The 57,671-nt window shown below is 58.3% G+C and carries 44 protein-coding genes; 30 read left to right on the top strand and 14 right to left on the bottom strand.

Annotation, left to right across the window (positions count from 1 at the left end; all coding sequences use genetic code 11):
• Nucleotides 1-179: 179 nt before the first annotated feature.
• The 3 genes from icd to CJ255_RS06850 form a co-directional block, all read right to left on the bottom strand.
• Nucleotides 180-1,991 (bottom strand): NADP-dependent isocitrate dehydrogenase, encoded by a 1,812-nt coding sequence (gene icd / locus CJ255_RS06840; RefSeq protein WP_097643343.1) that lies wholly within the window; start codon nucleotides 1,989-1,991, stop codon nucleotides 180-182.
• 146 nt (nucleotides 1,992-2,137) lie between these two features.
• Complete coding sequence (gene mltG / locus CJ255_RS06845; protein WP_097643344.1) at nucleotides 2,138-3,205, bottom strand: endolytic transglycosylase MltG; 1,068 nt, start codon at nucleotides 3,203-3,205, stop codon at nucleotides 2,138-2,140.
• A gap of 15 nt (nucleotides 3,206-3,220) precedes the next feature.
• Nucleotides 3,221-3,946 carry a hypothetical protein gene (locus CJ255_RS06850; RefSeq protein ID WP_097643345.1) on the bottom strand — a complete coding sequence of 242 codons (726 nt, stop codon included), beginning with the start codon at nucleotides 3,944-3,946 and terminating at the stop codon, nucleotides 3,221-3,223.
• Between the two features lie 157 nt (nucleotides 3,947-4,103).
• On the opposite strand from CJ255_RS06850, the gene rpiA reads away from it, so the two are divergent.
• Together rpiA and rpe are read left to right on the top strand one after the other, a co-directional pair.
• Nucleotides 4,104-4,799 carry a ribose-5-phosphate isomerase RpiA gene (gene rpiA / locus CJ255_RS06855; RefSeq protein WP_245863230.1) on the top strand — a complete coding sequence of 232 codons (696 nt, stop codon included), beginning with the start codon at nucleotides 4,104-4,106 and terminating at the stop codon, nucleotides 4,797-4,799.
• A 438-nt stretch (nucleotides 4,800-5,237) separates the two neighbouring features.
• The gene (gene rpe, locus CJ255_RS06865; RefSeq protein ID WP_097643346.1) at nucleotides 5,238-5,903 is read left to right on the top strand and encodes a ribulose-phosphate 3-epimerase; all 666 of its coding nucleotides are present in this window, start codon (nucleotides 5,238-5,240) and stop codon (nucleotides 5,901-5,903) included.
• A 285-nt stretch (nucleotides 5,904-6,188) separates the two neighbouring features.
• On the opposite strand, the gene CJ255_RS06870 is transcribed toward rpe, so the two are convergent.
• Entirely contained in the window at nucleotides 6,189-8,732 is a 2,544-nt protein-coding gene (locus tag CJ255_RS06870; RefSeq protein ID WP_097643347.1) for an ATP-binding protein, read from the bottom strand.
• A 297-nt stretch (nucleotides 8,733-9,029) separates the two neighbouring features.
• Here CJ255_RS06870 and CJ255_RS06875 point away from each other — a divergent pair, with 297 nt between their 5' ends.
• The 10 genes from CJ255_RS06875 (at nucleotide 9,030) to CJ255_RS23410 (ending at nucleotide 20,904) form a co-directional block, all read left to right on the top strand.
• A complete protein-coding gene (locus CJ255_RS06875) occupies nucleotides 9,030-10,361 on the top strand; it encodes a nucleotide sugar dehydrogenase (RefSeq protein WP_097643348.1) in 1,332 nt (443 codons plus the stop codon).
• Between the two features lie 749 nt (nucleotides 10,362-11,110).
• On the top strand, nucleotides 11,111-11,395 hold the full coding sequence (locus CJ255_RS06880) for a type II toxin-antitoxin system Phd/YefM family antitoxin (protein ID WP_097643349.1): 285 nt from the start codon (nucleotides 11,111-11,113) through the stop codon (nucleotides 11,393-11,395).
• Between the two features lie 196 nt (nucleotides 11,396-11,591).
• Complete coding sequence (gene pruA / locus CJ255_RS06885) at nucleotides 11,592-13,160, top strand: L-glutamate gamma-semialdehyde dehydrogenase (protein ID WP_097643350.1); 1,569 nt, start codon at nucleotides 11,592-11,594, stop codon at nucleotides 13,158-13,160.
• Nucleotides 13,161-13,199: 39 nt separating this feature from the next.
• Nucleotides 13,200-14,099, top strand: a complete 900-nt coding sequence (locus tag CJ255_RS06890) for a 1,4-dihydroxy-2-naphthoate polyprenyltransferase (protein WP_097643351.1) — start codon at nucleotides 13,200-13,202, stop codon at nucleotides 14,097-14,099.
• Between the two features lie 17 nt (nucleotides 14,100-14,116).
• Complete coding sequence (gene menE / locus CJ255_RS06895) at nucleotides 14,117-15,688, top strand: o-succinylbenzoate--CoA ligase (RefSeq protein WP_097643352.1); 1,572 nt, start codon at nucleotides 14,117-14,119, stop codon at nucleotides 15,686-15,688.
• A 252-nt stretch (nucleotides 15,689-15,940) separates the two neighbouring features.
• Nucleotides 15,941-16,597 carry a TetR/AcrR family transcriptional regulator gene (locus CJ255_RS06900; protein ID WP_097643353.1) on the top strand — a complete coding sequence of 219 codons (657 nt, stop codon included), beginning with the start codon at nucleotides 15,941-15,943 and terminating at the stop codon, nucleotides 16,595-16,597.
• Nucleotides 16,594-17,379: a 4Fe-4S binding protein gene (locus CJ255_RS06905; protein WP_097643354.1), complete on the top strand. Its 786-nt coding sequence runs from the start codon at nucleotides 16,594-16,596 to the stop codon at nucleotides 17,377-17,379. The genes CJ255_RS06900 and CJ255_RS06905 overlap by 4 nt, the downstream gene beginning before the upstream one ends.
• Nucleotides 17,380-17,628: 249 nt before the next feature.
• On the top strand, nucleotides 17,629-18,717 hold the full coding sequence (locus tag CJ255_RS24380) for a hypothetical protein (RefSeq protein ID WP_245863231.1): 1,089 nt from the start codon (nucleotides 17,629-17,631) through the stop codon (nucleotides 18,715-18,717).
• Between the two features lie 136 nt (nucleotides 18,718-18,853).
• The gene (locus CJ255_RS23405; protein WP_165774597.1) at nucleotides 18,854-20,398 is read left to right on the top strand and encodes a hypothetical protein; all 1,545 of its coding nucleotides are present in this window, start codon (nucleotides 18,854-18,856) and stop codon (nucleotides 20,396-20,398) included.
• A 209-nt stretch (nucleotides 20,399-20,607) separates the two neighbouring features.
• Nucleotides 20,608-20,904, top strand: a complete 297-nt coding sequence (locus tag CJ255_RS23410; protein ID WP_165774598.1) for a helix-turn-helix domain-containing protein — start codon at nucleotides 20,608-20,610, stop codon at nucleotides 20,902-20,904.
• On the opposite strand, the gene CJ255_RS06920 is transcribed toward CJ255_RS23410, so the two are convergent.
• Nucleotides 20,853-21,740: a DNA adenine methylase gene (locus CJ255_RS06920; protein WP_097643356.1), complete on the bottom strand. Its 888-nt coding sequence runs from the start codon at nucleotides 21,738-21,740 to the stop codon at nucleotides 20,853-20,855. The two genes, CJ255_RS23410 and CJ255_RS06920, sit on opposite strands and share 52 nt — an antisense overlap.
• Nucleotides 21,741-21,932: 192 nt before the next feature.
• On the opposite strand from CJ255_RS06920, the gene CJ255_RS06925 reads away from it, so the two are divergent.
• The 9 genes from CJ255_RS06925 to CJ255_RS06965 all read left to right on the top strand — a co-directional run bounded on the left by CJ255_RS06925 (nucleotide 21,933) and on the right by CJ255_RS06965 (nucleotide 33,824).
• Nucleotides 21,933-23,540: a PAS domain-containing sensor histidine kinase gene (locus CJ255_RS06925; RefSeq protein ID WP_097643357.1), complete on the top strand. Its 1,608-nt coding sequence runs from the start codon at nucleotides 21,933-21,935 to the stop codon at nucleotides 23,538-23,540.
• Nucleotides 23,537-24,193, top strand: coding sequence for a response regulator (locus CJ255_RS06930; protein ID WP_097643358.1), 657 nt, complete (start codon nucleotides 23,537-23,539; stop codon nucleotides 24,191-24,193). The genes CJ255_RS06925 and CJ255_RS06930 overlap by 4 nt, the downstream gene beginning before the upstream one ends.
• A 289-nt stretch (nucleotides 24,194-24,482) precedes the next feature.
• Nucleotides 24,483-24,863, top strand: coding sequence for a hypothetical protein (locus CJ255_RS06935; RefSeq protein ID WP_097643359.1), 381 nt, complete (start codon nucleotides 24,483-24,485; stop codon nucleotides 24,861-24,863).
• A gap of 211 nt (nucleotides 24,864-25,074) precedes the next feature.
• Nucleotides 25,075-25,779 carry a PIG-L deacetylase family protein gene (locus tag CJ255_RS06940; RefSeq protein WP_097643360.1) on the top strand — a complete coding sequence of 235 codons (705 nt, stop codon included), beginning with the start codon at nucleotides 25,075-25,077 and terminating at the stop codon, nucleotides 25,777-25,779.
• Between the two features lie 143 nt (nucleotides 25,780-25,922).
• Nucleotides 25,923-26,603, top strand: a complete 681-nt coding sequence (locus CJ255_RS06945) for a response regulator transcription factor (RefSeq protein ID WP_439100141.1) — start codon at nucleotides 25,923-25,925, stop codon at nucleotides 26,601-26,603.
• Between the two features lie 118 nt (nucleotides 26,604-26,721).
• Nucleotides 26,722-27,936, top strand: a complete 1,215-nt coding sequence (gene rpsA / locus CJ255_RS06950) for a 30S ribosomal protein S1 (RefSeq protein ID WP_097643361.1) — start codon at nucleotides 26,722-26,724, stop codon at nucleotides 27,934-27,936.
• Entirely contained in the window at nucleotides 27,937-30,465 is a 2,529-nt protein-coding gene (locus CJ255_RS06955; RefSeq protein WP_097643362.1) for an ATP-dependent Clp protease ATP-binding subunit, read from the top strand.
• A gap of 332 nt (nucleotides 30,466-30,797) precedes the next feature.
• Nucleotides 30,798-33,539 (top strand): cation-translocating P-type ATPase, encoded by a 2,742-nt coding sequence (locus CJ255_RS06960; protein ID WP_097643363.1) that lies wholly within the window; start codon nucleotides 30,798-30,800, stop codon nucleotides 33,537-33,539.
• A 57-nt stretch (nucleotides 33,540-33,596) separates the two neighbouring features.
• Nucleotides 33,597-33,824 (top strand): hypothetical protein, encoded by a 228-nt coding sequence (locus CJ255_RS06965; protein ID WP_097643364.1) that lies wholly within the window; start codon nucleotides 33,597-33,599, stop codon nucleotides 33,822-33,824.
• Between the two features lie 134 nt (nucleotides 33,825-33,958).
• On the opposite strand, the gene rpmE is transcribed toward CJ255_RS06965, so the two are convergent.
• The 3 genes from rpmE to rplU all read right to left on the bottom strand — a co-directional run bounded on the left by rpmE (nucleotide 33,959) and on the right by rplU (nucleotide 34,942).
• Nucleotides 33,959-34,258, bottom strand: coding sequence for a 50S ribosomal protein L31 (rpmE, locus tag CJ255_RS06970; protein WP_097643365.1), 300 nt, complete (start codon nucleotides 34,256-34,258; stop codon nucleotides 33,959-33,961).
• Nucleotides 34,259-34,270: 12 nt separating this feature from the next.
• Entirely contained in the window at nucleotides 34,271-34,549 is a 279-nt protein-coding gene (rpmA, locus tag CJ255_RS06975) for a 50S ribosomal protein L27 (RefSeq protein ID WP_097643366.1), read from the bottom strand.
• Between the two features lie 78 nt (nucleotides 34,550-34,627).
• On the bottom strand, nucleotides 34,628-34,942 hold the full coding sequence (rplU, locus tag CJ255_RS06980; RefSeq protein WP_097643367.1) for a 50S ribosomal protein L21: 315 nt from the start codon (nucleotides 34,940-34,942) through the stop codon (nucleotides 34,628-34,630).
• Between the two features lie 438 nt (nucleotides 34,943-35,380).
• Between rplU and CJ255_RS06985 the strand changes: the two genes are divergently transcribed.
• The 4 genes from CJ255_RS06985 to CJ255_RS07000 all read left to right on the top strand — a co-directional run bounded on the left by CJ255_RS06985 (nucleotide 35,381) and on the right by CJ255_RS07000 (nucleotide 42,753).
• Nucleotides 35,381-36,133, top strand: a complete 753-nt coding sequence (locus CJ255_RS06985; protein ID WP_097643368.1) for an EI24 domain-containing protein — start codon at nucleotides 35,381-35,383, stop codon at nucleotides 36,131-36,133.
• Nucleotides 36,134-36,250: 117 nt separating this feature from the next.
• The gene (locus tag CJ255_RS06990; RefSeq protein ID WP_097643369.1) at nucleotides 36,251-38,296 is read left to right on the top strand and encodes a M6 family metallopeptidase; all 2,046 of its coding nucleotides are present in this window, start codon (nucleotides 36,251-36,253) and stop codon (nucleotides 38,294-38,296) included.
• Nucleotides 38,293-39,264 (top strand): hypothetical protein, encoded by a 972-nt coding sequence (locus tag CJ255_RS06995; protein ID WP_245863232.1) that lies wholly within the window; start codon nucleotides 38,293-38,295, stop codon nucleotides 39,262-39,264. The genes CJ255_RS06990 and CJ255_RS06995 overlap by 4 nt, the downstream gene beginning before the upstream one ends.
• 333 nt (nucleotides 39,265-39,597) lie before the next feature.
• Nucleotides 39,598-42,753 (top strand): AAA family ATPase, encoded by a 3,156-nt coding sequence (locus CJ255_RS07000; RefSeq protein WP_097643370.1) that lies wholly within the window; start codon nucleotides 39,598-39,600, stop codon nucleotides 42,751-42,753.
• A gap of 63 nt (nucleotides 42,754-42,816) precedes the next feature.
• Here CJ255_RS07000 and CJ255_RS07005 read toward each other — a convergent pair whose 3' ends face one another.
• The 6 genes from CJ255_RS07005 to CJ255_RS07030 form a co-directional block, all read right to left on the bottom strand.
• A complete protein-coding gene (locus CJ255_RS07005; protein WP_097643371.1) occupies nucleotides 42,817-43,935 on the bottom strand; it encodes a DegT/DnrJ/EryC1/StrS family aminotransferase in 1,119 nt (372 codons plus the stop codon).
• Between the two features lie 213 nt (nucleotides 43,936-44,148).
• Entirely contained in the window at nucleotides 44,149-44,790 is a 642-nt protein-coding gene (locus CJ255_RS07010) for an alpha/beta hydrolase (protein ID WP_097643372.1), read from the bottom strand.
• Entirely contained in the window at nucleotides 44,787-45,437 is a 651-nt protein-coding gene (locus tag CJ255_RS07015; RefSeq protein WP_097643373.1) for a LysM peptidoglycan-binding domain-containing protein, read from the bottom strand. Before CJ255_RS07015 ends, CJ255_RS07010 begins: the two co-directional genes overlap by 4 nt.
• Before the next feature lie 423 nt (nucleotides 45,438-45,860).
• Complete coding sequence (locus CJ255_RS07020) at nucleotides 45,861-46,130, bottom strand: hypothetical protein (protein ID WP_097643374.1); 270 nt, start codon at nucleotides 46,128-46,130, stop codon at nucleotides 45,861-45,863.
• A gap of 133 nt (nucleotides 46,131-46,263) precedes the next feature.
• Nucleotides 46,264-46,803 (bottom strand): helix-turn-helix domain-containing protein, encoded by a 540-nt coding sequence (locus tag CJ255_RS07025; protein ID WP_097643375.1) that lies wholly within the window; start codon nucleotides 46,801-46,803, stop codon nucleotides 46,264-46,266.
• A gap of 196 nt (nucleotides 46,804-46,999) precedes the next feature.
• Nucleotides 47,000-49,588 (bottom strand): FHA domain-containing protein, encoded by a 2,589-nt coding sequence (locus CJ255_RS07030; protein ID WP_097643376.1) that lies wholly within the window; start codon nucleotides 49,586-49,588, stop codon nucleotides 47,000-47,002.
• A gap of 334 nt (nucleotides 49,589-49,922) precedes the next feature.
• Between CJ255_RS07030 and CJ255_RS07035 the strand changes: the two genes are divergently transcribed.
• The 5 genes from CJ255_RS07035 to CJ255_RS07055 all read left to right on the top strand — a co-directional run bounded on the left by CJ255_RS07035 (nucleotide 49,923) and on the right by CJ255_RS07055 (nucleotide 57,445).
• Complete coding sequence (locus CJ255_RS07035) at nucleotides 49,923-51,179, top strand: Stp1/IreP family PP2C-type Ser/Thr phosphatase (protein ID WP_245863234.1); 1,257 nt, start codon at nucleotides 49,923-49,925, stop codon at nucleotides 51,177-51,179.
• 16 nt (nucleotides 51,180-51,195) lie between these two features.
• Nucleotides 51,196-52,944 (top strand): Stp1/IreP family PP2C-type Ser/Thr phosphatase, encoded by a 1,749-nt coding sequence (locus CJ255_RS07040; protein ID WP_097643377.1) that lies wholly within the window; start codon nucleotides 51,196-51,198, stop codon nucleotides 52,942-52,944.
• Nucleotides 52,941-54,191: a serine/threonine-protein kinase gene (locus CJ255_RS07045; protein ID WP_097643378.1), complete on the top strand. Its 1,251-nt coding sequence runs from the start codon at nucleotides 52,941-52,943 to the stop codon at nucleotides 54,189-54,191. The genes CJ255_RS07040 and CJ255_RS07045 overlap by 4 nt, the downstream gene beginning before the upstream one ends.
• Nucleotides 54,192-54,397: 206 nt before the next feature.
• On the top strand, nucleotides 54,398-55,642 hold the full coding sequence (locus CJ255_RS07050; protein ID WP_097643379.1) for a vWA domain-containing protein: 1,245 nt from the start codon (nucleotides 54,398-54,400) through the stop codon (nucleotides 55,640-55,642).
• Between the two features lie 147 nt (nucleotides 55,643-55,789).
• A complete protein-coding gene (locus CJ255_RS07055; RefSeq protein ID WP_097643380.1) occupies nucleotides 55,790-57,445 on the top strand; it encodes a double zinc ribbon and FHA domain-containing protein in 1,656 nt (551 codons plus the stop codon).
• Nucleotides 57,446-57,671 lie beyond the last annotated feature (226 nt).

A 57,671-nucleotide genomic window follows, 5' to 3' on the forward strand; every position in this document is an offset into this window, starting at 1 on the left:
ACAAGCTGGCTTCGACAAGCTGGCTTCGACAAGCTGGCTTCGACAAGCTGGCTTCGACAAGCTGGCTTCGACAAGCTCAGCCACCGCGCCACCGCGCCACCGCGCCGCTGGCTGAGCCTGTCGAAGCCAAGCGGCGCGGCCCAGGGCTTCTTCGCGCTAACAAACTTTTCAGACAGCCTCTAACGACTCTCCTCAACAAAACGGAAGATGTCGGTCTCGCTAATAATCCCAATCGGTTCGCCATCTTGGGCGACCACAACGCGGCGAATATTCTGCTCAAGCATGAGGTTGGCGCACTCTTTGAGCGTCAAATCGGGCGATACGGTGATAAGCGGGCGGGTAGCAATCGCTTCCACGGTAACACCTGCAAGATCGCGCTCTTCAAGCACAATCTTCTTCAGCACATCACGCATGGTCATGATGCCCCAGGTGCCGCTGCTGTCGGGTTCAACGACGACGCTAGTGATGCCACGCGAACGCATGAGGTGGGTGGTATCGCTGACAGGGGCACTACCGGAGACCGCAACAACGCCACGGGTCATGAGGGCACCTACGGAGAGACGCGGGTAGGGGGTAACCTCAACCGGGCGCACCAACTCAGGGCCAACGGCGTGATGGCTTTCGAGTTGCTCGCCAATGACGCGATCCATATTGGCGATCATCGCATCGGCAAACTCCGAAGTCTTCACCTTCTTGGCCCCCTGCATGAGGCGGGCAAAGTCGTAGGTGACCATCTTCTGGCCGATAGTACGCTCAAGGGCGGCAATAATCAGATCGGCGGCCTCAATCCAGCCCATGTAGCGCAGCATCATATCGCCCGAAAGGATCACCGAGCCGGGGTTAACCTGATCGAGATCGGCGTACTTGGGCGCAGTGCCGTGGGTAGCCTCGAAGATGGCGTGGCCAGTGACATAGTTGATGTTACCACCAGGCGCAATCCCGATACCGCCCACTTGAGCCGCCAGCGCATCGGAGAGGTAGTCGCCATTGAGGTTGAGGGTTGCAATCACATCAAACTCATCGGGGCGGGTGAGTACCTGTTGGAGCGCAATATCGGAGATCGCATCCTTGATCAGAATCTTACCCGCATCGAGGGCCGCCTGCTGCTCGGCGTTAGCCGCAGCTTCGCCCTCAGCCGCCTTGGTGCGCTCCCACTGAGCCCAGGTATAGACATAGTCACCAAAGGCGCGTTCGGCATACTCATAGCCCCAATCGCGGAAGGCACCCTCAGTAAACTTCTGGATATTGCCCTTATGCACAAGCGTGACACTCTTGCGCTTAAAGTTAATCGCATACTGAATAGCGGCTCCAACGAGGCGCTCGGTACCAACGCGGCTGACCGGCTTAATCCCAATCCCCAACTCCACCTTATGCTCAGGTGCAGCACCAATCATACTAAGGAACTCATCGGTTTTGGCGACCGTTCCAAAGCGGATCTTCTGAAAATCACTGGGATAGGTCTCGGCAAAGAACTGGAGGATGCGTTCCACTTCAGGCGTACCAGCGCGATACTCGATCCCGGTGTAGATATCCTCCGTATTCTCACGAAAGATCACCATATCCACCTTTTCGGGGTTACGCACCGGGGAGGGCACGCCAGTGAAGTGACGAACTGGGCGCAGACAGACATAGAGATCGAGGAGTTGGCGCAGGGCGACATTAAGCGAACGGATACCACCGCCAATAGGCGTAGTCAAGGGACCCTTGATCCCAACGAGGTAGCGCTTAAAATCCTCAACCGTCTCATCGGGCAGCCAATTATCGGTCTCACGAAACGCTTTCTCACCAGCGAGAACCTCATGCCAAACAATCTGACGTTTTCCGCCGTAAGCCTTAGCCACAGCAGCATCAAAGACCCGAACACTGGCACGCCAAATATCGCGGCCAGTCCCATCACCCTCGACAAAAGGAATAATTGGTCGATCAGGGACAATCAGCGAACCGTCTTTGATCGTAATGATCTCTCCGGCAGGGGGAGTTCGCAGGGGCATACTCTTCCTTCCTCAGTACTTCCGATAGACAGGGGCATTATAGCGTAGTTTCTGAGGGGTGCGGGGCGGCGGAGGAGTGCGCCGCTTGGCTTCGACAGGCTCAGCCAGCGGCGCGGTGGGGCGGAGCCCCAATGACCCTTACAGATCTACTGGCACGCAAGCCATTCCGCTTCATAGCTCAGGAACTGATCAAACGAAGCGGCGAACTTATGGCTCCCATCGCGTTCGCAACTAGCCACGAAGAAGAGGTAGCCAGCGGCGTCATCGGGTTGAGCGGCGGCGGTGAGGGCAGCGAGGCCGGGGGCGGCGATGGGACCGGGGGGCAATCCAGCGCGGTTGCGCGTATTGTACGGGCTATCAATTTGCAGATCGTCGAAGGTAAGCTCCTTGCGCCACCAGGTCGCTTCGTCTTCACTGAAGCCCAAGGCATACTGCACGGTCGCATCAGCGCCCAATTGGCCCCCGCCGACAATGGGGGCATATTCTGGCTTCAAGCGATTCCAGAAGACCCCCGCAATCAACGGCATCTCGGACTCAAGTGCGGCCTCACGCTGCACAATCGAAGCCATCGTGACCAACTGATGGACACTGACATCAGGCACTTGGACATTGCGTTCAATCGTTGCATACTGCTCTACAAAGCGGTCGAGCATGGTACGAATGATCACATCAGGCTCCGCATCGCGGTAGAAGCGGTAGGTATCGGGAAAGAGATAGCCCTCAAGGGTGGCATCGGGGGGCAACTGGTTCAGGAGAAAATATTGGGCACGGAAGCGTTCAGCATCGCGGGCCGCAGCCAGAAAGAGTTCCGCCTCAACAATCTCGGCCTGCGCCAAGATGTCCGCAACCTCTTCAAGGCGCAAGCCCTCACGCAGGGTCACGGCTATATCATCAATGCGATTGCTTTGGAGGGCAATCAGAATCTGGCTCATATTCATAGTTGGGCTGAGCACAAAGCGACCAGAGTGGAGTTGCGCATCGAGCCCTTGCATACGGCTCAACATAGTAAAGAGTACCGGCTGCCGGATGAGCCCTTCAGAGCGCAGCCGGGTAGCAATCTCAGACGTACTCGCTCCGTGAGCGACGACAAACTCCACTGGTTGACCGCTCGTTGCTGCGGGGGCGCGAATTTCACCCAAGGCGAGGTAGCCGAGCCCAGCCACCACCAACGCAAGCAACGCAACACCCAACATCAGGGCGCGCACATGGCGCATAACCATACCTCCACACTACTCTGGGAAGGGGCGCATCTCTGCAACAATCACGCCCCAAACATCGGCATAGGTCGAACCAATAATCGGCGGAGCAACAGCAATGAGTACCAAGCAGATGCCACCAAAGCCAAGGATTGCATAATCAGCGCGGCTATAGGCACCACGCCAAGAGGTGTGGGTTGGTGGCTCGTCGGCTTCTGCGGCAGGATCGGTGGTCGGCTGAGGGGCTGCTTGGACTTCCTCTTGCTGCGCTACAACCCCAGACTCTGCGGCTTGGGCGGGGGCTTGCTTCTTGCCGCGCATACGCGACCCAAAGGCGCGCAGGGCAAGGCCAATATCATCGAGTGACAGAAAGAAGCCGCGGATGAGCCGCTGCCACAGAATGATGCGATTACTCGCTTGGGTCATGCGGCCCGCCGACTGGGCCGCCACACGGCTACCCGCCGCAAGACCGGCCACACCAAAGATATACTCCAAGTAGATGGCCAAGGCGAAGGCGAAGATGATCAGACCAAAGTCGAGTTTCAACTCCCAGATCATCTCAGCCAGCGCAAACCCCCAATCGCCACTGCGCTGATGCTGGCGATAGATTTCAAAGAGGGCGTGTACCCCCACCACCGCCACCAACCAGAAGAGGCCCAGGGTAATACTCAGCACCAAGGCGAAGCCAATGTAGAGGATATTGAAGAGGGTGCTGTCGTCGTGATTGATAATCCATTGCCGAATGCGTGGCCAAGACACGTCGAGGGTTCCTCCTTGGGTTATCTTGGGGTCAGTTACCATATGGTATCACATGATCCCGATGACTTCTGTGGGGCTGCGCCCCAAGCCCTACGGCTCGGCCAAAAAATTCTGGTACAATCGCGTGGAGGATCGGGTAGCGGCAAGGAGAGTTGTTGTGGAAACACCCTCGCGGGATGAACTGAAGCGTCAGGCGGCGAATGCAGCGGTGGCGCTGATTGAACCGGGCATGGTGGTGGGGTTGGGTTTTGGCAGTACGGCGGCTTTTGCGTTGCAACGTATTGCGGCGCTACTGCAAGCAGGTGCGTTGCGTGAGATTGTGGGCGTGCCCTGTGCTGCGTGGACCGAGGCGGAAGCCCAGCGTTTGGGGATTCCCCTTGCTACCTTGGATAGCTGTGCGACAATTGATCTAACGATTGACGGAGCCGATGAGGTTGATCCGCAACTCAATCTGATCAAAGGCGGCGGCGGGGCGCTCCTGCGCGAAAAGATGGTGGCCCAAGCGACTAAGCGCCAGGTGATCATTGTAGACGAAGCCAAGCTCTCGCCCGCACTGGGTACCAACTTTGCCCTGCCGGTGGAAGTGGTCACCTTTGGGGTTGAGGCGAGCGCACGTTTCCTGCGCGAGCTAGGGGCTGAGGTGAAGCTACGACGCACTGCGGCAGGTGAAGCCTTTGTGACTGATCAGGGCAACTACATTCTTGATTGTGCCTTTGGGCCCCTCAGTGACCCGGCGCAGCTTGCAACAACCCTCAAGTGCCGCGCTGGGATTGTGGAACATGGCCTGTTCATTGAGATGACCAAGGATCTTTTTGTGGCTGGCGCGGAGGGTGTGCGGCATGTTAGGAGGTAGGAGGTAGGAGGTAGGAGGTAGGAGGTAGGAGGTAGGAAAGAGGAGGTAGGAGGTAGGAGGTAGGAGGTAGGAGGTAGGAGGTAGGAGGTAGGAGGTAGGAAAGAGGAGGTAGGAAAGAGGAGGTAGGAGGTAGGAGGTAGGAGGTAGGAGGTAGGAGGTAGGAGGTAGGAAAGAGGAGGTAGGAGGTAGGAGGTAGGAAAGAGGACGCGCAGCCCTCGCCGCTTCGCCTCACGCATCCTCGCAACGAGGACGCGAGGACGCGAGGACGCGAGGACGCGAGGACGCGAGGACGCGAGGACGCGCAGCCCTCGCCACTTCGCCTCACGCATCCTCGCTACATTGTAAAGCAACCTTCCGCTTTCAGAAACCATCCCTAACAAAAGACTCTTTTTGTTCCGTTTTGGTGGCGCAGCCGCCAACGTAGAAAGAAGAAACCCTATGCATTTAGCTCCTTCAATTCTTACTGCCGATTTCGCCCGCTTGGAGGCCGAGCTTGAGGCTGCCTTTGAAGCGGGGATTCGTTGGTTACACCTTGATATTATGGATGGACGCTTTGTGCCCAATCTCAGCTTTGGGCCGATGGTGGTGAAGTCAATCAGTCCGTTGGCCAAACGCCATGGTGCGGTGGTGGATGCCCACTTGATGATTGAAGAACCGGAGCGCTACATTGAGGCTTTTGCCGCAGCGGGGTGTGACTACATCAGTTTCCATATTGAGGCAACGCACCATGCTCATCGTGCGGTTCAGATGATCCATGGATTGGGCTGCAAGGCGGGGGTGGCGTTCAATCCAGCAACACCGCTGAGCAGCATTGAGGAGTTGCTACCCGATCTCGACCTAGTGGTGCTGATGAGTGTCAACCCGGGCTATGGCGGGCAGCGCTTCATCCCTTCAAGCGTTGACAAGATCGCCCGCCTACGCCAACTCTGCGTAGCACGCGGTTGCCCTGATCGGCTCATCCAGGTGGATGGCGGCGTCAACACCAGCAACCTGCCCGCCGTGCGCGACGCCGGGGCCAATGTGGTTGTGGTTGGCTCGGCGGTCTATAATCCGAACCAGTCGGTGGCGGATGCGGTGGCGGGGTTACAGGCGGCCCTTGGGTGAGTGAGAAGAGATACCAGAGGGTTGAACCACAGAGGCGAGGAGAGATACCAGAGGGTTGAACCACAGAGGCACCGAGGACACAGAGAGTTTTGAGGGATGGTTCAGCCGTGGGAGGACGCGAGGACGCGAGGACGCGTGAGGCGAAGCGGCGAGGGCTTCGCCTCACGCGTCCTCGTAAGTTGGAGTGCCGGCTTTAGCCGGCTAAAGCCGGCACTCCAGCGTGTGCTCCCCGGCTTTTCAAACAGCTTCTGAAACCTTCCTCTGTGTTCTCTGTGCCTCTATGGTTCAATCCCCAACGCCACGCTCGCGCAGTGCCGCTTGGCTCGCCTCAAGGCAGGGCCGGAGTTGACCCACAAGGGGAGCTAGGTCTAGATCTGGGGCAGCATGCTCGATCTGGGCGCAAAGGACAGCGAGGGCTTGGGCGCCTAGTTGCAACGCGGCACCATGGAGGCGGTGGGCTTCGCGTTGGAGTTGGGCACGGTCATTGGTTGCCAGCAGCGTTTCGATCAGCGTAATGCGTTCGGGTAGCTCATGCTCGAAGATCTGGAGCATGGTTGCGATTAGCTTGGAACCCTGTTGGCTCATCGTCGTGATCGTAGCCTCAAACATAGCCCAGTTGATCACGTCTGGGGTTGGGTTAGACGCAGGTTCAGTGGGCTTGAAGTTCTGCCGCTGGAGCGCCTGCCAGAGCGTTTGAGGTTGCAACGGCTTACTCAAGAAGTCGTCCATACCGGCGGCAAGAGCCTGCTGGCGATCATGCGCAAAAGCATTGGCGGTGAGGGCGATGATGCGCGGCTGCTGAATCTGATTCCCAAGGGCACGAATCTGGCGCGTGGCAGTAAGGCCGTCCATCTCGGGCATCTGAATATCCATGAGGACAAGGTCGTAGGGCTGGGCTTGCACCGCTTTAAGCGCCGCAGAGCCATTCTCAACTATAGTCACTTGGTGATCCAAGTGCTCTAGGATGCGCAGGATCAGGATTTGGTTGACCGGATTATCTTCTGCGACCAGAATTCTGAGCGGCGCTTGAGGCAGCAGTTCTGCAGGCTGAGGAGCTTCTAGCTCGTGTGCGATGGTGTGGGGCAAAGGCAGGGTGAGCGTAAAGCTACTGCCCAGATTGACCTCACTCTGAAGGGTAAGCTGCCCACCCATGAGGGTGGCGAGTTTATGACTAATCGCCAAGCCCAGTCCACTGCCGCCATAGCGCCGAGCCGTGCTGCTATCGGCCTGCTCAAAGGGCGCAAAGATGCGTTGTTGTTGCTCTGGGCTGATGCCGATGCCAGTATCACGCACATGGAATTGGATCGTTCCAGCCTCTACTCCGGCACTGGCATGGAGGAGGACTTCGCCCTGGTTGGTAAACTTAAGCGCATTGGTAAGCAGATTGAGCAAAATCTGGCGGAGGCGATGCTCATCGCCAGTGACCCATTGGGGCAGGTCGGGATCATAGCTCCAGTGTAGGGCCAAATGTTTTTGATGGGCTTGATGGGCCACCAAATGGATGAGTGAAGCGAGAAAGCTGGGCAACTCAAAGTGAACTTCCTCCAACTCCAGACGGCCCGCATCGATACGCGAGAGATCGAGAATATCGTTGATCAGGGCAAGCAAGGCTTTACCACCGCTGCTAATCGTATTGGCGTAGAGTTGTTGTTCTTCATCAAGTTGGGTATCTTGGAGCAACTCGGTCATGCCAATAATCGCATTGAGCGGTGTACGTAGCTCGTGGCTCATCGTGGCCAGAAACTCGGCCTTAGCGCGTGCCCCAGCTTCAGCCGCATCGCGGGCATGGGCCAACTCCTCAGCCGCATGCTTATGGGGCGTAATATCTTGGACGGTGCCGATACAGCGCACATGTTCGCCAATCTTCAGTGCTGCGCCACTCATGCGTACCCAGATGGAGCGCCCCGTCAGGGTACGTGCAGGCAATTCAAGTTCAAAGGCGGTTCCCTGCGTTTCCAACGCTTCAAAGGAGACACGCAGATCCGTCCATGCCTGGCCCGGATAGAGCTGTTCAATCAAAGCAACATCAACCACCGTTCCAATGGGAACTTCATGGATGCGGTAGAGTTCTTCGGTACAGACAATCTGCTGCTGGCTAGACACATAGGTAAAACCACCAACCTGAGCAACACACTGCGTAGCCTTGAGCAGAGCGACGGCCTCACGCAACTCAGCGGTACGCTGATCAACGGTGGCATCAAGGTTCGCATTGACCTGCTGCAACTCCAAGTAAGCCTTGCGATTCGCGGCGAGACTGGCTTGGAAGGATTTGACCATTGAGGCGACCAGCAGGGCGAGCGTGGCCGAGATGGAGATATGGATAAACCAGTTGTTGAGCAGACGCATGCCCTCAGTGGCACGCAGGATCGAGCCATAGGGGTAGGCCATCAGACCTAGAGCAAAGGAGGCAAAAATGATCGCTTGGCTCAGCGCAAAGAGTAGACCCACCAACAGGGCGGCACGGGCCCCAAGCAAGAGCAGCGCCAAGATCATACTTACCACGGTGATCAGCGTGGTAGCCCCAAAGAGGCCAAAGTTGATCACACCCACAATGCCACTGGTTAACATGAGCAGCACGATAACCCAGCTCTGAAAACGATAGTCGAGCTTTGGAGTAAAGGCTAAGCCAAGGATGATTGCGATCGACACCACCCGATTGATCACAATCACCCAACGCTCAAGCGCCAGATTGTGTAGCAGATCCAAACCAAAGAACGGAAGCAGCAGCAGCATGAAGCGCACTAGCCACTGGGTCGTGCGTTGACGCCACGCAACAAGGGGATCATCAGCCTCAGCGGGCACAAAAGCTTGGGGGAATAGGCGTTGCATAGGGGGCAGTTAGGAAAGCGAGCGGCAAGACGCGAGATGCAGGGCACATCCATAACTCACATCTACTGCTCCATGATACGGGTGTGACCAAAATGTGTAGGTTAGGGTGCGCGAGGGAACCTGGTTCCCTCGCATCCTCCCCCCGTCCAAGGGGGTGTAGGGCACCGCTCTACAGATTCCAGTCATACCCCTATGATACCATCAGGTTTGACATACTCCTACCCGATTGACACATGAAAGAAGCATGGTGATAATCTTGAAGCGACGGATCAGCAGAATGTTAAGGAACAACGTACCATGACAAGCTACGAAGCGGCGCTCCAAGCGAAGCTTGAGGCGTGTGACGCGGTGGTGGGGGTGATCGGGATGGGTTATGTGGGCTTACCCCTTGCGGTACGCGCAGCGGCCCAAGGTTTTCGTGTCCTCGGTTTTGATGTAAGCCCTGAACGGGTTGCCCAGTTGAATGCGGGCGAAAGCTACATTGGTGATGTCACCTCGGAAGCGTTGGGGCAGCTACGGGCCAATGGGAACCTAGAGGCCAGCAACGCTATTGAGCGGATGGCTGAGTGCGACCTGTTGGTGATCTGTGTGCCAACGCCGCTGAACCAGACACGCGACCCCGATCTTAGCTATATTGAAGCGGCTACGCGGGATATTGCCCAGAGTTTGCGTCCTAGTCATTTGGTGATCCTTGAGAGTACGACCTATCCAGGGACAACCTGCGAAGTTGTGCAGCCAATCTTGGATGAGCGCGGACTGGTGGTGGGGCACGACTACTTTTTGGCCTTTTCGCCAGAACGGATCGACCCGGGCCAAACGAGCAGTCAGGGCTTCGGGGTTGATAATACGCCCAAGGTGGTTGGCGGGGTTACCGCAGCCTGTACGAAGCTGACGAGTGCATTCTATCGCCAGATAACCAGCCAGGTCGTGGAGGTCTCTTCACCCGCTGCTGCGGAACTAACCAAACTCTTCGAGAACATCTTCCGTGCCGTGAACATCGCCTTGGTCAATGAACTGGCACTGCTCTGTGATCGCATGAACCTCAATGTCTGGGAGGTGATTGATGCAGCGGCAACGAAACCCTATGGTTTCATGAAGTTCACGCCGGGGCCGGGCTTGGGGGGCCACTGCATCCCGATTGATCCCTTCTACCTCACATGGAAGGCGCGAGCCTATGATCTGGTGACACGCTTTATTGAGTTAGCGGGCGAGATCAACACCCAGATGCCGCGCCACGTTCACGATCTGGTGGTACGGGTGCTCAACCGGCAGCGCAAAGCGCTCAATGGTTCTACCGTGTTGTTATTGGGGGTAGCCTACAAGCCCGATGTGGACGACTACCGCGAATCGCCCGCCTTCAAGGTGATGGATCTGTTGGTGGCTGATGGGGCCACGGTGATTACATGTGATCCTCACATTGATTCTTTTGTAAGCCATGCTGGTGAGGTCTATCAGACCACACCACTCACCGATGAACTCTTAGGCAGTTGTGATTGTGCTGTTATCATTACAAACCACAGCGCCTTCCCCTATCAGCGTATTGTTGAACTGGCCCCTGGTGTGGTAGATACCCGTAATGCAACCCGCATGTTGAGTGCGGAATTACGGGAGCGGGTGGTGTTGATCTAAGGGATGGTTTCAGAAACAGCCTTTCAGCTTTACCGTCGTAGTGCCGACTTTAGTCGGCATCCGGGGGGGTGTTGGTAACCTCAGCTTTACCGTCGTAGCGCAGACTTTAGTCGGCATCCGGGGGGTGTCGGCGACCTCAGCGTTACCGTCGTAGTGCCGACTAATGGTCTTCCAGTAAATAATCCGCTAACCAGACCTCGCAGATCTGGCATATCTATCAGGTCTAGTCCGTGCCGCGACACCGGATTAATTTCTGGAAGACCATAAGTCGGCACTACCTAATAGCGGAAACTGTAAAGTGTCCTGAACCCATCCCTTGCGGCCCACAAGCGTAAGCCATTGATGGCACGCATCTTGCCGATACCCGAACAAAGCCGCAATCTTGAGCTTCGGTAGCACTTGGAGCATGTTGCTGTATGTGCCATGTTCCTATGCCGTTCAACACGGGCACATACATATCTAAATCACACTCTGATCATTCCAAACAGATATGATTAATTGTGTGGTGAGATGATGATTTGCATTCACAACAAGCAAGATCTGTAGTAGAATGTATCTGTATCCTTGTGGCGTAGGCATGATTAAAAAGAATGTCGCCTTTCGCAAGTGAACTCTGGCACTTCCACTGGTATGCGCTAGGTTACAGAGAATAGCAGTGGATATTGCCTAGAGGAGCTTAACTCACACTCTTAGACGACTTTCAGGCTAACTCTTGCACGTCACGTATTTGTTTATGCGGAGGCTCGACAATGGTAGATATCAAGAAGTACACGTTGGATGTTGATTTGAAGCAGGGTGTTGTACCCATTTCAAAAGCTGCCTCATCACTGGCTGCGTTGATCAAACGCTCACGCGCCAACCATCAGCCGATCATCGTCACCCAGAAGGGCTACCCCACAGGCGTTATCCTTGATGTTGAACTCTTCACCGCATTGCGCCAAATTGCGGAAGATCAGTTGGGCGAGGGAGGGTTGCTTGAACTGGGGGATGAGGGCGAGGTTGAAGCTGAAGAGGTTGAAACGGCTGAAGCCTAGCGCCTGCATTGTTGCAACCTAGATTAACGTTACCATGTGGCGGGAGGTGCGAAGGAGTTGCTCCTTTGCGCTTCCCGCTAATGGTATTTCAGATTGTAGATTGTAGATTGTAGATTGCCGAACATGACTGCTTTCACGCTGTTGCTGATGCAGCATGTTCAACGGTCATTGGTATCTCGTGGCATGGAGCATATGTATGAATGTACCTGTCTATCGTAATGAACCATTTGGTGATTTTTCCTCTTCTGAGCGCCGCGCTGGGATGCAGCGTGCGCTGCGGAGTGTCAATGGACAACTGGGGGTGCGCTATCCGCTGGTTATTGATGGCGAGCGGATTAGTACTGAGGAGACCATTGCTTCGCTCTGTCCGGCGGAACCAACCAAGGTGGTAGGCTATGTGAGTAAGGCTACGCCCGAACTGGCGGCCCGGGCAGTTGAGGTGGCCCATGCCCGTTTTGCCCAGTGGCGGCGGGTGCCGGTTGAAGACCGCGTGCGGATTGTGCTGCGTGCCGCTGCGCTCATGCGCCGCCGCAAGGAGGAATTGGCGGCGTGGCTGGTCTATGAGGTGAGTAAGAGTTGGGTTGAGGCTGATGCCGATGTGGCGGAGGCGATTGATTTTGCCGAGTACTATGCGCGCCAAGCCTTGCACCATCAAGCGACGAGCCAGCCGCTGCTCCCATGGCCCGGTGAGAGCAATTCGCTCAACTATATCCCGCTGGGGGCCGGGTTGGCTATTCCGCCCTGGAATTTCCCCTTGGCAATTACCACCGGCCTTGTGATTGCACCATTAGTGGTTGGGAATACGCTTGTCCTCAAGCCCTCCAGTGTCGCTCCGGTGATTGCCGCCAAGCTCGTGGAGTTGCTTGAAGAAGCAGGCTTGCCCTCCGGGGTTGTGAACTACCTGCCAGGCTCAGGGGCTGCTGTGGGTGATCTGTTGGTAGACCATCCGCTGACGCGCTTTGTGAGCTTTACTGGCTCCAAAGAGGTGGGACTGCGAATCAATGAGCGTGCCAGCATCCGCCAGCCTGGTCAGCTCTGGATCAAACGTACCATCCTCGAAATGGGCGGCAAGGACGGGATTATTGTTGATGAGAGCGCCGACCTCGAAGCCGCTGCTGCTGGAATTGTCGCTTCCGCCTTTGGGTTCCAAGGCCAAAAGTGTAGCGCATGCTCGCGGGCGATCATTGTGGCGAGTGTCTACGATACCATGGTCGAACGCATCGCTGAACGTACCCGTGCGCTCAAGTTGGGCAACCCGACCGCCCCTGAAACCTTTATGGGCGCGGTGGTGGATAAGGCTGCTTTCAATAAGATTAGTGGCTATATCGCCCTGGGCCAAGAAGAGGGTCGCCTCATCTGTGGTGGCGAAGTGGTTGACCACGAACTGCTCAAGGATGGAGGCTACTTCATCAATCCTACGGTCTTTGCCGATATTGCCCCTGATGCCCGTTTGGCCCAAGAGGAGATCTTTGGCCCGGTGCTGGCGATCATCAAAGCCGACGACTTTGAACATGCGTTGAGCATTGCCAACAATACCGAGTATGGGCTGACCGGCGGGCTCTATTCACAAGATTTTGCCCACATTGCCCGCGCCTATGATGAGTTCCACGTAGGCAATCTCTACATTAACCGTAAGTGTACAGGGGCGTTGGTTGGCGTACAGCCCTTCGGTGGCTTCAACATGTCGGGTACCGATAGTAAGGCCGGTGGGCCGGACTATGTGGGGCTCTTTACCCAGGCAAAAGTGGTGACTGAGAAGTTGTAGCGGGAGCGCGGGAACCGCGTTCCCGCACGCCCCCTCACCATGCATATGACGCTAAAGACGACTCCTACGCCATCCCAGGTCTGGCTGATGGCGGTGCGGGTGCCAACCTTGCCCGCTGCGGTGGTGCCGGTGTTGGTGGGTACGGCGACAGCCCTAGCGGATGGCATGCTGCGCCCATTGGCTTTTTTGGCGGCCCTCGTGGCTGCGCTGCTGATCCAGATTGGCACCAATCTCGCCAACGACTACTTCGATTACCAAAAGGGGGCCGATACGAGTGAACGGCTGGGGCCCACACGGGTAACCCAGAGTGGCCTGTTGGCCCCAGCAGTCGTGCGTCGGGCGATGCTGGGCTGCTTCGCCCTTGCGGCGCTCTGTGGCCTCTACCTGATCTACGTGGGTGGCTGGCCCATTCTGCTGGTTGGCATTTTTGCCATTGCCTCTGGGATTCTCTATACCGGCGGCCCCTTTCCGCTGGGCTACAATGGCCTGGGCGACATCTTCACCTTCATCTTCTTCGGCGTTGTCGCAGTGGTCTTTACCGACTACCTGCACAGCGATGCGTTGCGCCCAGTGGCTTTGTTGGCCAGCCTGCCGGTGGCCCTGCTGGTCACAGCGATCATTGTGGTCAACAATCTGCGCGATGCGCCGACCGACCGCAAGGCGGGCAAGCGCACGCTGGCAGTAATCTTTGGAGAGCGCTTCGCCCGCATGGAGTATGCGCTGCTCGTCTTGGGTGCCTACATCATCCTGCCGGTGGTCTGGTTCTGGGGCGGGGGTTCACCCTTCTCACTGCTGCCCTGGCTCACCATGCCCTTAGCCCTAAAACTGCTCGATCTCGTAGGTAGACAGCGCGGTCGTGCGCTCAATGCGGGGCTGCGGGGCACTGCCAAGCTGCATATGATCTTTGGGGCGCTGCTGGCATTGGGGTTGCTGCTGTAAAATCGAAAACCTGAACCATGACCAACACCCAGCTTCCCGATTGGCTCGCCCGCCGGGCGGCGCTGCACCCCGCACGTCCGGCGATCATCAGCAGCAGTGCGATGTGGTCGTTTAGCGAGCTTGATGCGCGCGCTCATGCTGTGGCAGCAGGCTTGCAGGGCTTGGGGGTTGCTCCAGGCATGCGGGTCGCCATCTTGGCTCACAATAGTGCGCCGTATGCTGCCGTGCTGCATGCGGCACCACGCGCCCAGATGGTGCTTGTGCCGCTCAATACGCGCCTGAGCGCCGCCGAGCTTGCGTGGCAGCTTGGCGATTGCGGGGCGCACCTGCTGCTCTACGATGAAGCCCATGCCCACCTAGCCAAGACCCTCAGCGTGCCGCAGAGTGTGGCGCTGGAGGAGCTTGGCCCACAAACAGTACAGAGGAGCGCAATAAGCTACGATGCCTTGCCCCCCGCTCCCACGTTGTGGGAGCGGGGGAAAGGGGGTGAGGGCCATCCAGAGCCTCCCAATAACCCACCCTCATCCCCACAAGCAGATGCGCCCCTGATCAAGCTTGATGCGCTGCACACGATCATCTATACCTCCGGCACTACGGGGCGACCCAAGGGGGCTATGTTGAGCGCGGGCAACCACTGGTGGAGCGCGATGGCCTCTATGCTCAATTTGGGGCTGCACGAGGATGATCGCTGGTTGGCACTGCTTCCGCTCTTTCACGTAGGGGGGCTCTCCATCCTGCTGCGCGGCGCGATCTACGGGATGCCGGTGGTGCTGCACGAACGTTTCGAGCCCCATGCAGCCCTGGCGGCCCTTGAGCATGAACGGGTGACCCTGGCTTCCTTTGTGGCGGTGATGCTGGCCCGTATGCTTGACGCGGCGGGAACACGCCCCTTGCCGCCCCACTTCCGCTGTGCGCTGCTTGGTGGCGGCCCGGCCCCCCGGCCCCTGCTTGAAGCCTGTGCCGCCCGTGGGTTGCCGGTGGTACAGACCTACGGCATGACCGAAACTGCTTCGCAAGCGGTGACGCTCAACCCCCACGAGGCGCTCCGCAAACTCGGATCGGCGGGACAACCCCTGTTGCCGCTTGAGCTACGGATCATGCAGGGGGACAGGGAAGCGCCGCCCAACCAGGTGGGCGAAATCTGTCTGCGGGGCCCAATGGTTACGTGTGGCTACTACCAGAACCCAGCAGCGACCGCCGCTGCTCTCAGGGAGGGCTGGCTGCACACTGGCGACCTGGGCTACCGCGATGATGAGGGCTTTCTCTATGTCATTGATCGGCGTGACGACCTGATCATTTCTGGGGGCGAGAATGTCTACCCTGCCGAAGTGGAAGCGGCCTTACTGAGCCACCCTGAACTGGCTGAGGCAGGCGTGATTGGCGCACCCGATGCCCAATGGGGGGCGGTGCCCATTGCCTTCGTCGTGGCCAAAGCGGACTGCAAACCCCAGGCTGAAGCGCTGATCGCCCACTGCCGCACGCAACTTGCGGCCTACAAAGTTCCCCGGCGCATCAACTTCGTGGCCGCATTGCCGCGCACGGCTGCGGGCAAATTACGGCGCGGGGTGTTGCGTGAGCTGGAGGATTGAGCATAATACCATGTACGATTGTAGATTGCCGAACATGGCGTCCCAATGGGCTTGAGCGTTCTTGATAATGCGGCATGTTCAAGGGTAATTGGTATAATCCTCGCTTGAGCATCGTTGTCGCATCGCAACCTAAACTAACCAACATTGGGCTAGTCAAGTGGCCTTGCTTCGATTAAAATGAACACTGTTCAGTATATAAACATCGTTCAAGTCGGAGTGAGCCATGTTCGGCAATCTACAATCTGAAATGGTATGAAATCGCATCCTCCCGAAAATGAAACTGACCCACCGATCAGCGCGAGTGCAGCACGACGCACTCAGGCTCGTATTGAGCTACGGGCTAAGATTTTGGCTGCGGCAGCCGAATTGTTCATTGCTAGAGGCTATGAAGGTCTCTCTATGCGGCAATTGGGTGAACGGATCGGTTATAGTCCAGCGACCATTTACCTGCATTTTGCCAACAAGGATGCTCTACTGTTGGCCTTATTGTCAGACGGCTACAACGAGTTGGGACGGCGGCTTGCAGCAGTAGCCGCCGCAACCCACGATCCACTAGAGCGCATTGCGGCAGTAGGGCGAGCCTATGTCGCTTTCGGACGCGAGCAGCCGATGCACTACCAGTTGATGTTTATGCGTCGCGCCGACGTTTTACGCGAACGCTTGGCAGAACGTAGTGAACGTGTGGATGCCTTCCAGGTTTTGCAATTAACCGTGACACAAGCGCAAGCAGCGGGAGTATTGCAGCCCGGTGACACATTAGCAATCAGTCTTACACTCTGGGCCACAGTGCATGGCATGGTAGGGCTCTTTCTTGTGGGGCCACCGCTACCTGAAGCGCAAATTCAGGTAACTATCGAAACAACGATTGCTGGCATACTCTACGGGCTTGCAAAGGAAGGATTACGATGAAAGCACGACAACGTCCGCTTCGTCAGCGTGTTCGTATGACTATCTTGCTCATAGCATGGCTCCTCTTTCCTGTGACCATCTTCTATTTTTCGCCCTACCTGATTGTGCAGGCAACGGCTGAGGGAGTGGTGAGTGGCAGCCTTATCGTCTTTACGTTGATGCTATTGAGTGCGCTATTGCTAGGGCGGGCCTATTGCGGTTGGGCTTGCCCCGCAGCGGGCCTGCAAGAGGCGGCATTACCGATCAATCCGGCAGCGGTTGCATCTTGGTTGGGGCGCATCAAGTGGGTAATCTGGAGCCTGTGGATGGCCTTGCTGATCGTACTCATGCTACGTGCGGGAGGTTATACGCGGATTGATCCATTCTATAACTTGGCAGGTGGGTTGTCGATCAATGAGATCGCATGGTATCCGATCTTCCTGCTGGTCAACGGTCTCGCACTGGGCTTAGCGGTCTTCGCTGGGCGACGAGGATTCTGTCATGCGATCTGCTGGATGGCTCCCTTTATGGTGGTGGGCCAGCGCTTGGGTGCAGCATTACGGTTGCCAAGGCTACGATTGTATACGACGCCGAGCGCTTGTACAGGCTGCCAAGTGTGTACCCGTAGCTGTCCGATGAGTTTGCCCGTGCATAGTATCGTGCAGAGTGAACGGCAGATCAGTGATGACTGTATTCTCTGCGGCAACTGTGTAGATAACTGTAAGCATCAGGCGATTCGCTTCGGGTTTGGTAACCCTGCACGGAGTAAGGTCTGTGACCTTTCAGTCGAAGTAACGAAGTGAACCCTAACCTCATGAAGATCATGTTCGCGCCCTGCTCTACACAAGATTGCGAGATCTCACCTCAAGTGAACAAAATTGTACCGCAGGTAGCGAATACTTCTTAGTTCGATCTATGGACATATAGGCAATTGAATTGTATAATCTGTACGCAGTACTTCGATTTGAGAAAGGTTTGGGTGCTACCCATACCCGTGCAGGAGTCGCCCGAAGAACCGGGTTCTTCGGATTAGGTCTAGAAAGGGCACCTTGATGCCCTATACTATTACCCGTCACAATGAAGACCTGATCTGGGTCGAGATGGAGGGCTATTTAGCCCTACACCAAGCCGAGAGTTACTTCGTTGAGTTGTGGTCAATCCTTGATGCGAGTACGCAACCGCTTGATCTGTTGGTAGACGGGCGGCGGATTGCGGGAGGGGCACCGGGCGCACGTCGCCGCACCGAGCAGGTTGTACATCACCCCAATTTAGGCCATATGGCCTTTGTTGTCGGTGAGTACCATCTGCTCGTTTTTGCACCGTTTGTCAAACTGGTCAGTGGCATTGGCTTGTTTGGCAATGAGCAAGAGGCGCTCAGCTATCTCTATGCTGCACGGGGTCGCCCCATGCACGACCGGGCGCTCTACAATTTGCCGCCCCCTCCGAATACGCGTGAGTTGCCGCCTCTACCAAGTGCCCGCGATCTGCATGCAACCCATACGCTTGCTCGTCCGGCCCCTCAAGCGCCGCAGCCCCCATCTGAGGTGTCTCCTCCATCCCACCAGGTCGAGACGCCGCCTACGCTGCCTGAAGCTGAAACTTCTCTGTTAGCGCGTGAAGTCGCCGCACCTGCCCCCTTCTGCGAAATCCCTACGCCAACCTCAGGGTTTGAAGCAGCGATCCCACCAAGCCCTGCGCCAGCCACCGAACCCGAGGCTACTACCCTCGCCCATCTGCTCAGTGAGCCCCCCACGCCAGCCGTTGAACCAGAGGCCGCCACCCTCGCCCATCTGCTCAGTGAGCCCCCCACGCCAGAGCCGACAGCCAGCGATCCGCTGCCTAACGCAACGACCGCATTAGTTGCTCTGCCCAGCGAACCGCCCGCAGTAGCCAAGGTCGAACCGCCGCCACCGCCGTCACCAGCCCATGTGTTTGAGCGACCACGACCAATTATCCAGCCCCATCCCGATCCCATCCAAGCAATACGGGCGCTCGAACCCAATCGCTACCACTCACCCCTTGGCGCCCCCCACATCATTCGACGGCCCTTACCCCCCCGCCCCGCTTCACGCAAAAAGCAGACACCTATCTATGGCACGTTTGATAGCCAGGGATCGGGCGATGGAGGAAGTTCGCAGTAGGGCTGATTGATCTTCACCACTACTGAAATCGTCCTTTAGAATGAGCCATGAACCGTGTGTTTTGGCGTATCATGCATAGGTGCTATCTGGGCACCTTGTCCCTGCGTAGCACCCATAGCTATGTTAGGAGGCACCTATGCTACGCCAATCTCTCACGCGCTTAACCAACCTGCTGCTTGTCCTTATGCTCCTGCTGACTGGTGGCGTTGGGCTGGTCACCGCCGCTGGGCCGCAGGTCTACCCCGGTGAGCGCGTACACTTTACGTCAACCGGCTTTAGCCCCAATGAGCAAGTAGACTTCTGGATTACCGATCCCCAAGGGCTCAGTCGCCCCCGTTCGCCCGCTGTGCGTGCCAATGCCGATGGCGCGGTCGAATGGTCGTGGGATGTACCCCTTGATGCGCCCGGCGGCCAGTGGATGGCGGTTGCCCGTGGTAGCCGCTCCAACCTGCAAGTGCCCTCACCCTTCACGGTGATTGCCCCTCCAGCGGCCCCCCGTGAAAGCCGCGCCGAGCCTGCAATTGGTGCCGTTGGTACCACTTTCCACTTCACGGTTGGCGGCCTCCCCCCCGGCGAGCGCTTTGGCCCTTGGTTGCGTGGCCCCGATGGGCGCGATTACGACATCGATCCCGAAGGTGAAGATATTCCTACGCTGACGGTGGCTGATGACGGCTACCTGCGTTGGAGTTGGACCGCCCCTGCCGATAGTCTGCCTGGGGCTTGGCGTGCCCTGGCGCGCAGCCGCACGGGGGCAGCCCTCGTTGAGATCACCTTCACCATCACCGGCAGCGCCCCACCCGCCGCCGAGCGCCGTGTTGAGCCTGCGGTTGGCGCTCCTGGTACCACCTTCCACTTCACGGTTGGCGGCCTCACCCCTGGTGAAGTTGCAGGCGCTTGGCTCAGTAATCCACGCGGCATTGCGGTCGAAGGCACGCCCTACCTCACCGTGGATCGCGCTGGCATCGCCCGCTGGACATGGACAGCCCCAAGTGATGCGTTAGCCGGGCGCTGGCAGGCGGTTACCCGTGGCACCGAGAGTAGAACCGAAGTAATCCTCGATCTGACCATCGTCGCCAGCGAGACAGCCCCCGCACCCGCCCCAAGCCCTGATGCAAGCCTCAGCGCCAATGTCACCCCCAACGTTGGGCACGCGGGCAGCACGCTCCACTTCAGCGTCAACGGCATGGCCAGCAACGACCGCGAGTTGTCCTACTGGTTCATTGACGCCAGCGGCGCACCCGTGGCAGTACACGAAAGAATCCCCGTGGATCGCCACGGCCATGCCACATGGACATGGGAAGTTCCCCGGATCGCCGAGCCGGGCATCTGGACCATGACCGCCCGTGGGCGCAATAGTTACCGCGATGTGAGCGTCAGCTTCGTGATCGAAGCTGTGCCGCCCCCCAGCTTCAGCGTCGAACCCGCCGCTGCCCCGGCGGGCACCCGTTTCAGCTTCTTCGTTAGCGACTTCAACCCCTACGAGCGCGTCGATTCATGGGCCGAAGGCCCCGACGGGCGCAACATCCACGGCCAACTCGCCGAAGTCCGGGCCAACCGCCAAGGCGAAGCCCGCTGGACGTGGCAAGCCCCCGACGACATGATCCCCGGCAACTGGATCATGCACGTTCAAGGCCGCGACCGCCAATTGCAACTGACCATTCCCTTCACCATTACGCCGTAGGCTCGCTGATTTCAGATTGTAGATTTCAGATTGCAGATTGCAGATTGCCGAACATGGCGTCTCAATGGGCGTTCGCGTTCTTGATTAGGTCAAGCAGTTCGGGTTACAAAAGACAACATAAGGTAAAACATCGCAACAACTCCCTTCTATGGGACACGAAAGGGCAGGTATATGAGAAGGTAGCGCTTGGATACAGACCAAACGAAGTTATGCCCAAGCGCATCCAAGATCTTCCAGAGGAATATCTGGTCAATCAGCGTGCCGTTGCCCGCGATATTGGTGTGCGTGTGCGCACACGCCGCACCGCACTTGATCTGACCCAAGAGCATCTACGTGCGCGCATGGAACTTGAACGGGTTGTCGTTAGCCGCACGCAGTTTAGCCGCATCGAAAATGGTGAGGCGCTCCCCAATGCATCAGAGATCATTGCCCTCCATAAGATTCTCGGCGTGAGCTATACTTGGCTCTTGGAAGGCTCCGAAGAAGGGGAGACAGAGGTATCGTGATAACTACAGACGATTAACTCCTCTACCACACCCCGTTTTTTGCCATCGCAATTGATTTTACGGCTCGCCATAATCGCTTCATGCACCGGCTGGCCAATATAGAGTTCACGGGCAAGGGTCGTATAAGAATTACTGAGCATCACATAGCAACCCCGTTCAAGCAGTTGCAAAAAAACCTGCGCCAAGCGCACCTGATCGGCCTCAGCAAAGCCTTGGTGGGTATAGGCCGTAAATGATGCTGTTGCACTCACCGGAACATAGGGCGGATCAAAGTAGACAAAATCATCCTCCTGGGCATGCTCTAGCACCAGCGCAAAGTCGCCGACATGCAACTCTGCCGCTTGCAGCACCCGGCTCGCCTCGCGCAAATTATCGGGGTCAACAATCAGCGGCTTCTTATAGTTGCCAAAAGGCACATTAAACTGGCGCTTATTATTGAGCCGATAGAGGCCGTTGTAGCATGTCCGATTGAGGAAGATCGTGCGGGCTGCCCGTTCGACTAGCGGGCGTTGGGCAAACCCAGGCTGGCGATCCCAAGCGCGAACCGCATAGAAATACTCTTTGTCACTCACATGGGGTTTATGCGCTTGCAGTGCAGCAATTAATTCCTCAACATGGTGTTGCACCGCTCGATAGCAATCAATTAACTCCGCATTATAATCACTCAAGAGCGCCCCCGATGCCAAGCGCCCAGCCGCCGACAAGCTAAAGAAGAGCGCCCCACCACCCAGAAAGGGCTCGTGATAGCGCCGAAACTGCATTGGTAACCGGCTCGTCAGTTCAGGCAACAACTGGCCCTTACCGCCAGCCCACTTGATAAAGGGACGAATTGGCACAATCGCTCCACACGCTTTACCATGTCTGTCTGAGGGTGGATTATAGCACATCCGTTAGGCTGGGGGGCGAGCACGCCCCTCGGCGGGGGGATGTGGTCGAACCCTAACCCAAGACTGTACACAATGTCCCTAGAGATCGTATACTACATACAAGCCGCACATCTGAACGCGGCCCGATAAGGGGTATGTACCATGAACCCGACGCGGCCCGGCGATCAGTTTGATGCCGAGCACCTGCGCCAATTGATCGAGCATGCAGCCGATCTGGTCTACTGCTATCGGCTTGAACCTGACCCCGTCTTTGTTTATGTAAGCCCGGCAGTGACCGCAATGACCGGCTATAGCCCAGAGGAGTTTTACGCCGATCCAGAGTTGATCATGCGTATGACCCACCCCAGTGATCGCGGGCTGTTTCAGACGATGCTTGATACCAACGATAGTAGCCACACAACGATGCTACGTTGGGAACGTAAGGATAGCGTCTTCATCTGGACTGAGCATCGCAACCGCGTCGTGCGTGATGCCGCAGGGCAACCGCTGCTCGTTGAGGGGCTTGCGCGCGACATCAGTGATCGCCGCCGTACCGAAGAGGCCTTGAGCCAAGCTCTCAATGCTGAACGCCACGCCCGCTATGTCGCGGAAGTCCTCCATTCCGCCAATATGGGCCTCACCCGCAGCCTCGATGCCGAACATGTGATAGACGCCCTACTGGAACATCTGTCACGCTTGATCCCCTTCGATAGCACCAATGTGATGCTGCTTGATTCCAGTGGTGACCTCGTGGTGCAAGCCTCACGCGGCTACCAACGCTTTGGCTACCCCAATGGCCCACCGCTAGAACCAATTGCGCTGAATGAAGACCCCCTGTTTGAACCAATCCTCAGACGACGCCGTAGCTTCTTGATTATGGATACAGCCCTCACCAACCGCTGGCGTAGTCGCCCCGGTTTTCATCATATCCGCAATTGGTTTGGCGTGCCTCTGATTGCAGGCGAACAAATCATCGGGATATTTTGTCTCGATAAAGCTGAAGCAGCCTTTTTTACCCCTGAACATGTAGATCTGGCCGAACTACTCTCTACCCCAGCCGCCATTGCGATCCAGAATGCGCGCCTCTTCAACGAGGTTCGCAGTGGCCGCGAACGTATGCGTGCGCTCTCAGAACGCCTCGTAGCAGTCCAAGAGACCGAACGTGCCCATTTAGCCCGTGAACTGCACGATGAGATTGGACAAATGCTCACAAGCCTCAGCCTCGCCCTCACCGTTAATGAGCGCATGCCCGCCGATGTGCTACGTGAACGCATTGCCCAAGTCCAACGTCAAGTCAACCAACTGACCTCGCAGGTGCGTACCCTCTCGCTCAACCTGCGCCCGGCGATGCTCGACGACTTGGGCCTGCTGCCCGCCCTCGTCTGGTTTACCCGCCGTTATGCCGACCAGACCGGCATCCATGTGCATTTTCAGCATGCCGGCCTTGATGGCGTCGTTACCCCCGCCATTGGCGCAACCGCCTACCGCGTTGTCCAAGAAGGTCTGACCAATATCGCTCGCCATGCCCATGTCAACCAAGCTCGCGTTCAAGTCTGGACGACTGATCGCATCTTGGCCGTGCAGGTTGTAGATGAAGGCGTGGGGTTTGACGTTGGTCAAGCCCTCACTTCCTATACTTCGAGTGGACTTGCTGGGATGCAAGAGCGCGTCCGTTTGGCCGGTGGGCACCTAAACGTCGAGTCGAGTCATGGAGAGGGTACTCGCATCCTGGCTGAGTTGCCGTTGGGCGGTGCAGAGGAGCAGCTATGAGCCCTTTAACCATTGTACTTGCCGACGATCACGCCGTTGTGCGTTCTGGCTTGCGCGCCCTCCTAGAGAGCGAATTGGAATGTACCATTGTTGGTGAGGCCGGCAATGGCCCCGAAGCGCTCTCCTTGGTTGAACGCCTACAACCAATGCTGCTTGTTGTAGACCTCATGATGCCCGGATTGAGTGGCCTTGAAGTCGCACGCCAAGCCCGTCAGAACGCTCCCCAAACCAAAATCGTCATCCTCTCCATGCACGCCGATGAATCCTACGTGCGTGAAGCTCTGCGCATCGGGGTCACCGCCTATGTCCTGAAAGAGGCTATGTCTAACGATTTTGTCTATGCCCTCCAACAGGCCGCCTCCGGACGACGCTACCTCAGCCCGCCCCTCTCCGAAAAGGCTCTTGATGCCTATGTGAGCCAAACTGCCGAAACAACCCTTGATCTCTACGAGACCCTCACTGCACGCGAGCGTGAGATTCTCTACCTCGCTGCCCAAGGCATGACCAGCGCCGAAATTGCTGAACGCCTCATGATCGGTGTCCGCACCGTAGATACCCATCGTGCCAGTATGATGCGTAAGCTCGGCTTACATACGCCCCTCGACCTGATCCGCTACGCCGTGCGCCGGGGCATTGTAAGCCTTGACAGCTAAGGGATAGTTCGTAGGCACGTTGCCGTTTGCGAGGACACGAAGACGCGAAGACGCGAGGACGGAAAGCCCGCGCCGCTTCGCCTCATGCATCCTCGCAGGATTGTCAAGCAATTATCCGCATGTCTACAGAGGATCATTCCGTATTACTACGGAGTGTATCCGCCCGCCTTTCCTGCTATGCTAAGACCTGAGCGGTGGGATAGTAGCAATGGCGCTGCTATTCCACCCGCCAAAACGTTACGTAGCTCTTGGCGGAGTGGCCGCCTCGTTAGCATACAGGAGGTCGGCCATGTCTGTGATGCAGCGTTCGTATCAGAATCCACCAAACTACTACAGCACCCCCAACCGACTCGATGAAGTCTATAAAGTTACTGAAGCCTTCCGCTCTATTGCTATGGCTTGGGAATCGATTGCCGTCGGTTCGTGGAGCCCGGCGACCATCCAGAGCTTTGCGGCTTTGGCCCGCCGTGTGGCCCTCGATCTCTCAACCTTGGGTTGTGGGGCGCTCGACAAAGCAGTGGTTGATCTCGTGCTGGCCCTCGATACCATCACGGTCACTGGTAACGTTGGTGATGCTCAACTCCGGCGCGTTGATCAAGCCTTAGCCGGGTTACGGGCCATCACCATGCAACGCCTCTTGGCCCTCGATCTCGATCGATCGGAGTCGTAGGTGGCGAAGCACCGATGGTTATGCGCGAGAGCTGCCCACGCTGCTCGGCCAGTGGCGTCTGCGCCATCAGCCGTGGCAAGTGCCGCGAACGCGAAGCGGGCTTCTGATCGCCACGAGCGCGATCTTGGTATACGGGGGGCCATCTGGCCCCCCGCTTTGATTCTAGCCACAACTCTAGACAGCCCCCCACCTCTCGTGTACACTATGCAGCATGCAACACGAAACCACCGATTCAATGACAATCCTGGTGATTGCCGCCCACCCCGATGATATTGAGTTTGGTGTGGCCGGTTCAGTGGCCCGTTGGATGCGCGAGGGGCACCACGTTGTCTACTGTGTGATCACCGATGGCGCCGCCGGTACGAATGCGCCAGACGCCGACCTTGAGGCGCTCGCCACAACCCGCCGCGCTGAACAGAGTGCTGCCGCCGCCACTCTGGGGGTCAGCGATGTGCGCTTCCTCGGCTATCGCGATGGTGTGCTTCAGCCCGCCCTTGAGTTGCGCCGTGAATTGACGCGCTTGATCCGCAGTGTGCGCCCCCAACGGGTGGTGTGTCAAGACCCGACCACCGTCTTTGTGGGTGGGAGCTATATCAACCACCCCGACCACCGCGCCGCTGGTGAGGCCGCTATTTATGCCGTCTTCCCCAGCGCCGAGACGCGCCCCATCTTTCCAGAACTCCTCGATGAGGGGCTAGAACCACACCATGTCCAAGAACTCTATATGACCTTGACGCTCCACCCCGACACCTATGTTGATATTACCGCCTTTATGGAGCGTAAAGTCAAAGCCCTGCTCTGCCACCAATCACAAGTTACGGAAAAGGATGCGGAATGGATCCGCCAATGGGACGCTGAGTATGGCATCAAGGCCGGTACGCCCTTCGCAGAAGCGTTTCGCGTGCTTCGCTTTTAAAGTCTGTCTGAAAAGAGTGTCAGTGCCATACCATGCTCCGTGGCACACGCTGGAGTGCCGGCTTTAGCCGGCTGAAGCCGGCACTCCAGCGCCAAACCATAGACTTTTCAGACAGACTCTTAGGCGTGGGTACAAGTAAAAACATGACAGTGCAACACCTGCTGATTATTGAAGACGAACCTGAGATTGCCAATTATCTGCGGCGTGGGCTGGTACTCGAAGGCTTTCAGGTAACGGTGGCCAACGATGGTCACGCAGGTCTCGCCGCTGCCCGCGAGCAAGCCTTCGATCTGGTGATCCTCGACCTCATGCTGCCCGGACTTGATGGCTTTGAGGTGGCCGGACGGCTCCGTGCTGCTTCAGAAGTGCCTATTATTATGCTTACCGCCCGCGATGCCGTTGCCGACCGCGTGCGTGGCCTTGAACATGGGGCCGATGATTACCTCGTCAAGCCCTTTGCCTTCGAGGAACTGTTGGCCCGTATCCGGGTGCAGTTGCGCCGCCGCCAAGCCAGCCAAGCCCACGATGTCCTCCACTTTAGCAAGCTGCACCTCGACACCGCCGCCCGCGAGTTGCGCGTTGGTGAGCGCCGCGTTGAACTCACCACCAAAGAATATGACCTGCTTGAACTCTTTATGCGCCACCCCAACCAAGTGCTCACCCGCGAGGTGATCTACGACCGCGTCTGGGGCTATGACTTTGGCGGCGAGAGTAATATTATTGAGGTCTATGTGCGCTACCTGCGCCAAAAATTGGAAGCCAATGGCGAACCACGCCTCATCCAGACGGTACGCGGCGCAGGCTATATCCTGCGTGAAGAATAATGCCTACCCTTGCGCTTTGTTCTAGCGCGGCGTATAATGCAAAAGAGTGTAGTATCACTAGTCCTGTTTGTCCCCTGAGATCCGTCGCTCTGTGCAAGGCCGACGCATGGAAGAACTGATGAGGACCGCTGACGATCCGAACGCGACCACTCCGCCGCCTGACCACGATGAGTATGGCGCTTCCTTTGAGGAGGAGGAGCGCGCACTGATGGAGCAATTCCTCAGCGACCCCGCACACGACTATCGCAACCTTAAGTATGGCGATACAGCCGATGGCAAGATTATGCGCGTTGATCGCGATGAGCTATTGGTTGATGTTGGTGCAAAGGCTGAAGGGGTCGTGCCTGCACGTGAGATGCAGTCCCTCGCGCCAGAAGATCGCGCCGCATTGCAAGTCGGCGACACGATCTTGGTCTTTGTTGTCCAGTCTGAGGACAAAGAGGGCCGTGCGATCCTCTCGGTGGACAAAGCGCGCCAAGAGCGTAGTTGGCGCCTGCTTCAGGCTGCCCACGAATCGGGTGATGTGATTAGCGCCCGCGTGGTGAATTACAACAAGGGTGGCCTGCTTGTGAATCTTGATGGCGTCCGTGGCTTTGTCCCTGCCTCCCAGGTGACCGGCATTAGCCGCGGCCCCGATACGCAGAAGCAGTCCGATATGGCCCGTATGGTCAATACCGATCTGCAACTCAAGGTCATCGAGATTAACCGCAATCGTAACCGGCTCATCCTCTCTGAACGGCAAGCCGTTCAAGAGTCGCGCGAGAGCAAAAAGGATGAGTTGCTGATTAACCTCAGTGAGGGCGATGTCCGCACCGGGGTCATTAGCTCAGTCTGTGATTTCGGCGCCTTTGTAGATATTGGCGGTGCTGATGGACTGGTTCATCTCTCAGAAATCTCTTGGAGCCGTGTGAAGCATCCCGCTGAGGTACTCAAGGTCGGCGATAAGGTTGAGGTGGCGATCCTCAGCATTGACCAAGATCGTAAGCGGATTGCGCTTTCGATTAAACGTACCCAGCGTGAACCATGGACGCGTGCGGGTGAACGATACCAGCTTGGGCAGATTGTCGAAGGGACGATTACCCAGTTGGCATCCTTTGGTGCCTTCGCACGGATTGAAGATGGGATCGAGGGACTCATCCATATTTCTGAGATGGGTGATGAACGCATCCAGCATCCCAAAGAGGTTGTGAGTGAGGGGATGCCCATCCAAGCACGCATTATTCGCATTGATCCGGCACGTAAGCGCATGGGCCTCAGTCTGCGTCTTAATCGCGATGACGCCGAAGGTGAAGATGAAGGTGATGTGCCCGCCGATCCGAATGGAGAAGCTTAAATGTCTGACCTCTATAGTAAATTTACACGGCGAGCCAAGCAGGTGCTTCAACTTGCCCATGAAGAGGCGCGCTCGTTTAATCATCCCTATATTGGCACCGAACATATTCTGTTGGGGCTGATCCGTGAGAGTGAGGGCATTGCTGCTCGCGTCCTCGATGATCTCGGTGTCAAACTGGCCCAGGCCCGCAGCGCGGTTGAGTTTATTGTTGGTAAGGGTGAAGGTTCACCCATGACTGACCAAGAGTTGACGGCGCGTGCCCAGAAGGTGATTAAGTATGCGATTGAGGAGGCGAGCCGCCTCAATCATCACTATATCGGTACCGAGCATCTGTTGCTTGGCTTGGTGCGTAATGGCGAAGGCGTCGCTACGGGCGTCCTCGATATTATGAATGTTTCGCTCGAACAGGTGCGGAACCAGGTGATGCGTGTGCTGCGCCACGGTACCGCCGGTAGCGTCGAGCAACGTTCCGGTACGACCGGCCAATCCGCAGCCCAGCGCCAGTCCAAGACGCCCTACCTGGACGCCCTTGGTACTGATCTCACTGAGATGGCTGAAGGCGGTCGGCTCGATCCGATCATTGGCCGGCAGCACGAGATCGAGCGCGTCATCCAGATTCTTTCGCGCCGCACCAAGAATAATCCGGCCCTTATTGGTGAGCCGGGGGTTGGCAAGACCGCTATTGTCGAAGGTTTGGCCCAACGCATTATTCAGGGCGATGTGCCCGATAGCATCAAGGGTAAACGGGTCGTTACCCTCGATATGGGTGCGCTCGTCGCCGGTACCAAGTATCGCGGCCAGTTTGAGGAACGCCTCAAGCGGGTGATTGATGAGATTAAAGAGACGCGCTGCATCCTCTTCATTGATGAGTTCCATACCATTATTGGGGCCGGTGGGGCCGAAGGTACCCTTGATGCGGCCAATATCCTCAAGCCGGCCCTTTCGCGTGGTGAACTCCAGACAATTGGAGCTACTACGCTCGATGAGTACCGCAAGTACATCGAGCGCGATGCGGCCCTTGAGCGGCGCTTCCAACCTGTGATGGTGGACGAGCCAAACCTTGATGATACCGTCCTCATTCTGCGCGGGATCAAGTCGCGCTATGAGGACTTCCACCAACTGCAGATCTCCGATGAGGCGATTAAAGCCGCTGCCGCCCTCTCGGCGCGCTATGTGCCCGACCGCCAACTGCCCGATAAGGCCATCGATCTGATTGATGAGGCCGCCAGCCGGGTACGCATGTACCGCAGTGCCACGCCGCCTCAACTGCGCGATGCCCTGCGTGGCCTTGAGGCGCTGCGCAAAGAGCGTGAGGCCGCTATTGAGGATAAGCAGTTCGATCTGGCGAACGATCTGCGTGAACGCGAAGAGCGCATGCAGAATCGCATCACCTCGATTGAAGCCGAGATTGCTGAAGCCGGTGGGGTTGAACGGGTCGCTGAACGCCCCTATGTCACCGATGAGGACATCGCTGAAGTGGTCGGCATGTGGACTGGTATTCCAGTCACGCGGCTCAAGGGCGATGAGACGATGCGCCTCATGCAGATGGAGAATTTCCTGCATAACCGCGTGGTCGGTCAGCAAGAGGCGATTGTGACGATCTCGAAGGCGGTACGTCGCGCCCGCGCCGGTCTGAAAGACCCCAAACGCCCGATTGGGAGCTTCATCTTCCTGGGGCCAACCGGCGTCGGTAAGACTGAGTTGGCCAAGACTTTGGCCGAGTTCATGTTTGGCTCGGAAGAGAGCCTGATCAAGATTGATATGTCGGAGTTCCAAGAGCGCCACACCACCTCGCGCTTGGTCGGCTCGCCGCCAGGCTATGTCGGCTACGGCGAGGGCGGGCAGCTTACCGATGCGGTGCGCCGTAAACCCTACAGTGTCGTCCTCTTCGACGAGATTGAAAAGGCTCACCCCGATGCTTTCAATCTGCTGCTCCAGGTGCTGGAGGACGGGAACCTCACCGATGGCAAGGGGCGTAAGGTTGATTTCCGCAACACGATCATCATTATGACCTCCAATGTGGGCACCGAGCATATTCGACGCGCTAGTCGCATTGGCTTTGGCAGCAACGCCGATGAGATTGACCAAGGCGATATGCGGCGCAAGGTGGATGACGCCCTCAAGGCGCTCTTCCGCCCCGAATTCCTCAACCGCATTGATGCCAACATTATCTTCCACCCACTCACCACCGAAGAGATCCAGCGCATCACGAGCTTTATGCTGCGACGTGTCCAGGTGCAACTGGACGAGCATCAGATGAGCTTGGAGGTTGAGCAGGATGCCCTCGATATTCTGGCACGGCGCGGCTACGACCCGGCCTTTGGTGCGCGTCCGCTGCGGCGCATTATCACCAATCTGATCGAAGACCCCCTGGCCGAAGGTTTGCTTGAGGGCAAATTCCGATCGGGAGATGTCATCATCGTAGACACCGAAAATGAGGAGTTGCGCATGCGCTCGCGCCACCAGATCAATGGCGCTGGTGATGCGGCTCAGGACGAGACTGAAGCAAATGCCGCGTTGGTAGAATAATACCAATTACCATTGAGCATGCCGCATGCCCAATGACAATCTAGCGTATTGAGATACCATGCTCGGCTTTCAGCTATCGGATTTGGCAAACCTCTCACCATGCGCTCATTCACAACACAGTGCCCAAGTGCTATACTGAAGCTGTGAGGGATGCCACACGATCCCTCCCTGGGGAGTAGCCAACCGCATCTGCGGAGCTGAACGTCGTCAGCACGGCCTTATGGCCCGGCGTTCAGATCGTGGTCACACGATAGGCGAGACCATCGCGTCGTATGTTACGTCGTGATGGTCTCGTTTTGTGTGGCCGAGGCCATCTCTGGGGAGGTTTGATCATGCAACCGATAGTTGACGGCGGGCCGACTGCGCCCCGCCCGCTTCCTGCTGCGCCGCTAACGGCTTGGCATCATGAGGATGTGCCCACAACCCTTGCGGCCTTGACGACAACCAGTGACGGCTTGAGTGACACAGTAGCGGCAGAGCGACGGGCCCAATGTGGCTTGAATGAACTGCATGAGCAGCAGACGCGCCGCCCCCTGCTCATGTTGCTTGAGCAGTTTACCAATGTCATGGTGCTGATTCTGCTGGCAGCAGCCCTGCTTTCGCTTTTTCTCGATAAACAGCTCGAGGCGGGGGCGATCTTTGCGATTGTGGGCCTCTTTGCGCTGCTAGGCTTCTTTCAGGAGTATCGGGCTGAACGGGCGATTGCCGCCCTGAAGCGCTTGAGCGTGCCCCATGTGCGGGCCTATCGCAATGGGCAGTTGGGCGAGCTTTCGGCCCGCGACTTGGTGCCCGGTGATGTCATCCTGCTCGAGGCGGGTAATCTTGTGCCTGCGGATCTCCGTATCATCGAGAGTGTCAATCTACGCATCCAAGAGGCTGCACTAACTGGTGAGTCGCTGCCGATCAGTAAGCAGAGCGAAGCCCTAGCCCAGCAAGCTGTCCCCTTGGCCGAACGGCGCAATATGGGCTACCTGGGCACCACCGTGAGCTATGGCCGTGGTCGGGCTGTGGTGGTCGCCACAGGCATGCAGACCGAATTGGGCAAGATTGCGACCATGTTGCAGCAGGTCAGCCATGCCCCTACGCCACTCCAACAGCGCCTTGATCGTGTCGGTAAGCAGCTTGCCGTTGCCGGTATTGTGGTTGCCCTGCTGATCTTGGGGCTGGGCTTAGTCATGGGCGAAAGCCTGGGCGCCATGCTCCTCACCGCCATCTCGGTGGCCGTAGCCGTGATTCCTGAAGGACTGCCTGCCGTCGTCACCTTTACACTGGCGCTGGGCGGCCAGCGGATGCTACGCCGTCAAGCGCTGATCCGCAAGCTACCCGCCGTTGAGACCCTCGGCTCTGTGACGATCATCTGCTCCGATAAGACCGGCACGCTCACCGAGAATCGCATGACGGTGACGCGCTTGGTTACGACAGGCACCATGGTGGCGCAGCCTAACGGCCTGGCTGATCACGAGCAGGGGCTGCTTTTAGCGGCTGGAGTACTCTGCAACGATGCCGAATTGCAGCCCACGTCCGATTCGGGCGCTTATCGCATCCTCGGCGATCCGACGGAGGGGGCCTTGCTGGTAGCAGCAGCCAATGCTGGGCTGCTGAAAGCTGAGTTGCAGCAAGCCTTGCCCCGCGTTAGCGAGTTGCCATTTGATAGCGAACGCAAACGTATGACCACGCTGCATGCACGAGGGGGGGCGGCGCTTGATCAACGCTTGGCCCAAGTTTGGGGCCAGACTAGCTTTATGCCTGCTGCTGAGTTGCTTGCACTCACCAAAGGTGCGGTGGATGGGCTGCTCGAAGTGACCAGCCAAGTGTGGGTGCATGGCCAGGCTGAAGTCCTCGATGAGGCGTGGCGAGCAAAGATTCTGGCTGAAAATAGTGCCCTAGCGAGCAATGGCATGCGTGTACTCGGCATAGCTTTTCGGCCTCTACCCACCGAGACCGCTACAGAATTGGTTGAACGCGAGTTGATCTTTCTGGGCCTCGTGGCCATGATCGATCCACCACGCCCAGAGGTGGCCGCAGCGGTGGCGACATGCCGCACAGCGGGGATTCGTCCGCTCATGATCACCGGCGACCATCCGCTTACCGCAAGCTATATCGCCCGCGAACTGGGGATTACCCAAGATAGCATGGTGGTGACGGGAGCAGAGTTGGATCAGGCGGGCAATGCGGCCCTGCCGGAACTGGTGGCCCACAGCAACGTGTTTGCGCGCGTGAGTCCCGAACACAAGCTCAAGATTGTCGCGGCCCTGCGTAGCCAAGGTCATGTGGTGGCCATGACGGGCGACGGGGTCAATGATGCGCCCGCACTGAAACAGGCAGATATTGGCGTTGCCATGGGCATTACGGGTACCGATGTGGCCCGCGAAGCATCGGACATGGTGTTGCGTGATGACAACTTTACCACGATTGTCGCTGCCGTAGAAGAGGGGCGCGTGATTTATGACAATCTGCGCCGTTTCGTCAAGTTTGCCGTGGCGGGCAACATCGGCAAAGTGGCGGTCATGCTCCTCTGGCCGCTCCTCATCAGTCTGAGTGGACTACCCAGCACAACGATGGTCGCGCTCTTGCCCTTGCAGTTACTCTGGCTCAACCTGATGACCGACGGGCTGTTGGGCTTGAGCATGGGCTTCGAGCCAGCCGAGCGCAGCGTGATGCAACGCCCCCCGCACCGGCCCAGCGACGGCATCTTCGCCGGGGGCATGGCTTGGCAGACGATCTGGGTGGGCATGGTGATTGGCCTCTTGAGTCTTGGAGCGGGTGGCTGGTACTATTGGCAAGGCTTGAGCCAATGGCAGACGGTCATGGTAACGAGTTTAGCCTTTTTGCAGGTCTTTCAAGCCTTAGGCACCCGCTCAACTAGTGCTTCACTCTGGAGCATCGGCATCTTCTCGAACCGGGTGATGTGGGGCATCATTGTACTCGTGGTAGGGCTACAGTTATTGGCCATCTACACGCCATTGAGCATCTTCCTGGGCATGCAGGCGCTCACCCTGTTTGATCTGCTGCTCTGCATCGGCCTGGGGGTGCTGCTCTTGGGGGCAATTGAGGGAGCGAAAGCTTTACGTTAGGGCCAACCTGCGGTATCCTATCACCCAGATGACATTACAGCATTAAAGAGCAAAACAATGCCAGCACCATCATCACGCGGCCAGCGCCGCAAACCAATCCGCAGCTTGGGTAGCGGGACAGCAGCCAAACCAACTCCGGCCCTGGCCTACACCCAGCCCGCTCGCCCAGTTGAACCGCGCGACTACTCCCGCGACTACGCCGACGTGCGACGCGACCTACGCATGATTGCGCTTGTCAGCAGTCTGCTGCTTGTCGGCATGGTTGTGATCTCGTTTGTGTTGTGAGGATGGGGGAGGCGAGGAGGCGAGAGGCGATGGCACTCTCGCCTCTCGCCTCTCGCCTCTCGCCTCCCTCACCGAAAAGCAAACGGGGCGGGGTGCAATGCTTGCACCCCGCCCCGTTTGCTTGTTCGCGTTTCCTACGCATCCTCGCCGTAGAGTTCCTTCAAGAGGCTCTTCTTCGGCTCAGGCTGGCTCTTGGCCGTGCGCTGCTTCTCAAGCGCCGCTTGGCGATCCTGAGAAGCACTGAGGCGCTTCATAAAGCGATCAACCTGACCAGCGGTATCAACAATACGCTGCTCACCCGTGTAGAAGGGATGGCAATTGGAGCAGATCTCAACACGTAGATTGGTACGGGTCGTACCAATCTGCCAACGGGTGCCACATGTCGTGCAGACAATCCCGTCCATATTATACTGGGGGTGGATGCCCTGCTTCACCGTAAACTCCTCTTATTCCGCTGAAGCGATGGGCTGCTCGAGCGGAACCACACTGACCATCTTCTGGCTACGCGAATAGGGCTGGAACTTCACCACGCCCTCGATCATCGCATAGATCGTATAATCGCGGCCCAAGCCGACATTCTTGCCCGGCTTGATCTTCGTGCCGGTCTGACGAACAATAATATTGCCGGGGACAACACGCTCGCCACCGTAGGCCTTCACCCCGCGCATCTTTGGCTTGCTATCGCGTCCATTGCGCGAGCTACCAACACCCTTTTTATGTGCCATGATCTTTCCTCTAACCCTAGTCTATGAACAGACTGGTTGACTTGTTCAGCCGTTCACCTGTTCATTTGTTCTCACAATTCACACTACAATCTCATGAATTTTAATCTGCGTATAGCGCTGGCGGTGACCCGTGCGGCGGCGGTAGCGCTTCTTATTGCGGTAGCGGAAGACGATAATTTTTTCGCCCTTCTGCTCGCCGAGCACCTCAGCCCGCACCTTCGCCCCGCTCACCAGCGGCGCACCAACCTTGACCGACTCCCCATCGCCTACGAGCAGCACTTCACCCAACTCAATCTCACTGCCAGCTTCAGCCTGCTCAATCAGATCAATCTTGAGGATTTGGCCCTGCTCAACGCGGTACTGCATGCCGCGATCACGAATAATAGCGTACACGTCGCTTCTCCTCGGAACATGAAAAGAGAGCGGGGTTACCGCCCTGCGCTCACGCGATTATAGCAGAATCGACACCTTGTGTCAATCCTTAGCGGACAAATGCTCCGCTCCGCGAGGTTGTTGTCCGCGGTAGCGACCGCTCGATGCCGATTCGTATGCTTGAGTACCGGACGCGGCTTGCCGCCATCTATCCAGACATGCCGGTCACGAGTGTGGTATGGTATGTAGGTGGGGTGGGGTGGGGTGGGCGACTCTGCGTTGCGCCAAGCCGCATTATACCATTTACGATTGTAGATTGCAGATTGCCGAATATGGCGTCCCAATGGGCTTTCGCATTCTTGATGATGCGGAATGTTCAAGGGTAATAGGTATTAGTCGGCTGAAACTGGTGTTCCAACGTCAGTTCATAGACTTTTCAGACAGCCCCTAAGGAAAAGCATGCGCGATCTATTTGCTGGACTAGGCTACCCGTGGCGGGCGTTGGGTCTGTTGCGGCGCACACCACGGCTCTGGAATTTTGTATTGATCCCGATTGGCCTCAATCTTGTGGTGGGCCTCGTGATCTATGTGGGGGTCTATTTCACGTTGTGGCGCATGTTGCAGGCGTGGCTTGCCGATAGTGCTGCATGGGCTGGGGTGGTGCTCTGGCTGCTCGGGGCGGTAACGGCAATCCTGCTGGCGGTTGCGGTCGCTTTTCTGATTGTGCGCTTTGGGGTGGTGCTTGGTTCGCCTTGGTATAGCCAACTCTCGGAGGAGTTGGAGGCGCTTATGATGGGCAAGGAGCCGGTGGATACGCCGTTTTCGTTGCGCCGGATTGCCTATGATCTCTGGCGGGCGTTGCTCTTTGAGTTCAAAAAGTTGGGCTTGGGTCTTACGCTCTGGATCATGTCGCTCTTGCTGCTGCTGCTGCCTTTGGGCGGGCCGTTTCTGCACGCTGCCGCAGGGATGCTGATTGGTGCTACGATCTCCTGCCTCGATTTTTTTGATGGCCCCCAAGAACGACGCTACTTCAGTTTTCGGCAGAAGTTGGCGACCATTCGCCAGACAATGCCAAGCAGTCTTAGCTTTGGGATCATCGCCTTTAGCTTGGTCTCGATCCCGCTCGTTAACCTCTTTGCGCTGCCACTCTGTGTGGCGGCGGGCAATATGCTGGTAATCGAGCGCACGTTGAATGATACCAATCACCCTTGAATATGGCGCATTATCAAGAACGCTAACGCCCATTGGGACGCCATGTTCGGTAATCTGCAATCTGCAATCTGCAATTCTACAATCGTAAATGGTATAAGAACGGGGTACAATGATGCTATGAAACTGAAACTCGTCCTTATTGTTGCACTATTGACCCTGTTGCTCAGTGCATGCACATCTTTCAGTAGCGCTGAACCACAAGCGACGCTTACGCCCACATTGGGTGACGCAACCGCCCTGCTTGAGCCTACGCCTACGCTGCCTTTGTTTGCGTTTGAGCCGCTACCGACAGCGCTGCCAGCCTCAACTCCAACCGCTACGCCGCCCGCTGCTAACCCCGCAGACCTGTTGGCCCGGCTTGATGCCCATGCCCGGCCTCTGCGCGACCAGGTGGAGCTTGCGCGGGCTCTTGGTAGTTGTCGCCCTGCGCCCGATGAGTGCCCCACGGTTGCGCGCGAGACGCCGCTGGATGTGGAGGTTGGCTATACGCGGCCCTTTTTTGTGACGAATTTTGACGATAATACCAATTTTGAGCTTAACGCCCAGTTGCACTACGCGGGGCCGGTGGTGCTGATGTATGTCGAAGAGGGCTTGAGTTTCAACCAAGCGGCCCTGGAGTGGGCGGCGCAGCACTTTGAGCAGGAGATCTATCCGCGCACGCGTGAGATCTTTGGCTCGGAGGCGCAACCGGGGGTTGATGGCGATCTGCGGATTACCATTTTGAACGCACGCGATCCAAGTGGGCGCGTCTTGGGCTACTATTCTTCTCAAGATTCGCTGCCGCGCCAAGTCAATCGCTATAGCAATGAGCGCGAGATGTTCTTTATGAATATTGCGCTTATGCCGTTTGAAGATCCCAAGTATTTGGATGTGTTGGCCCATGAATTCCAGCATATGATTCATCAGCACGAGCAGCCCGGTAGCGCGATCTGGTTCAATGAGGGCGCCTCGCAGCTCGCTTCGGACTTGAATGGCTATGTCCACCACAGCTTCCCGTTGCTCTACCTCGCCAACCCTGACGTACAACTCACCAGTTGGCGCAGTGGCCCTGGGCGTTCGGGGGGCCACTATGGGGCGGCGCACCTCTTTATGCGCTATATTTACGCTCAGTATGCGGGTGAAGCGCAAATTCGCCCGCTGATCCGTGCCAATGCTGGTAAAAACTTGGAGGCTTTCGTTACGTTGGCTGCCCAGACCCATCCCGATATTCAGTCGTTTGGTACGCTTGTGGCCAATTGGGCGGTGGCGAACCTGATTGATGACCCCGAGGTGGGCGATGGGCGCTATACCTATGCGACCGGCCATGAACTGCCCAACCTGCTGACGCAACGCATCCGCCCGGTGCCTGTTGCGCTCGGACGACATCCGGGTAGCCTAGCGCAATTTGGCGCTGCCTACATGGAGTTGCCCAACAACGCCAGCCATGTCAGCTTTGAGGGGGCCAGCCTCGTCCCACTGGTTGGGGCGCAACCCCTGGGGCAGTCTGCATGGTGGAGTTTCTATGGCGACGATAGTGTTGCAACGCTCACCGGGGCCTTTGACCTGCGCGAGCTTGAGCGTGCGACCTTGCAATTTGATGCATGGTATGAGATTGAGTTGGATTATGACTACGCCTTTGTGAGCGTCTCGACCGATGATGGTCTGACCTGGGAGACCCTGCCGGGCACCTTGACGACCGACTATGATCCGCAGGGGGTCAATTATGGCTTTGGGATTACGGGCATCAGCGGGCATCCAGGGGCCGACCTGGACGACCATGTGCGCGGCATTTGGGTGGAAGAGCGCATGGATTTGACGCCCTACGTAGGTCAAGAGATTCTGCTGCGCTTCTGGCAGATCAATGATCAGGCGCTTGAAGGTGCGGGTATTATGCTCGATAACATCGCTATCCCGGAGTTGGACTTTCTTGATGATGCGGAGAGCGACGCAGCGGGTTGGGCTGCCGATGGCTTCGTGCGGGTCAGTGGTGAACTGCCACAACAGTGGGAGGTGCGCCTTGTGCGTAGACCTGCCAATGGGCTGATGCAGGTTGAGAACTTGGAGGTTGCTGCCGATGGAAGCGCAGAGGCGCAGTTGCAACCCGATGAACGGGCCGTCTTGGTGCTTGTGCCAACAACCCCCCACACCCAAGAGCGCGCCAGTTACGTGGTACTCGTTGAATGATCTTATCCCAAGTTACCTTTGAACATGCCGCATCATCAAGCACGCGAAAGCCCATTGAGACGCCATGTTCGGCAATCTACAATCTACAATCTACAATCTACAATCTACAATCTGAAATGGTATTCTGGCCCAAAATCCCACGCGCCGCCTTGCGGCCCATCAGTGTTGTCGCACTGCTGATCATCGCCGTCTGGTTTTTAGGCCAAGAGCGCCAGACGACGATCCACTTCATGCCTGTAGAGAGCAATCAGTACGGCGAGGTTGCGCCAGCCGTGCTGCGGGCCGACTATGATGTACGTGGCGATGACCACTTGATCCTCAGCAGTAGCCAGGGGCTCTTTGAGCAGCAGGAACAAGCACGGCTCTATGCCGATCTGCAACGCGCCTTGGCCTATGTGAGCGAGCGCTTTGGCGGCAGTGCGCTCGGCACCATCAGCATCTACATCGGGCATGCGCCAAGCTGTGGACTACACGGCATCGCCTACACCGAGATGCGAACCGTTCAGGTCTTTACCTGTGCCAGCATCCCAATGGGGCGCGTCGTCAACATTGCAGCCCACGAGTTTGTGCATCAACTCTGCCATGATCACTACGGCCCGGCCCATCTTGAGGCCGATCTGATCCTGATGGAGGGCATCGCCACATGGGGGGCGGGCAGTTACTGGTTGGGCGACGCGGCAGATTTTCGCAGCTTCGTGCGCCCTTGGGTTGCTGAAGATCGAGCACTGCCGTTGGCGACAAGCTATGTTGGGCGTCCGATCAGCGACATGAACCAACTCTACTACCAATGGGCCAGCTTCGTAGAATTTCTGATCGAACATGAGGGGCGCGAACGCTTCGACATGCTCTACGTCAGCGGCGCGAACAGCCCCGCTTCCGCCGACTATCTGGGGGTTTATGGGCGCGACTTTGGGGCTTTGGAAGCTGAGTGGCTGGCGTGGGTGCTGGGAGAGCACACAGAGGATTGAACCACAGAGGCACAGAGGACACAGAGGAAGGTCGCTTTACCATCTTGCGAGAATGCGTGAGGCGAAGAAGCGAAGGCTTTGCGTCCTCGCGTCCTCGCGTCCTTGCAAACGGTAAAGTGCCTACGTCACACCAATTACCCTTGAACATGCCGCATTATCAAGAACGCTAAAGCCCATTGGAACACCATGTTCGGCAATCGGCAATCTGCAATCGGCAATCTACAATCGTAAATGGTATTACCTTGCAACGAAACGTTGACGTGGCACCCAAGTTGCAGTATCTTTGATCTACGCTAGTAACCAGATCCCTGTGCGCTTGTGGGGCCAATAGCTATGACGACCCTGGCTCCTCTTGAAGAGCTTGCGAGCTACGTCCCGGCCCTCATTCTCCGCCATATGGCCGCTGATGGCGGTGCTACCCTTGCGCCCACACGAGAGCGCTTTCCGGCTGCGTTGCTCTTCGCCGATCTTTCGGGCTTTACGGCGCTCACTGAGCATCTGACGCGCCAGAGCCTCGCGGGGGCCGAGGAGTTGACGCGCATCCTTGATCTCTATTTTGGCCATGTGGTGGCGGTGGTAACGAGCCACGGTGGCGATGTGGTCAAGTTTGCCGGTGATGGCGTGCTGGCGCTCTGGTATGGCGATGAGCCGTTGCCGATCCTGACGCAACGGGCGGTGCAGTGCGGCTTGGCCGTGCAGATGATGATGGCCCCCGACGTCTGGGCTTCGCTCGATGATGATCAGCTCATCCCACCACTCAAGGTACGCGTGGGCGTTGGGGCGGGTGAGGTGACGGCCATGCGCTTGGGGGGCGTCTTTGGCCGCTGGGAACTTCTGATTGCTGGGGAGGCGGTGAAGCAGGCGGGCCAGGCGGAAGCAGAGGCGCGTTCCGGCGAGGTGGTGCTGGCACCATTGGCCTGGCGCTTAGTTCAGGATGGCTGTGTTGGCGAAGTGTTACCCTCGGGTGCGCTGCGCCTTAATGGGTTGACCGACTACCTGCCGATGCGCGCCTTGGCCCTGCCGCCAATTGTGCCACCGATGGCTGATGCGCTGCGAGCCTTTGTGCCCAAGGCGATTCTGGCCCATACCGATGCGGGGCAGACTGATTGGTTGGCGGAACAGCGACGCATTACAGTACTCTTTGTGCGCCTGCTCGATCTGCATGCCGATACGCCGCTGGCTCAGGCCCAAGCACTGCTCTTCCGCTTGCAACAGATGCTCTACCGCTACGAGGGCAGCATCACCCGCTTGGGGGCCGATGCCAAGGGGCCAACCCTGGTAGCGGCCCTTGGGCTACCGCCGGTTTCCCATGAGGATGATGCGGAGCGTGGCGTGCGCGTGGCCCTCGCAATTCGGGCGGCGCTCAACGATTTAGGTTGTCGTGTTGCCATTGGCGTCACAACGGGCCGAGCGCTCTGTAGTGCCGTCGGAGGTGCGAAGCGCCGCGAGTATACCATGATGGGCTCGATGGTCAACCGTTCGGCGCGCTTGATGCAGGCGGCAGCAGAGCGGGGAGGGGCAATGGCGATCCTTTGTGATGAGCGCACCTTCCAAGCAACGCGCCATCAGCTCAATTTTACCCCCTTGCCCCCCCTCGCACTCAAGGGCTTTGCGACGCCCGTGCCAATCTTTAGCCCCTTGCCCGAAGCGGCCAAAGTGCCGCTGTTCGTTCCAGAACAGGCGTTGATTGGACGCACCCAAGAGTGCCAACTGCTTGCCACCCAGATTGCGCGTCTCCGCGAACAGGGCAGCGGCGGCCTCTTGATCCTTGAGGGTGAGGCGGGGATCGGCAAATCTACGCTGCTCAATGTCGCCCGCAGCTTGGCCCAACACGATGATCTGTTGGTACTGAGTAGCAGCGGCAGTCCGCTTGATCTGCCGCCCTACCACCCTTGGTGCGCGATCTATGCCGATCTGCTTGCGCTCCTGGCGGGGGAAGACGATCAATCAGTGAGCGGCAATGGCCGCACCGAGGGCGCGGCGGACAAGGCGGAGCAGATTGCCCGTGAGTTGGCGCGGCGGGCATTACTGCTGCTCGAAGACCTTGAGTTGGCTGAGTTTGCACCTTTGCTCGCAGCGGTTATGCCCATGAGCCTGCCAGAGACGCCGCGCACCGCAACGCTGGTTGGGCAAACGCGCGCCGAACAGACCCTCGATCTGTTGGTGCGCCTGTTGAGCTATGCGGCGGCCCGCGCTCCTCTGCTGCTGATCTTCGATGACGCCCAATGGTTCGATCCCGCTTCGTGGAGCTTATTGCAGGCAACCCTCAGCGGCATACCAAGGCTGCTTTGTCTCGTAGCAACACGCCCAATGACAAAACCTCCGCTTGTGTTCCAACAACTGGCCTACTGGGCCAACAGCAGACGCCTGCAACTGCGCGGCCTCACGCCCACAGAGATCAGCCAATTGCTCGCTCGCCGCTTGGGGGTGGCAGATCTGCCGGAAGCTTTGGCGGAACTGATTGTGCCCCGCGCCCAAGGCAACCCCTTTGTAGGCGAAGAACTGCTGAGCGCCCTGCAAGAGCAAGGGGTCATTGAGGTGCATAACGGAGTCTGCCAGTTCAACCCCAGCAACCTGGGCGAATTGCAGCAGCAACATCTGCCCGACACGGTTGAGGGGCTGATCATGAGCCGCATTGATCGTCTCACGGCGGCGCAACAATTGACCCTGAAGGTAGCGAGTGTGATCGGCACCAGCTTCACCCTGAATACGTTGGTAGCCATCCACCCGGTGGAAGAGGAACCAGAGCCACTGGTCGCCCAACTTTTTGCCATGCAACAATCCGGGCTGGTGGTGATTGAGGCATTTGAGCCAACCCTCATCTATGGCTTCAAACATGTGGTAGGTTGCGATGTGGCCTACAACCTCATGAGTTTTGGCCAACGGCGGCAACTGCACCAACAGCTTGCCGAGCGCTACGAGGCGGAGGAACATGCTGAGTCGGTGCTACCGATTCAGATAGCGCACCACTGGCGTCAGGCGGGGCAAGCATTGCGCGCCATTCCCCACTTGGTCGCAGCGGGCAGTGCCGCCCTGCATGCCGGTGCTGCCAGCGAAGCCAAGCGGCTCTTCGAGCAGGTATTAGCATTAGCGAGCCAAGCGCCCACTGCGTTCGCGCCAGCAACGTATGCGCACTGGGAGCGACAGTTGGCGTTGGCGTGCCATGATACAGGCCAAGCCAAAGCTTGTCGTACCCACCTCAGCAATGCGGTTGCGCGCGTAGGCTACCCACTCGAGGTGCAGCGTGGGCGCATACTCTGGGCACTAGGCCACGAGTTGATCACATGGCTCAAAGGCCACCTGCTGCGGCCACACAGCCATGAGCCACCCGATGCAGCCTTGCAGGCAGCCGCAGACTGCTACACCCTCTTGGCCCAACTGGCCTACCGTGATGGCCGAGTGCTCGCGGCGCTCTATGTGGGGTTGCGGCGGCGGAATCTTAGAAGCTATCTGAAAAGCAGGGGGCACACGCTGGAGTGCCGGCTTTAGCCGGCTAAAGCCGGCACTCCAGCGCGTGCCCATAGACGTTTCAGACAGCCTCTTAGTTCGATTTCAGACAAACGCCCCACGCACAGCCTCAGCCACGAGCTCAAGCTCCTCGCGGCTCAATTCGGGGTAGAGTGGCAATGAGAGAATTTGGCTGGCGAGGCGTTCGGTCACGGGCAGCGCGCCCGGCTGGTAGCCAAGCTGCTGGTAGGCGGGCTGCAGGTGGGTCGGCAGGGGATAGTGGATGTCGCACCCGATCCCGGCGGTGCGCAGGTGCTGGTGCAGGCTATCGCGCTGTTCACTACTGACCACAAAGAGGTGGTAGACATGCCCAGGTTCATCGGCAGGCAGAGTGAGGGGTAGTCCGGCGAGTAGCTCGTTGTACCAGCCAGCCCGTTCCACCCGCGCCTCATTCCAGGCATCAAGGTGGCGCAGTTTGAGGCGCAGCACAGCCGCTTGGATTTCGTCAAGGCGCGAATTGCGCCCTCCCGCCTGGCTGGTGATATACTTCTCGCCCCAGCCATACATACGCAACGCGCGCAAACGTTCAGCCAGAGCCACATCGTCGGTCGTGAGCGCCCCGGCATCACCCAACGCGCCCAAGTTTTTCGAGGGGTAAAAGCTAAAGCATGCCACATCGCCCCAAGCCCCAGCGCGGCGGGGATGTTCGGCGGCATCGGCCCAAGCCCCGTGGGCCTGGGCCGCATCTTCGATCAGCGCAAGGCCGTGGGCGCGAGCCACGCTATAAATGGCGGGCATATCGGCCAAACGCCCGTAGAGGTGTACCGGCAGGATCGCCTTGGTCTGAGGCGTAATTGCCGCTTCAAGCAAAGCCGGATCAAGATTGTGGGTCTGGGGTTCAACATCCACAAAGACGGGGCGTGCACCCGCCTGCAGGATTGCCGCCGCCTGGTAGACACAGGCATTAGCCACGGTAATCACCTCATCACCGGGGCCAATGTCGAGGGCCACGAGAGCCAGGTAGAGCGCATCAAAACCACTGGCCACCCCAACGCAATGGGCAGTGCCACAGTAGGCCGCAAACTCAGCCTCGAAGTGGCGCAGTTCTTCACCCAAGACATACCAGCCCCCGGCGGCCACGCGCAGCAAGGTTTCGTTCAGTTCCTCACCGAGCGCGGCGGCTTGGCGCACCAAAGCACCAAAGGGGACTTGTGGGCTCGCCATGAGTGATGCTCCTTATAGTGTAGGAAACAGAAACGAGGAAATAGGAAACTAGGGAATGTGGTTTGAAATCATCCCAAAGGAACGCAACAACACTGCGGTGCCTTCGCCCCTCTCCCACGTTGTGGGAGAGGAGTAGGGGGTGAGGGCCATCTAGGGCATCCCCAAGCCCTATCTGCGGCTTCAGGAGCAAATATGCTACCCACCCATGAACCTCTACGCCCGTTCAGCCATCCATGCTTGCAGTACGCGCACGCCTTCGGGGTGAATACCGTGGCCAATGGGGTACTCGTGGTAGACATGCTGCACCGGCAGCTTCTCCAGTGCGTCGCGGGTCATATGGGCTGCGCTCACCGGAATGACATCATCGTAGGTGCCGTGCATCTGGATGATCGGCAGGCCATCAAGTGCAGCGGGCAGGTCGCTGGGGGTCAGTTCGGGATCGAGGTAGCCACTAAGCGCCATAATGCCAGCAACGGTATCGGGGCGGCGCATGGCAAAAGCAAGGCTCATGATCGCCCCTTGGCTAAAGCCCAGCACATAGGTACGTTGCGGGTCGGTACCGAGGCGTTCAGGTAGACTAGGGATGAAGCGTTCGACCAATTCGAGTGCGGCTGCGCGCGAGGGCTTATCGGGAATGAGGCGTCCCGGCACACCACCAAGGTGGTACCAAGCGAAACCACCCCAGGGCAGGGCCAAGGGGGCGCGGGCGCTGACCACATACAGCTCAGGGGCAAAATAGTCGGCAAGATCGAAGAGGTCGTGTTCATTCGCCCCATAGCCGTGCAGCAACAACAGCAGCGGCGGGCGCTCACTAGCCTCACGCGGTTTACGCTCAACAGTATGGATGGTTGTCATGGAATCACCAATTCTTGCCCCACCCGCAGACTATCGGCCTGCGCGGGGGTGAGATTATTTGCTTCAAGCAATGCGGCGACACTCACGCCAAAGCGTTCCGCAATTGAGCGGAAGGTATCGCCTGGCTGCACCGTATAGCGTTGCGGCTCGGCGGGCGGAGCGGGCTCCGGTTCTGGTTCCGGCTCTGGCGCCGGTTCTGGTTCCGGCTCTGGTTCTGGCTCTGGCTCTGGTTCCGGCTCTGGCTCCGGTTCCGGCTCCGGAGTCGCAGTCGGCTCCGGCGTAGGTTCAGGGGTTGGACTAGGGCTCGGCGTCGCCGAAGGGCGCGGGGTCAGCGTTGGAATCGGGATCGGCGTGACCGCTTGGCCATCGGGGCCAAGGGGAGGCACAAACTCAGCGGGCGGGCGAGTAAAGCTATCGGCGCGGCGCGTACTAGGCAACAGCAGCGTAAAATCGCCGATACGCAGCATCTCAACCTCAGCCCGTGCAAGCACAAGGGCACCCGCAATCGCAAGGGCAAAGACCAGCCCCGAACCAACAATCAGCCCACGTTCTCCCACCTGAACCTTCACGAGGCGCAGCAGGATCGCAGCCAACACAGGCAGCACAAGCGCCACAAACAGCAGCACATAGACAAGGGTAGGTGACATAGCAAGGGTATTGTACCACTTCTATGGCAAGGGTATAGAAACGGGGAAGCAGGAAGCAGGAAGCAGGAAGCAGGAATTTTTAAGTATCCCAGCAGCCTGTCATGCTGAATAGTACATTATGGGCGGGCATCGTAGTGCCGACGTTAGTCGGCTGAGGTCTTTGCCATCGATGAGAAGCCGACAGGCATCGTAGTGCCGACGTTAGTCGGCTGAGGTCTTTGCCATCGATGGGAAGCCGACAGGCATCGTAGTGCCGACGTTAGTCGGCTGAGGTCTTTGCCATCGATGGGAAGCCGACTAACGTCGGCACTACCTACGGCGCACACATGAACGTTCCTACGAACCTTCGCTCAGGGTGGCAAAGCAACGGGGCAATCAACAACATCCGCTTCCCTTAAAACGTTGGATAAACGAACACGATGTTCATCTTCCTTCGATCATCGCTTGGCGTTGTTGCCGATCATCCAATAGTTGGTTTGTGACGCTTGGAGCAGCAGGGCCAAGTGCTTCGATGCTTTGCCAAAAAGCCTCCAGTTTTGCCCAAGAGTCCGTCGATGACAGTGCAGCTTTGGGTAACTCTGTGGTGCGAAGTGCTGGCGCAATGCGCTCAGTTAGATAGGCGATGAGTTGTATCTGCTCCAAAGGCGTAAGTTCCGTTGCAAGTTGTTGGACGGTGTCTAAGGTTGTCGTCATAATTGACCTCCTGTGCTTAGGTAAGGATCGCGAAGAAGTTCTAGGCCGCGTCGCGGTGGCTTCGACATGCTCAGCCACCGCGACGCCTCGTCTACGAACCCAAGACTTCTTCGCGCTAACACAAATTCTCAGATTATTCACGACCACTCAAGACACTAATCGTCAGCACCTTCGCCTGCTGAGTGCCGCTGTTGACCCAACTATGGGCTACGTCATCACGGTAGAAGAGGGTGTCACCACTGTGCAGTTCATACTCCTCATCGCCCAGTTGGTAGCGCAATGAGCCTTCGAGGACGAGCAGCATCTGGCCGCCACGACTGGAGAAGCCCTGCTGCCCACTGCCGGGGATCGCTTCGATCAGACGTGCTTCCAGGTCGCCGTTGGGTGGCAACAATGAGAAGACTTGCACCGGCGCGTCATCGAGACTCAGCCGTACCCGTTCGTGCGGGCGTACCGTCTGGCCGATTTGCTGACTATCTTCACCCTCGAAAAAATGGGTCATTTGTATACTAAAAAACTGCGCTAGTTTACGCAGATTTGCTACCGAAATATTCACCTTGTCGCGCTCTAGCCGACTTAGAAACGAAGGGGTAAGCCCCGATCCTTCAGAGACCTCTTGTAGCGTAAGGCCGCGCTCTTGGCGCAACCGTCCGATCTTTTGCCCGAGTGACATAGGAGATCACTTTCTCATGTCCGGCTTTGCCGTCAATCCACAGGTACAAAAATTTGCCGATTTTGTATTATACGCCAAAAAGAATCACCAAGTCAAGGAATTGCACAGCTTGACTTAGTGATTTTTTTCGCGTCCCTATGGTATTTTCGTAAGATGCTAGGCGATCATTGCAAAGGGTTTTTTAGCAAATTTTTACCTATAAGACACGATCGCGCTTCTTCAAACCCCAGCCGGTTAAGCCAAGGCATGCGACACTAAAGGCAATCAGCGCGGTCCAACGGCTCAAGAGATGGCCTGCGGTGTAGGTGAAGGAGTCTTCGCTACTGAGAAAGGCGGGGGTGCAGCCCGGCGGCACGCTGCCACGGTTGTCCAAGTTGGGCATGTTGCAGAGGCTGTTGAGATCGAAGCTGGTACCGAGCGCATCCATGGCCCAACGGCTGATGGTGAGCCATGAGAGTGGCGTGGCAAAGCCTTCAATGTTGAAGATCAGACCCGCAAAGAGGATTTGTGGAATCAGGGCCAAGGGCACAATGCTGATCGCTCGGTCACCACTGGCCGAGAAGGCACTAATTACAAGTCCCAAGGCCATGCCTGCAAATGAGGTGAGCATCAGGGTGATGAAGGTCTCGACAAAGGGTGAGAAGAGCAAGCCTGTGTCGGCGAAGAAGTCAATGCGGAGCGCTACGACGCCAAGCATCAGCAAGGTTTGTACCAAAATCAGGAGGCTCAGTACGGTCACCTTTGAGCCTATGTAGGGGACGATCCGCAGGTTCACAAGCCGTTCGCGTTGGTAGATCGCCTCCTCTTTGACGATCTCGCGGGCAGAGTTGATAATCCCAAACCAGACGCTGACGGTGGCCAACATGAAGAGCACTTTTTTGGCCTCGCCGCGCTGGATCAGGTCGGCGGCCTGGGCGCCTGTTAGGGCGTCGCTGCGGGCCACCAGCAGCAATAGCAGCGCAATCAAGGGCGCTTGGAAGAGCAAGATCATCAGGTTGCGCCGATCCTGGAGGGTTAGGTCGAGGTAGCGGCGCGTGAGCAGGATGAATTGGCGGATGGGCGAATCTTTACGTACACTGGCGCTGGTGTCGTTGCCACGCACCACCGGGCCGGGCGGGGTCTCGGCCAAGCGTTCTGCCACGTAGCGCCGATATTGCGGGCTCTTGCGGTATTTGCGCTCCCACAACTCGGCCAAGGTAGGCGGGCCTTGGGCCTGTGGATTGGCCTGTTGCCACTCCGCGTATTCCGCCTGCAACTCGCGCTGTACAATCGGATTATTCGCCTCACCCGGCCCCTCTAGGCGCGTGTAGATGTCTGCAAAGTCGCCACTGGTGACGTTGAAGAAGCCTAATGCTTCTGTCGGAGGCCCGAAGTAGACCATGCGCCCGGCAGCCATAAAGACCACATGGTCGCACACGGTAATATTGGCGGTCGCATGGGTTACTAACACCACCGTGCGCCCACTGTCGGCCAATTGGCGCAGGGTATACATCATCTTCTTTTCGAGACCAGGATCAAGCCCGCTGGTGGGCTCGTCAAGGAAGAAGAGGCTCGGATCGGCCAAGAGTTCGGCGCCGATGCTGACGCGCTTGCGCTGGCCCCCAGAGAGGCTCTCGATCATCTTGGTACGGTGGGCGCCCATCTCTACATCGTCCAGCACGCGGTTGACCCGATCACCCAATTCGCTCGACGCGGTATCGGCGGGTAGGCGCAGGCGCGCCGCATAGCGCAAGGCCCGATCTACCGGCAGGGTCTGGTGCAGGATGTCGTCTTGGGGCACATAGCCCAAGAGGTCGCGGTAACTGGCAAAATTGCGGTAGAAGTCGTCGCCATTGACCAGCACGCGCCCACCGTTGGCGGGAGCATAGCCACAGAGCGCCTTCATCAGCGTACTCTTGCCCGTGCCCGAACCACCCACCAGCGCCACAAACTCGCGCGGGGCAATCCCCATCGAGACCTCTTGCAGGATCGTGAGGCTCTGGCTGCCCTTGCGTACCGTGCGCGAAATCGCGTGCGCGTCAATCCGCATCGCGCCCCGCTGGTCATACTCGGCCAGCACGCCCGGACTATAGACAAACTTAAAGGCCCCAATCTGGATCACATCGCCCGGCTTGAGCGGGTGGGTACTGGTGAGCCGTTGGCCATTGACGAAGGTTCCGTTGCTAGAACCAGCATCACGCAGTAACAAACCAGCGGGAGTACGGTCAATCTGGGCATGAAAGCGGGAAACCTGGGGATTATCGAGGGTAATATCGCAACCAACGCGCCCAATCGTAATCTGGGGATCGTTGGGGTCAAGTTCATAACGGTGCGAAACCTGGCCCGCCTGGGGCGTCCGCGCCACCATCGGGTTGCGGTAGGTCAACGTCACAAAACTGCCGGTCGCGGGGTCGCCAATGCGGATCGCATCGCCATCAGCCAACTCATGGTTGCCGATGCGCTGTCCGGCAAACAGCATCCCATTGGTCGAGCCAACATCCACAATGCGGTGGCCTTGACCCGTCGGTTCGATGCGGGCATGGTGACCACTCACAAAGCGTGAACTGAGTACGAGATCATTATCGGCAGCACGCCCCAAGCTCACCGGCTTAGGACCAAGGGCCACAATCTGCATCTGGCCCTCTTCCTGCACCTGTAGGGTTGGCCCCAAACCAACCGTAGGCGGTGCAGCACCGGCACTCTGCACACGCGTAGGTTGCTCACGACCACACGATGGGCAGAAACGAGCCCCCGCACGGGCAAGGGGCGCTTGGCAGTGGGCGCAATTGGGCAGGTTTGACGACATGGGGCAGCCTCCTCGTGGTAGCAAGAGCTGAGAGCTGGAAGATGTTTTCAGGTAGCGTTTTGCAGAGGTACAGAAGAGGTACAGAGTTGTTCACCACAGAGGCACAGAGGACACAGAGAGGTTATAACAGAGCTGTTCTAGGGGTGAACACAACGAAGGTTGCTCGCCCTCCCAACCTCAAAACCTCTGTGTTCTCTGTGCCTCTGTGGTAAATAACTCTGTATCTCTCACTCCCATCCCCTATGCTCCATGCTATAATTCACTTGGCTTTTAGTATAACAGGTGGCTATGACCAAACTGCCTCCGGGGTTGGTCAAAGCTAGGGGGTGTCCCCTTGACCGAAGAGGGTGTTCAAGCCTGTGGAACTTGTGGTACCTTGCTCACGGCGGGTGTGCGCTTTTGCACACGTTGCGGTGCGGCGGTGGCTGACCATGCCGAGAAGATTGCCCTGACCGGCAGCCGTCGCCTCCATCCTTCCGCAGATACCTTGAGCCTGCGTGAGTTGCTGGCAGTCGTTGAGTCGGGCGTACTCTACTGGCGGCGACGGCTCGAATCGGAAGAAGGGGTGGCCCGTCAACGGGCGGCTATCGCCATCAAGGAGCTCTCGCAGATTCTTGATAGTCTGGCTACCCAGATCGCGCAGGGGCGCGAAACCGTCCGCATTAGCGCCGATTTGCCGCCGCAGCGCGTTGCGCCCCACGCATGTGCCCGCTGTGGCCGTGGTAACCGCGAGTTTGCCAAATATTGTATCGCCTGTGGCGCCCCGCTACAGGCTGGCCTGCGCTCCGCTCCGAGCAAGCCGCCGTCGCTGAATATCAAGATCGCGGGGCGCAGCGACGTGGGCCGCGTGCGTGAACTCAATGAAGACACCTTCTACGCGGGTGAGTTTGCCCGCAGCGATGGCACCGTCGGCATCCTGTTGCTCGTTGCCGACGGAATGGGTGGCCACCAAGCCGGTGAAGTCGCCTCCGCCCTCGCCCGCGATGGCCTCAAACAGACCCTGACGAACGCTTTGAGTAGTGGGGTGCCCAAGAACGACGATGATGCGACATGGCACGCACTGCTCACCCAGGCGGTGACGAGTGCCAATCAGCAGATCTATAGCCACGGGCAGCACTATGGGCAGCAGGGCGGGATAGGAACCACGCTCACCGCCGCAGTGATTGTGGATGGTCGCGCCCATATTGCCCACGTCGGTGATAGCCGTGCCTACCTTATCAATGCCCAAGGGCTGACTGATGAGGGGCGCACATGGAATCCCTTGACCAGTGACCATAGCTTGGTGGCGCGGCTGGTGGATATTGGTCAACTTACGCCCGCCCAAGCGCGTAGCCATCCCCAACGCAATGTTGTATATCGTTCGCTCGGCAGCGATGCTAGGGTTGAAGTTGATACCCTGAGCCAAGCGTTGGCCCCCGGCGATCAACTGCTGCTCTGCTCCGACGGGCTGACCGGCTATGTTGAGGATGAGGAGTTGGCCGCAGTGCTCCTGGCCGAAGCCAGTGCCGACCGCGCCTGTGAGCGGCTGATTGCGCTGGCCAATCAACGGGGAGGCTCCGACAATATTACTATAGTGATTGCTCGGGTATAAGGCAGAGGAATCGATCATGCCCATCTGTACGCTCTGCGGCGAAGAGAACCGCGCCAGTGCCCGTTTTTGTTACAACTGTGCTGCGCCACTAACGGCCCCCCGCCCCAGTGAGGAGGACCAGCAGTGGCTGGCTGCCAATTTGTGCGCTGCTGACGCGAGCGCACCTGTGCCTAGCACCGGCAAGACCGGGCCGTTGCCTAGTCTGCCGGAGGAGGAAATATCTATGGATCATCAGCCTACTCCGCCCCTCTTTGCCGGGCGCTTTGCGTTGCCTGAGGGTGACCACGAGGGCGTTTTGACGGTGGTTGATACGCAACCCTGGCGGCGCTGTTGGGCCTGTGGCTCGTCGGCCAATGAGTCTGGGGATACCTTCTGTAATGATTGTGGTGCCGCCCTGACTGAACGCGAGTACCAGGCTACGATTTGTCCCACGGCAAGCCTCACGGGGGCGGCCCTGGTGGCGACGCTGACTGATGAGGCGGCCCGTGAGGTGCTGCCCCAGATTGCTGAACAGATGCAGGAGGAAGCGCAGGTTTTGACCCTGTTGCACGATAGTGGCCGCCCTGCTCTGGAACCGCCTTTGGATGAAACGACGGCCCTGATGGTTGGGGCGACCCTCGCGCAACTCGTAGATGTCTTGCACCAGAGTGAAATCGCCTTGGGCAGTGTAACCCCGGCTGACCTCGAGGCTGCACCGGGGGGCGTGCGCCTGCGTAGCGTACCCAATCTGCGCCGCTTTAGCGCAGAGGAGCGCGCTGCCGCGGTGCAGTCCGATCTCACCGCCCTAGCCGAATTGCTCGAACAACTCACCGAAACCCCCCGCACCACCCAACGGCTCACCGAAGATGAAGCGCACCAAGCGATCAGTGCCAGCGATGATGGTCTGCTGGTGGTACTACGCCAGATTCGTACCGCTGAATTGGCCAGTGCCGATGCAATTAGCACGCGCCTGCGTGCGATCTTGGCTGATCGCACCGAACCGTTGGCTCTGCGCCATATTGTGGGGGCCTATACCGATACTGGGATTGTGCGTGATCACAACGAGGATAGCTTCCTGACCCTACAGCTTGGCCTCAACAATAGTAGCTACCTGCAACACTGGGGTATCTATATCGTCTCCGATGGTATGGGTGGCCACGCCGCCGGCGAAGTTGCCAGTGGTATCGCTGTGCGTGCTACCGCTGAATTGCTGATGCACGAGTATCTTATTCAAGCAATGCAACCCGATGTGCCCTTCAATCAACAGGCCGCGCAAGAGATCGTGCGTAAGGCGGTGCTGCGCGCCAATGATGCAATTGTCACCGAGAGCCGCAATCAGGGCAATGATATGGGCGCGACCATGACAATGGCGCTGGTGATTGGTGATCGCGCCATTATTGGGAATGTCGGCGACAGCCGGGGCTATATCTGCCGCGATGGCAAGTTGCAACGCATTACCAAAGACCACTCCTTGGTACAGCGGCTGGTTGACTTGGGCCAGATTAGCCTCGATGACATGTATTCCCACCCCCAGCGCAACGCCATCCTGCGCTCACTTGGCGACCGCGCCGAGGTCGAGGTGGATGTCTTTAGCGAACGGGTGCAACCCGGTGATCTGCTGATGATCTGCTCTGATGGCCAGTGGGAGATGACCCGCGACCCTGAGATGGAACGCATCATGGTGCGTGAGGAGGATCCTCAGAGCGCCTGTGAAATCCTAGTTGCAGCGGCCAATCAGGCTGGTGGTGAAGATAATATCGCCGTAATTCTGGTTAAATTCGCATGAATCCTTGTCCAAACTGCACCAATCCGGTGGCGGAAGGGATTGCCTTCTGCCCAGAATGTGGCGCACGGATTACCGCGCCAACCCTGGCGATACTCCAGAATCGCTACGAGCTCACCCAAAAGCTGGGCCAAGGGGGCATGGGCGCTGTCTTTCAGGCCAGTGATCGGCGCCTGAGTACGGTGCGCTGGGCGGTGAAGGAGCTAACCGACGCGCTGATCACTGATCCCCAAGAGCGTCAGCAAGCCTCCGAAGCCTTCCGGCGCGAAGCGGAACTCTTGGCCAGCCTCAAGCATCCCAACCTGCCCCGCGTAACCGACCACTTCACCGAGGATGGCAAGAGCTACCTCGTGATGGAGTTGGTTGAAGGGGAGAGCCTACAAAGCTTCATTCAGCGTGAAGGGTTGCCCCGTCCGCTGCCCGAAGTGTTCGCCTGGGTGGAACAACTCTGCGAGGTATTGCACTACCTCCACAGCCAGCGCCCGCCGATCATCTTCCGCGACCTCAAGCCCTCCAACATCATGCTCACGCCCACGGGCCAACTTAAGCTGATTGACTTTGGGATTGCGCGCCTCTTCAAGCCGGGCCAAGCCGCCGATACGCAAGCCTTTGGCACCATGGGCTACAGTGCGCCCGAACAGTACGGGCGCGGCCAAACCGACCAGCGTTCCGACATCTATAGCCTCGCCGTGGTGATCCACCAACTCTTGACCGGCTACGACCCAAGCAACACACCCTTCCGCATCCCAGCGGCGGCCCAACTCAACCCCGCCGTGCCCACTGCCCTCTCAGAGGTTCTAGAGCGGGCCATGCACAACGACCGCGCCCAGCGCTTCGCCGACATCCCGGCCTTACGCGAAGCCTTACGCACCAGTGGCAACCTTAACCCCAACCCCAGCGTCGAAATACCAACACCCGCAGCGTCGCCCGCACCAGCACCAGAAGGAGGCATCAGCACCTCACGCATCGCCTTCTGGATGGGAGTGATCAGCATGGGATGGATGGTGCTTGCAATGGCTATGGTTTTGCTAGGTGAATTATCTGGTGGTGATGATAGTGCCTTAGCAGGCTTTGGGCTTCTGCTTGGCATGCCCCCATTGATCCTCGGACCAACTGCGGCGGTCTTTGCCATGATCAGCCTCTTCAAACCCCAATCCACCCCGCAGAGTAAGCAGAATGCAGCCGTAGGCATTGCGGCAGGCGTCTTTACGACCTTTTTGTGTTGTGCCACCATGATGATGATCGTGTAGGTGATGATTTCGGAAAGAATCTTAGAAGCTGTCTGAAAAGCTAGGAGGCACACGCTGGAGTGCCGGCTTTAGCCGGCTAAAGCCGGCACTCCAACACCAAACCATAGACTTTTCAGACAGCCTCTTAGGAATGGTTTCAAAACCGCAAAGGAACGCACCAAAACAGCGGTGCCTTCGTCTCTCTCCCAAAACAAGGAGTAAAACATATGCCCGACGCCGTGAAACTCACCTGTACCTGGGGACGCGAACCCCTACCAGTTACAGGCACACCCCAGGTTGGCTACCTGCTGGTTGAGGCGATGCCAGCCACGCCGCCAGCAGTGGCCCTGCCGCTCAACTTCTGCCTCGTACTTGATCGCTCCGGTTCCATGCAGGGTGCCAAGCTCACCAGCATGAAGGCGGCAACCCGTCGCCTAATCGAGACGCTTACGCCAGATGATGTGGTCTCGCTGGTGATCTTTGATGATACCGTGCAGACCTTGGTGCCCGCAACCCCGGCAAAAGACAAGGCGGCCCTCTTGGCTGCCGTTGATACAATTACGGAACTCGGCGGCACGGCGATGTCGCTTGGTATGCAGGCGGGTCAAGCGGAGTTGCAAAAATATGCTGGTACCGAACGGCTCAGCCAGATGCTGCTGCTGACCGATGGCCAGACCTGGGGCGATGAGGAGCTTTGCCGTTCCATTGCCCGCGACCTCGGTACCGCCGGGGTGCGGATTACCGCTTTGGGCCTGGGGGCTGAATGGAACGAAAAGTTGCTCGATGATCTCGCCGAGGCGACCGGCGGTAGTTCCGATTATATTGCCGAGGCCGACCAGATTACCACCTTCTTCCAGCGTACCGTGCAGGACGCCCAAGGTACCGCTGCCACCTCTGCCCGCCTACTGCTGCGCCTTGTGCGCGAGGCGACCCCACGGGCGGTCCATCGGGCCACCCCCACGATTGCCAATCTTGGCTACCAGCCCATTGGCGAAAACGAAGTTGCCGTGCGCCTGGGCGATCTGGTCTTTGGCCAGACCAACAGCCTGGTGGTTGAACTCATGATCCCGCCGCGTGTGGTTGGCTCCTTCCGCATAGCCCAGGCCGAGTTGCACTTCACGCCCGTCGGCCAGACCCAAGAAGAAGTGCTGAAACAGGATGTCCTACTCGCCTTCAGCAGCGATCCCGCAGCGCCCGCCTTCAGCCCACGGGTGATGAATCTGGTTGAACGGGTGACCGCCTTCAAGCTCCAGACCCGCGCTTTGGCCGATGTGGAACTGGGCAATACTGCGGGTGCGACGCAGAAATTGCGTGCCGCTGCTACCCGCCTGCTCGATATGGGTGAACTGGAGTTGGCCAAGACCACGCAACTCCAAGCCGACCAACTTGAACAAGGCAGTGGCATGAGTGCCGAGACGCAGAAAGAGATCCGTTACGCTACCCGTCGTTTAACGCAGAAGCTCGAAGAGTAATACCAATTACCCTTGAACATGCCGCATGATCAAGAACGCTAACGCCCATTGGGACGCCATGTTCGGCAATCTGCAATCTGCAATCTGCAATCTGCAATCTACAATTGTAAATGGTATAACCCACCACATAGAGAGGATGCACCACGTATGATAGCTTGTCCCACCTGCGGTGCCCAGAATGATCCAGGCAACCGCTTCTGCGACCAGTGTGGTACCCGTTTGCAGGCCCAAAATCCACCACCTAGCCCAGTCGCACCCGCCGATATGCCCACCGCCGCCGCGCCGCTCTGTCCCGCTTGCGGAGCCACGGTGCTGCCCGGCGAAGCCTTTTGCGACAACTGTGGTGCCGATCTCAGTTCGGCCTTAGCCCCGATGCCGGTGGCAAGCCCACCCGCAGTACCCACGCCAACCGCACCGATAGCGAGTGCCGCCAATGGCACCTGTTGGTCGTGCGGGGCGGCGGTGCTGCCCGGCGAACGCTTCTGCGACAACTGCGGCGCCGATCTAGAGGCTGCCCCAGCGGCTGCCCCGGCCAGCCCCGCGCCAGTGGATGAACACGACGCCGCCACCATCATTGCGCCCCCGGCGGCTGCCCCCGCGCCAGAGCCGGAGCCAGCCCCGCCCGCCCCTGTGCCGGAGCCAGCCCCGCCCGCCCCTGCGCCGGTGGATGAACACGACGCCGCCACCATCATCGCGCCCCCGGCTGCCGCCCCCGCGCCAGCGCCAGAGCCACCAGCGCCTGCGCCCGCACCGGAGCCAGCCCCGCCGGCCCCCGCGCCAGTGGATGAACACGACGCCGCCACCATCATTGCGCCCCCGGCTGCCGCACCCGTGCCAGAGCCAGTGCCAGAGCCAGAGACGCCTGCGCCAGAGCCTGTAGCGCCGCCCCCGCCCCCCGTGGCCATGCCCGAACCAGAGCCACCTGCGCCTGCACCTGTGGCTGAAGCGGCCCCCGCGCCCGATCCGGTTGCACCACCGCCCCCCGCGCCAGCCGACGCAGGCCCAGAGCGCAGCGAATTGGAGGCAGAGATAGCCCGCCAAGAGCAGATCATCACCCAATTCGAGCAGATGCAGGCCACCTTTGGTGCCGCAACGCCCCCCGCCGTGCTATCCGGCCTCGACGAAGCGCGGCAAGCGTTGGCCAAAGCCCAGAGTGCCCTAGCGGCGCTACCCAGCACCCCAGCGGTTGATCCTGCCGTCATCAAAGCGCTCGAGGAAGAGGTCGCCCGTCAGCGCCAGATCATCACCCAATTCGAGCAGATGCAGGCCACCTTTGGTGCCGCAACGCCCCCCGCCGTACTGTCCGGCCTCGACGATGCGCGGGAAGCCTTAGCCCGCGCCGAGGGCGAATTGAACACCTTGGGCGTGAGTGTCGCCCCTGCCCCTGCTGCTGCACCGCCGGCCACACCAGCGCCACCCGCTGCCCCCGCCCCCGCAGCGGCAGCCCCCGCGCCCCCACCGCCCGCCGCGCCCCCAGCCGCAGGCCCACGGCTCATCGTCGTAGACGGCGGCCATGTCATCAACCTGCCCACCAACAAAAGCGAAATCATCGTTGGACGCGAAGACCCAGTGAGCAACATCTACCCCGAGGTAGACCTCACCTCATATGGTGGCGAAGCGGGCGGCGTGAGTCGTCAGCATGCCCGCATCCTGCACAACGAGGGCACATGGATGCTCTGCGACCTCAACAGCACCAACTACAGCCGCATTGACGGCGTGCGCCTAGAGCCCAACCAGCCCAAACCGCTCCACGACGGCGCACGGGTACAGTTTGGGCGCGTGGCACTCACGTTCCACTTGTAGCTATGCAGCGGGGGGGTCCTGATGGAGATGCGCTCTTTCACCCTCACCCCCCTTCCCCCTCGCCCGCAAGCGTTTATGGGCGGACAGAACATGTATTCATTGCCGCAAAAGAGCGCAAAGGAATGCAACAAAACCGCGGTGTCTTCGCCACTCTCCCACAACGTGGGAGAGGCGGTGCCCTGAGCTTGCCGAAGGGGGTAGGGGGTGAGGGCCATCCTGGGCATCC

This window comes from Candidatus Viridilinea mediisalina, assembly GCF_002532535.1.
GTDB classification, from domain to species: domain Bacteria; phylum Chloroflexota; class Chloroflexia; order Chloroflexales; family Chloroflexaceae; genus Viridilinea; species Viridilinea mediisalina.

What these genes read in the sequence shown, in the direction of transcription:
- CJ255_RS23405 (WP_165774597.1), top strand. Translation starts at nt 18,854, where the DNA reads ATGCTACGCCAATCTCTCACGCGCTTAACCAACCTGCTGCTTGTCCTT.
- CJ255_RS06940 (WP_097643360.1), top strand. Translation starts at nt 25,075, where the DNA reads ATGCAACACGAAACCACCGATTCAATGACAATCCTGGTGATTGCCGCC.
- CJ255_RS06875 (WP_097643348.1), top strand. Translation starts at nt 9,030, where the DNA reads ATGACAAGCTACGAAGCGGCGCTCCAAGCGAAGCTTGAGGCGTGTGAC.
- CJ255_RS06900 (WP_097643353.1), top strand. Translation starts at nt 15,941, where the DNA reads ATGAAATCGCATCCTCCCGAAAATGAAACTGACCCACCGATCAGCGCG.
- CJ255_RS07050 (WP_097643379.1), top strand. Translation starts at nt 54,398, where the DNA reads ATGCCCGACGCCGTGAAACTCACCTGTACCTGGGGACGCGAACCCCTA.
- CJ255_RS06935 (WP_097643359.1), top strand. Translation starts at nt 24,483, where the DNA reads ATGTCTGTGATGCAGCGTTCGTATCAGAATCCACCAAACTACTACAGC.
- CJ255_RS07045 (WP_097643378.1), top strand. Translation starts at nt 52,941, where the DNA reads ATGAATCCTTGTCCAAACTGCACCAATCCGGTGGCGGAAGGGATTGCC.
- CJ255_RS06905 (WP_097643354.1), top strand. Translation starts at nt 16,594, where the DNA reads ATGAAAGCACGACAACGTCCGCTTCGTCAGCGTGTTCGTATGACTATC.
- CJ255_RS06990 (WP_097643369.1), top strand. Translation starts at nt 36,251, where the DNA reads ATGAAACTGAAACTCGTCCTTATTGTTGCACTATTGACCCTGTTGCTC.
- CJ255_RS06965 (WP_097643364.1), top strand. Translation starts at nt 33,597, where the DNA reads ATGCCAGCACCATCATCACGCGGCCAGCGCCGCAAACCAATCCGCAGC.
- rpsA (WP_097643361.1), top strand. Translation starts at nt 26,722, where the DNA reads ATGAGGACCGCTGACGATCCGAACGCGACCACTCCGCCGCCTGACCAC.
- CJ255_RS07040 (WP_097643377.1), top strand. Translation starts at nt 51,196, where the DNA reads ATGCCCATCTGTACGCTCTGCGGCGAAGAGAACCGCGCCAGTGCCCGT.
- CJ255_RS23410 (WP_165774598.1), top strand. Translation starts at nt 20,608, where the DNA reads ATGCCCAAGCGCATCCAAGATCTTCCAGAGGAATATCTGGTCAATCAG.
- menE (WP_097643352.1), top strand. Translation starts at nt 14,117, where the DNA reads ATGACCAACACCCAGCTTCCCGATTGGCTCGCCCGCCGGGCGGCGCTG.
- CJ255_RS07015 (WP_097643373.1), bottom strand. Translation starts at nt 45,437, where the DNA reads ATGTCACCTACCCTTGTCTATGTGCTGCTGTTTGTGGCGCTTGTGCTG.
- mltG (WP_097643344.1), bottom strand. Translation starts at nt 3,205, where the DNA reads ATGCGCCATGTGCGCGCCCTGATGTTGGGTGTTGCGTTGCTTGCGTTG.
- CJ255_RS07005 (WP_097643371.1), bottom strand. Translation starts at nt 43,935, where the DNA reads ATGGCGAGCCCACAAGTCCCCTTTGGTGCTTTGGTGCGCCAAGCCGCC.
- CJ255_RS07010 (WP_097643372.1), bottom strand. Translation starts at nt 44,790, where the DNA reads ATGACAACCATCCATACTGTTGAGCGTAAACCGCGTGAGGCTAGTGAG.
- pruA (WP_097643350.1), top strand. Translation starts at nt 11,592, where the DNA reads ATGAATGTACCTGTCTATCGTAATGAACCATTTGGTGATTTTTCCTCT.
- rpe (WP_097643346.1), top strand. Translation starts at nt 5,238, where the DNA reads ATGCATTTAGCTCCTTCAATTCTTACTGCCGATTTCGCCCGCTTGGAG.
- CJ255_RS06995 (WP_245863232.1), top strand. Translation starts at nt 38,293, where the DNA reads ATGATCTTATCCCAAGTTACCTTTGAACATGCCGCATCATCAAGCACG.
- CJ255_RS06945 (WP_439100141.1), top strand. Translation starts at nt 25,923, where the DNA reads ATGACAGTGCAACACCTGCTGATTATTGAAGACGAACCTGAGATTGCC.
- CJ255_RS06870 (WP_097643347.1), bottom strand. Translation starts at nt 8,732, where the DNA reads ATGCAACGCCTATTCCCCCAAGCTTTTGTGCCCGCTGAGGCTGATGAT.
- CJ255_RS24380 (WP_245863231.1), top strand. Translation starts at nt 17,629, where the DNA reads ATGCCCTATACTATTACCCGTCACAATGAAGACCTGATCTGGGTCGAG.
- CJ255_RS07020 (WP_097643374.1), bottom strand. Translation starts at nt 46,130, where the DNA reads ATGACGACAACCTTAGACACCGTCCAACAACTTGCAACGGAACTTACG.
- icd (WP_097643343.1), bottom strand. Translation starts at nt 1,991, where the DNA reads ATGCCCCTGCGAACTCCCCCTGCCGGAGAGATCATTACGATCAAAGAC.
- CJ255_RS06925 (WP_097643357.1), top strand. Translation starts at nt 21,933, where the DNA reads ATGAACCCGACGCGGCCCGGCGATCAGTTTGATGCCGAGCACCTGCGC.
- CJ255_RS06890 (WP_097643351.1), top strand. Translation starts at nt 13,200, where the DNA reads ATGCATATGACGCTAAAGACGACTCCTACGCCATCCCAGGTCTGGCTG.
- CJ255_RS07030 (WP_097643376.1), bottom strand. Translation starts at nt 49,588, where the DNA reads ATGTCGTCAAACCTGCCCAATTGCGCCCACTGCCAAGCGCCCCTTGCC.
- CJ255_RS06985 (WP_097643368.1), top strand. Translation starts at nt 35,381, where the DNA reads ATGCGCGATCTATTTGCTGGACTAGGCTACCCGTGGCGGGCGTTGGGT.
- CJ255_RS06880 (WP_097643349.1), top strand. Translation starts at nt 11,111, where the DNA reads ATGGTAGATATCAAGAAGTACACGTTGGATGTTGATTTGAAGCAGGGT.
- rpmA (WP_097643366.1), bottom strand. Translation starts at nt 34,549, where the DNA reads ATGGCACATAAAAAGGGTGTTGGTAGCTCGCGCAATGGACGCGATAGC.
- CJ255_RS06960 (WP_097643363.1), top strand. Translation starts at nt 30,798, where the DNA reads ATGCAACCGATAGTTGACGGCGGGCCGACTGCGCCCCGCCCGCTTCCT.
- CJ255_RS07055 (WP_097643380.1), top strand. Translation starts at nt 55,790, where the DNA reads ATGATAGCTTGTCCCACCTGCGGTGCCCAGAATGATCCAGGCAACCGC.
- CJ255_RS06930 (WP_097643358.1), top strand. Translation starts at nt 23,537, where the DNA reads ATGAGCCCTTTAACCATTGTACTTGCCGACGATCACGCCGTTGTGCGT.
- CJ255_RS07000 (WP_097643370.1), top strand. Translation starts at nt 39,598, where the DNA reads ATGACGACCCTGGCTCCTCTTGAAGAGCTTGCGAGCTACGTCCCGGCC.
- CJ255_RS06955 (WP_097643362.1), top strand. Translation starts at nt 27,937, where the DNA reads ATGTCTGACCTCTATAGTAAATTTACACGGCGAGCCAAGCAGGTGCTT.
- CJ255_RS07025 (WP_097643375.1), bottom strand. Translation starts at nt 46,803, where the DNA reads ATGTCACTCGGGCAAAAGATCGGACGGTTGCGCCAAGAGCGCGGCCTT.